Annotated in this window: 59 protein-coding genes (2 of these 59 cut by a window edge); 33 read left to right on the top strand and 26 right to left on the bottom strand. The window is 62.5% G+C overall.

Going from position 1 to position 55,583, the window contains the following annotated elements; all coding sequences use genetic code 11:
• Positions 1-406, bottom strand: partial view of a hypothetical protein gene (locus IVB18_RS26825; protein ID WP_247983429.1) — the 5' portion only. The gene continues 293 nt to the left of window position 1, outside the view; only the first 406 of its 699 coding nucleotides appear in the window; its start codon is at positions 404-406; its stop codon lies off the left edge, out of view.
• A 179-nt stretch (positions 407-585) separates the two neighbouring features.
• On the opposite strand from IVB18_RS26825, the gene IVB18_RS26820 reads away from it, so the two are divergent.
• Positions 586-1,554 carry a DUF2971 domain-containing protein gene (locus IVB18_RS26820; protein WP_247983428.1) on the top strand — a complete coding sequence of 323 codons (969 nt, stop codon included), beginning with the start codon at positions 586-588 and terminating at the stop codon, positions 1,552-1,554.
• Positions 1,555-1,621: 67 nt separating this feature from the next.
• Here the strand turns inward: IVB18_RS26820 and IVB18_RS26815 are convergent, their stop codons facing one another.
• The 5 genes from IVB18_RS26815 to IVB18_RS26795 form a co-directional block, all read right to left on the bottom strand.
• A complete protein-coding gene (locus IVB18_RS26815) occupies positions 1,622-2,761 on the bottom strand; it encodes a YaaC family protein (protein ID WP_247983427.1) in 1,140 nt (379 codons plus the stop codon).
• Positions 2,762-3,421 (bottom strand): SOS response-associated peptidase, encoded by a 660-nt coding sequence (locus IVB18_RS26810; protein WP_247983426.1) that lies wholly within the window; start codon positions 3,419-3,421, stop codon positions 2,762-2,764.
• Positions 3,422-3,427: 6 nt separating this feature from the next.
• Complete coding sequence (locus IVB18_RS26805; protein WP_247983425.1) at positions 3,428-4,300, bottom strand: GIY-YIG nuclease family protein; 873 nt, start codon at positions 4,298-4,300, stop codon at positions 3,428-3,430.
• 126 nt (positions 4,301-4,426) lie between these two features.
• Positions 4,427-5,386 (bottom strand): hypothetical protein, encoded by a 960-nt coding sequence (locus tag IVB18_RS26800; protein WP_247983424.1) that lies wholly within the window; start codon positions 5,384-5,386, stop codon positions 4,427-4,429.
• Positions 5,387-5,549: 163 nt separating this feature from the next.
• A complete protein-coding gene (locus tag IVB18_RS26795) occupies positions 5,550-6,953 on the bottom strand; it encodes a site-specific integrase (protein WP_247983423.1) in 1,404 nt (467 codons plus the stop codon).
• Between the two features lie 687 nt (positions 6,954-7,640).
• Between IVB18_RS26795 and IVB18_RS26790 the strand changes: the two genes are divergently transcribed.
• The gene (locus tag IVB18_RS26790) at positions 7,641-8,822 is read left to right on the top strand and encodes an IS110 family transposase (protein ID WP_247983422.1); all 1,182 of its coding nucleotides are present in this window, start codon (positions 7,641-7,643) and stop codon (positions 8,820-8,822) included.
• 590 nt (positions 8,823-9,412) lie between these two features.
• On the opposite strand, the gene IVB18_RS26785 is transcribed toward IVB18_RS26790, so the two are convergent.
• Positions 9,413-9,643 (bottom strand): hypothetical protein, encoded by a 231-nt coding sequence (locus IVB18_RS26785; RefSeq protein ID WP_247983421.1) that lies wholly within the window; start codon positions 9,641-9,643, stop codon positions 9,413-9,415.
• A 212-nt stretch (positions 9,644-9,855) separates the two neighbouring features.
• On the opposite strand from IVB18_RS26785, the gene IVB18_RS26780 reads away from it, so the two are divergent.
• The 3 genes from IVB18_RS26780 to IVB18_RS26770 all read left to right on the top strand — a co-directional run bounded on the left by IVB18_RS26780 (position 9,856) and on the right by IVB18_RS26770 (position 13,021).
• A complete protein-coding gene (locus tag IVB18_RS26780) occupies positions 9,856-10,101 on the top strand; it encodes a hypothetical protein (protein WP_247983420.1) in 246 nt (81 codons plus the stop codon).
• A gap of 384 nt (positions 10,102-10,485) precedes the next feature.
• Positions 10,486-12,210 (top strand): dihydroxy-acid dehydratase, encoded by a 1,725-nt coding sequence (gene ilvD / locus IVB18_RS26775; protein ID WP_247983419.1) that lies wholly within the window; start codon positions 10,486-10,488, stop codon positions 12,208-12,210.
• Positions 12,197-13,021, top strand: coding sequence for a tetratricopeptide repeat protein (locus IVB18_RS26770; RefSeq protein WP_247983418.1), 825 nt, complete (start codon positions 12,197-12,199; stop codon positions 13,019-13,021). The genes ilvD and IVB18_RS26770 overlap by 14 nt, the downstream gene beginning before the upstream one ends.
• Positions 13,022-13,033: 12 nt before the next feature.
• On the opposite strand, the gene xth is transcribed toward IVB18_RS26770, so the two are convergent.
• Positions 13,034-13,831 carry an exodeoxyribonuclease III gene (xth, locus tag IVB18_RS26765; RefSeq protein ID WP_247983417.1) on the bottom strand — a complete coding sequence of 266 codons (798 nt, stop codon included), beginning with the start codon at positions 13,829-13,831 and terminating at the stop codon, positions 13,034-13,036.
• A gap of 132 nt (positions 13,832-13,963) precedes the next feature.
• Between xth and IVB18_RS26760 the strand changes: the two genes are divergently transcribed.
• A complete protein-coding gene (locus tag IVB18_RS26760) occupies positions 13,964-16,291 on the top strand; it encodes an ATP-binding protein (RefSeq protein ID WP_247983416.1) in 2,328 nt (775 codons plus the stop codon).
• 4 nt (positions 16,292-16,295) lie between these two features.
• On the opposite strand, the gene erpA is transcribed toward IVB18_RS26760, so the two are convergent.
• Entirely contained in the window at positions 16,296-16,625 is a 330-nt protein-coding gene (gene erpA, locus IVB18_RS26755) for an iron-sulfur cluster insertion protein ErpA (RefSeq protein WP_247983415.1), read from the bottom strand.
• A 123-nt stretch (positions 16,626-16,748) separates the two neighbouring features.
• Between erpA and IVB18_RS26750 the strand changes: the two genes are divergently transcribed.
• The 6 genes from IVB18_RS26750 (at position 16,749) to scpB (ending at position 24,139) form a co-directional block, all read left to right on the top strand.
• Positions 16,749-17,957 (top strand): deoxyguanosinetriphosphate triphosphohydrolase, encoded by a 1,209-nt coding sequence (locus IVB18_RS26750; protein ID WP_247983414.1) that lies wholly within the window; start codon positions 16,749-16,751, stop codon positions 17,955-17,957.
• Between the two features lie 9 nt (positions 17,958-17,966).
• The gene (gene argS / locus IVB18_RS26745) at positions 17,967-19,757 is read left to right on the top strand and encodes an arginine--tRNA ligase (RefSeq protein WP_247983413.1); all 1,791 of its coding nucleotides are present in this window, start codon (positions 17,967-17,969) and stop codon (positions 19,755-19,757) included.
• A gap of 140 nt (positions 19,758-19,897) precedes the next feature.
• Positions 19,898-21,466: an SPOR domain-containing protein gene (locus IVB18_RS26740; protein ID WP_247991738.1), complete on the top strand. Its 1,569-nt coding sequence runs from the start codon at positions 19,898-19,900 to the stop codon at positions 21,464-21,466.
• A gap of 46 nt (positions 21,467-21,512) precedes the next feature.
• Positions 21,513-22,541, top strand: coding sequence for a beta-N-acetylhexosaminidase (gene nagZ / locus IVB18_RS26735; protein WP_247983412.1), 1,029 nt, complete (start codon positions 21,513-21,515; stop codon positions 22,539-22,541).
• Complete coding sequence (locus tag IVB18_RS26730; RefSeq protein WP_247983411.1) at positions 22,538-23,377, top strand: ScpA family protein; 840 nt, start codon at positions 22,538-22,540, stop codon at positions 23,375-23,377. Before nagZ ends, IVB18_RS26730 begins: the two co-directional genes overlap by 4 nt.
• 21 nt (positions 23,378-23,398) lie before the next feature.
• The gene (gene scpB / locus IVB18_RS26725) at positions 23,399-24,139 is read left to right on the top strand and encodes an SMC-Scp complex subunit ScpB (protein WP_247983410.1); all 741 of its coding nucleotides are present in this window, start codon (positions 23,399-23,401) and stop codon (positions 24,137-24,139) included.
• A 130-nt stretch (positions 24,140-24,269) separates the two neighbouring features.
• Here the strand turns inward: scpB and IVB18_RS26720 are convergent, their stop codons facing one another.
• From IVB18_RS26720 to IVB18_RS26660, 14 genes are all read right to left on the bottom strand, one after another.
• Positions 24,270-24,458 carry a hypothetical protein gene (locus IVB18_RS26720; RefSeq protein ID WP_247983409.1) on the bottom strand — a complete coding sequence of 63 codons (189 nt, stop codon included), beginning with the start codon at positions 24,456-24,458 and terminating at the stop codon, positions 24,270-24,272.
• On the bottom strand, positions 24,458-24,724 hold the full coding sequence (locus IVB18_RS26715) for a pyocin activator PrtN family protein (RefSeq protein WP_247983408.1): 267 nt from the start codon (positions 24,722-24,724) through the stop codon (positions 24,458-24,460). The genes IVB18_RS26720 and IVB18_RS26715 overlap by 1 nt, the downstream gene beginning before the upstream one ends.
• Positions 24,721-24,933 (bottom strand): helix-turn-helix transcriptional regulator, encoded by a 213-nt coding sequence (locus IVB18_RS26710; protein ID WP_247983407.1) that lies wholly within the window; start codon positions 24,931-24,933, stop codon positions 24,721-24,723. The genes IVB18_RS26715 and IVB18_RS26710 overlap by 4 nt, the downstream gene beginning before the upstream one ends.
• Positions 24,930-25,313 carry a hypothetical protein gene (locus IVB18_RS26705; RefSeq protein WP_247983406.1) on the bottom strand — a complete coding sequence of 128 codons (384 nt, stop codon included), beginning with the start codon at positions 25,311-25,313 and terminating at the stop codon, positions 24,930-24,932. Before IVB18_RS26705 ends, IVB18_RS26710 begins: the two co-directional genes overlap by 4 nt.
• Positions 25,310-25,720, bottom strand: coding sequence for an ASCH domain-containing protein (locus IVB18_RS26700; RefSeq protein ID WP_247983405.1), 411 nt, complete (start codon positions 25,718-25,720; stop codon positions 25,310-25,312). The genes IVB18_RS26705 and IVB18_RS26700 overlap by 4 nt, the downstream gene beginning before the upstream one ends.
• Positions 25,717-26,073, bottom strand: a complete 357-nt coding sequence (locus IVB18_RS26695; protein ID WP_247983404.1) for a hypothetical protein — start codon at positions 26,071-26,073, stop codon at positions 25,717-25,719. Before IVB18_RS26695 ends, IVB18_RS26700 begins: the two co-directional genes overlap by 4 nt.
• Positions 26,073-27,194: a DNA polymerase III subunit beta gene (gene dnaN, locus IVB18_RS26690; RefSeq protein WP_247983403.1), complete on the bottom strand. Its 1,122-nt coding sequence runs from the start codon at positions 27,192-27,194 to the stop codon at positions 26,073-26,075. The genes IVB18_RS26695 and dnaN overlap by 1 nt, the downstream gene beginning before the upstream one ends.
• Positions 27,191-27,598 carry a hypothetical protein gene (locus tag IVB18_RS26685; RefSeq protein WP_247983402.1) on the bottom strand — a complete coding sequence of 136 codons (408 nt, stop codon included), beginning with the start codon at positions 27,596-27,598 and terminating at the stop codon, positions 27,191-27,193. The genes dnaN and IVB18_RS26685 overlap by 4 nt, the downstream gene beginning before the upstream one ends.
• Positions 27,599-27,684: 86 nt before the next feature.
• Positions 27,685-27,891: a hypothetical protein gene (locus IVB18_RS26680; RefSeq protein ID WP_247983401.1), complete on the bottom strand. Its 207-nt coding sequence runs from the start codon at positions 27,889-27,891 to the stop codon at positions 27,685-27,687.
• Between the two features lie 194 nt (positions 27,892-28,085).
• On the bottom strand, positions 28,086-28,541 hold the full coding sequence (locus IVB18_RS26675; RefSeq protein ID WP_247983400.1) for a hypothetical protein: 456 nt from the start codon (positions 28,539-28,541) through the stop codon (positions 28,086-28,088).
• Positions 28,538-28,789 (bottom strand): hypothetical protein, encoded by a 252-nt coding sequence (locus tag IVB18_RS26670; protein WP_247983399.1) that lies wholly within the window; start codon positions 28,787-28,789, stop codon positions 28,538-28,540. The genes IVB18_RS26675 and IVB18_RS26670 overlap by 4 nt, the downstream gene beginning before the upstream one ends.
• A gap of 88 nt (positions 28,790-28,877) precedes the next feature.
• Entirely contained in the window at positions 28,878-29,204 is a 327-nt protein-coding gene (locus IVB18_RS26665; protein WP_247983398.1) for a hypothetical protein, read from the bottom strand.
• Positions 29,201-29,329 carry a hypothetical protein gene (locus IVB18_RS51690; RefSeq protein WP_256476355.1) on the bottom strand — a complete coding sequence of 43 codons (129 nt, stop codon included), beginning with the start codon at positions 29,327-29,329 and terminating at the stop codon, positions 29,201-29,203. The genes IVB18_RS26665 and IVB18_RS51690 overlap by 4 nt, the downstream gene beginning before the upstream one ends.
• Before the next feature lie 10 nt (positions 29,330-29,339).
• On the bottom strand, positions 29,340-29,867 hold the full coding sequence (locus IVB18_RS26660; RefSeq protein ID WP_247983397.1) for a hypothetical protein: 528 nt from the start codon (positions 29,865-29,867) through the stop codon (positions 29,340-29,342).
• Between the two features lie 459 nt (positions 29,868-30,326).
• Between IVB18_RS26660 and IVB18_RS26655 the strand changes: the two genes are divergently transcribed.
• The 13 genes from IVB18_RS26655 (at position 30,327) to IVB18_RS26595 (ending at position 40,126) form a co-directional block, all read left to right on the top strand.
• Positions 30,327-30,875: a terminase small subunit gene (locus IVB18_RS26655; protein ID WP_346732556.1), complete on the top strand. Its 549-nt coding sequence runs from the start codon at positions 30,327-30,329 to the stop codon at positions 30,873-30,875.
• Between the two features lie 69 nt (positions 30,876-30,944).
• Positions 30,945-31,448: an XF1762 family protein gene (locus IVB18_RS26650; RefSeq protein ID WP_247983396.1), complete on the top strand. Its 504-nt coding sequence runs from the start codon at positions 30,945-30,947 to the stop codon at positions 31,446-31,448.
• Entirely contained in the window at positions 31,445-32,929 is a 1,485-nt protein-coding gene (locus IVB18_RS26645; RefSeq protein ID WP_247983395.1) for a terminase, read from the top strand. The genes IVB18_RS26650 and IVB18_RS26645 overlap by 4 nt, the downstream gene beginning before the upstream one ends.
• Before the next feature lie 73 nt (positions 32,930-33,002).
• A complete protein-coding gene (locus tag IVB18_RS26640; protein ID WP_247983394.1) occupies positions 33,003-33,209 on the top strand; it encodes a hypothetical protein in 207 nt (68 codons plus the stop codon).
• A gap of 3 nt (positions 33,210-33,212) precedes the next feature.
• Entirely contained in the window at positions 33,213-34,913 is a 1,701-nt protein-coding gene (locus IVB18_RS26635) for a portal protein (protein ID WP_247983393.1), read from the top strand.
• On the top strand, positions 34,913-35,239 hold the full coding sequence (locus IVB18_RS26630; protein ID WP_247983392.1) for a hypothetical protein: 327 nt from the start codon (positions 34,913-34,915) through the stop codon (positions 35,237-35,239). Before IVB18_RS26635 ends, IVB18_RS26630 begins: the two co-directional genes overlap by 1 nt.
• Positions 35,236-35,580, top strand: a complete 345-nt coding sequence (locus IVB18_RS26625) for a hypothetical protein (protein ID WP_247983391.1) — start codon at positions 35,236-35,238, stop codon at positions 35,578-35,580. Before IVB18_RS26630 ends, IVB18_RS26625 begins: the two co-directional genes overlap by 4 nt.
• The gene (locus IVB18_RS26620) at positions 35,567-36,400 is read left to right on the top strand and encodes a hypothetical protein (RefSeq protein ID WP_247983390.1); all 834 of its coding nucleotides are present in this window, start codon (positions 35,567-35,569) and stop codon (positions 36,398-36,400) included. The genes IVB18_RS26625 and IVB18_RS26620 overlap by 14 nt, the downstream gene beginning before the upstream one ends.
• 6 nt (positions 36,401-36,406) lie before the next feature.
• The gene (locus tag IVB18_RS26615; RefSeq protein WP_247983389.1) at positions 36,407-37,444 is read left to right on the top strand and encodes a major capsid protein; all 1,038 of its coding nucleotides are present in this window, start codon (positions 36,407-36,409) and stop codon (positions 37,442-37,444) included.
• Between the two features lie 71 nt (positions 37,445-37,515).
• On the top strand, positions 37,516-37,932 hold the full coding sequence (locus IVB18_RS26610) for a Bbp16 family capsid cement protein (protein WP_247983388.1): 417 nt from the start codon (positions 37,516-37,518) through the stop codon (positions 37,930-37,932).
• Between the two features lie 44 nt (positions 37,933-37,976).
• Positions 37,977-38,408, top strand: a complete 432-nt coding sequence (locus tag IVB18_RS26605) for a hypothetical protein (protein WP_247983387.1) — start codon at positions 37,977-37,979, stop codon at positions 38,406-38,408.
• Positions 38,409-38,456: 48 nt separating this feature from the next.
• Positions 38,457-38,864, top strand: a complete 408-nt coding sequence (locus IVB18_RS26600) for a hypothetical protein (RefSeq protein ID WP_247983386.1) — start codon at positions 38,457-38,459, stop codon at positions 38,862-38,864.
• Between the two features lie 5 nt (positions 38,865-38,869).
• Entirely contained in the window at positions 38,870-40,126 is a 1,257-nt protein-coding gene (locus IVB18_RS26595; protein ID WP_247983385.1) for an SGNH/GDSL hydrolase family protein, read from the top strand.
• 202 nt (positions 40,127-40,328) lie between these two features.
• Here IVB18_RS26595 and IVB18_RS26590 read toward each other — a convergent pair whose 3' ends face one another.
• Positions 40,329-41,075 (bottom strand): hypothetical protein, encoded by a 747-nt coding sequence (locus IVB18_RS26590; protein ID WP_247983384.1) that lies wholly within the window; start codon positions 41,073-41,075, stop codon positions 40,329-40,331.
• Positions 41,076-41,234: 159 nt separating this feature from the next.
• Here IVB18_RS26590 and IVB18_RS26585 point away from each other — a divergent pair, with 159 nt between their 5' ends.
• From IVB18_RS26585 to IVB18_RS26565, 5 genes are read left to right on the top strand one after another with little or no spacing between them, the layout of a single operon-like run.
• Positions 41,235-41,534, top strand: a complete 300-nt coding sequence (locus IVB18_RS26585; RefSeq protein WP_247983383.1) for a hypothetical protein — start codon at positions 41,235-41,237, stop codon at positions 41,532-41,534.
• 3 nt (positions 41,535-41,537) lie between these two features.
• On the top strand, positions 41,538-42,182 hold the full coding sequence (locus tag IVB18_RS26580; protein WP_247983382.1) for a hypothetical protein: 645 nt from the start codon (positions 41,538-41,540) through the stop codon (positions 42,180-42,182).
• A complete protein-coding gene (locus IVB18_RS26575) occupies positions 42,182-44,266 on the top strand; it encodes a hypothetical protein (RefSeq protein ID WP_247983381.1) in 2,085 nt (694 codons plus the stop codon). Before IVB18_RS26580 ends, IVB18_RS26575 begins: the two co-directional genes overlap by 1 nt.
• Positions 44,256-44,864: a hypothetical protein gene (locus IVB18_RS26570; protein ID WP_247983380.1), complete on the top strand. Its 609-nt coding sequence runs from the start codon at positions 44,256-44,258 to the stop codon at positions 44,862-44,864. The genes IVB18_RS26575 and IVB18_RS26570 overlap by 11 nt, the downstream gene beginning before the upstream one ends.
• Positions 44,833-45,279, top strand: coding sequence for a hypothetical protein (locus tag IVB18_RS26565; protein ID WP_247983379.1), 447 nt, complete (start codon positions 44,833-44,835; stop codon positions 45,277-45,279). The genes IVB18_RS26570 and IVB18_RS26565 overlap by 32 nt, the downstream gene beginning before the upstream one ends.
• Here the strand turns inward: IVB18_RS26565 and IVB18_RS26560 are convergent.
• On the bottom strand, positions 45,276-45,914 hold the full coding sequence (locus tag IVB18_RS26560) for a hypothetical protein (RefSeq protein ID WP_247983378.1): 639 nt from the start codon (positions 45,912-45,914) through the stop codon (positions 45,276-45,278). The two genes, IVB18_RS26565 and IVB18_RS26560, sit on opposite strands and share 4 nt — an antisense overlap.
• Before the next feature lie 18 nt (positions 45,915-45,932).
• On the opposite strand from IVB18_RS26560, the gene IVB18_RS26555 reads away from it, so the two are divergent.
• Positions 45,933-47,843: a hypothetical protein gene (locus IVB18_RS26555; protein ID WP_247983377.1), complete on the top strand. Its 1,911-nt coding sequence runs from the start codon at positions 45,933-45,935 to the stop codon at positions 47,841-47,843.
• Here IVB18_RS26555 and IVB18_RS26550 read toward each other — a convergent pair.
• Positions 47,833-47,976 (bottom strand): hypothetical protein, encoded by a 144-nt coding sequence (locus tag IVB18_RS26550; RefSeq protein ID WP_247983376.1) that lies wholly within the window; start codon positions 47,974-47,976, stop codon positions 47,833-47,835. The genes IVB18_RS26555 and IVB18_RS26550 overlap by 11 nt on opposite strands.
• A gap of 14 nt (positions 47,977-47,990) precedes the next feature.
• On the opposite strand from IVB18_RS26550, the gene IVB18_RS26545 reads away from it, so the two are divergent.
• Positions 47,991-54,674, top strand: coding sequence for a hypothetical protein (locus tag IVB18_RS26545; protein WP_247983375.1), 6,684 nt, complete (start codon positions 47,991-47,993; stop codon positions 54,672-54,674).
• A gap of 46 nt (positions 54,675-54,720) precedes the next feature.
• Positions 54,721-55,583: the 5' portion of a hypothetical protein gene (locus IVB18_RS26540; RefSeq protein ID WP_247983374.1), read on the top strand. Its footprint extends 532 nt past the window's final position; only the first 863 of its 1,395 coding nucleotides appear in the window; its start codon is at positions 54,721-54,723; the stop codon falls past the right edge of the window.

Genomic DNA, 55,583 nt, shown 5'->3' with positions numbered 1-55,583 from the left:
ACACCGCGTGCATCGGCGTGATCCCGTCTAGCATTTGGATGAACAACATCCGGACAGTCTCATCAACGTGCCCGATAGCCGAATTGATGATCGCGTTTTGCAGCAGCTTCTTCTTCTCTGCGGACGCCGTTGTCGTTGCCAAACGCACAGCTTGAATGAACGTAGCCTGAAATTGCTCGTTGTCTCGCAGGTTCTCGGGACGAAGTCGTTCGCTGGATGCCTCCAGTGCAATCAATCGCTCCAATGTCGCCTTCATGAAGTCATCTCGCCGTTCCTGCGCTGGATCACCTATTACGAAGGCCAGGAATTCATTCAGTGGGCCGCCGACCACCGGCAGGGTGCCGACGGCCGCCTTGAGACCGCGATTGAGGAAATCCTCCGGTCGGTTGCCGAAAACGTCGCTCATGCCGATCCTCGTTTACGACAGCAGAGGTCACTCTGCATCGCGCAACTGTCATTGCTCGCCACGGTTTCTGTCCATCTCTACTGTGCATAAACCTACCACAAGTTGCCACAAGGGTGACAGCCCCGCGCGCCGCGCGTAACATCAACAGGAGCGATCTCGATGATCGGTGTGGGGGAGCAATGGACGACGATGCGATAGTCCGGATTTTTCAGCCGCTGTGGGCTGATCTTCGGCCAGAGGACACGTTCGTGGCCAAAAAACCACTGCTGGCGCATTACACGACTGTCCAGACTTTGGAAAAGATACTCGCCAACAATGAGATTTGGCTGTCGAACCCGTTGTTTATGAACGACATCGAAGAAGTCCGCTTTGGCGTGATCCAAGGCAACGAAATGGTTCTCGCCAGGCAGGAACTGGTCGATGCGTGCAAGACCCCCGAGCGCGCCCAGCAATTTAAGAACGCGTATGCCCACTTCTTCAACCAATTTGCCAACGAGCACATCTTCGATACCTACGTTTTCTGCCTTTCCGATCACCGGAGAGATGATGACGATGGGCGGTTGTCCATGTGGCGAGGCTACGGTGCAAACGGCAACGGAGTGGCAATCGTTTTCGATACGGCTCAGCTAACGTCGCTTGGAAGTTCGCCACTGATCATCGCTAAGGTTTCATACGAAACGAATGATGCCCGGCTGGGATGGCTCCAAAACACCATGGCATCGTTTGAGGCCTTGCTTGCAAGCGCGAACATCCCGGATGAAAAGCTTTATTTGGCCGCTCACGCGCTATTTGAACGGATTAAAATATTCGCCCTCTTCTCCAAACACAGGGGATTTGTTGAGGAGCAAGAATGGCGGGTCGTTTACTTGCCAGATCGCGACAAGGAGCAAAAGCTCCATTCAATGTTTCATTACTGGATTGGTCCTCGCGGCGTTGAACCAAAATTGAGGTTCAAGGTCCAACCCATCCCGGGGTTCACGGCTGACGACTTATCGCTGGACAAGATCACTGATAGGATCATTCTTGGACCGAGCATCTCGTCACCGCTGGCCCGTGCGTCGATGGACAGGATGCTAAATATCCTCAATCAACCCGAGCTGAAGTCGAAGCTGCGCATATCGACAATTCCATTTCGCGCAATTGGCTAGATCGCCGCACTTTGCTTAATGCAGCGCAAGACGTAGTTAGCGACGCACCCAGCTCGACCGGGGTCCTCTACGCATAGAGGTCCCGAGAATTTGCCCAATCAATAGATTTTTCGGCTAGCTTCGGAAAGTCGCTGAGCACCTTGCCTGAAAATGCCTCAATGAGTGAAAGTGCGCGGTCATCTGCAGTTCGTCGCTCTAACGTCGAATGCGAAAGCGAGTGCTGCCAAACGTGTGGTCGGTACCGCACCAAAGAACTTAAAAGGAATGCTCCGCAAAACTGTAGTGCAAACTCCGACAATTGAACCCCGTTTAGGGGCTTGATCGCCGTTGGATGATCATTGGTGATGCCCCCGGCCAAAGGAGGCAATATCGACGAAAAAGGGATGCGCGCCCGGCTTCGATCTCGCGCAACGAAACCATTTTCGTTTCTAACGAGGAACTGATCGGAAAATTCACCTTCGACGGGCTTATCAATGTTGTAGAAAAGCAGGACGGTGTTGTTCCACGCGTGACCAGCTTCGCAAAGGCACCACTGTCGAAGAAACGGAAATTTTTCACGCCATTTTTCTACGATCGAGCGCAGGTCATCCCTGTCGGCTATCAGATGAGGATCGTCGATCCGCAACTCAACTTCATCATCCCGATGATAGAAGCTAACCGACAGGCAGGCAGCATCTTCGCGGAACGTTCTTTGATAGAGCCTTTGCAGGCTCGGAATTCTAGCTAGAATTTCCTTCAAGGAACAGTTCGTGCCGCTCAGTGCAGCGGCGGGATCGAATGGCTTTGGCTCCGAACGGGGCATGGAATTCTGAAAATAATTCAGCCGTCCCAAAGATGCCACAACGTCGTTGAACTGAGCAAACAGCCCCTTTCGGTGGAACTGCAGCGTTAGGTCCTCTATGTTGGCAGCCTGTTGCGATACATCCGACACGCCATGAGATTGTGCGATGGTTGAAATTGATTGGACGTTGCGCGCGATAATGATCGCTTTGGCAAATCCAACGACGCCGTAATAGATCTGCAATGGCTGCACTTGGAGTGGAGCAGAAGCGGCTATCTCAAAAAACAGTCTGCCTTGTTGCAAACAAGCAGCGATATCGTGGGCTATTTCCGTCGATGGGGTTCTTCCCGTCGAGTGCTTGATTATTGCTTTGAGATTTGTTGTGCTTTCGAGAAATCTAATCTTGTTCCAATCTTGGGCTTGCATTTAGGTTGCCTTATCTTCCTTATCCGACCCTCGCGCAACGATCTGGAGCGCATCGTTGGGCAGCGGTCGCTGCAAAGCTTTAGCCTCATCCCAGGAAGCCCGCATCCAAACATCGCGCTCCTCGTCGGTGGTCAAGATCACCGGCATTGCCTTAGGGTGGATGGGCGCGACGACCCCGTTGGGAGCAGTTGTCAGAAATCCATAGATGAGATGCGGCCCCGGTACCGGCTTCGACTTGGTGCCTCGATCCCCCTTGAACTCGGTCCAAATGCCCGCGAAGGCGAACAGCGGTCGGTCCTCATTGATCGCGAACCATACGACGTCTTTCTTCTTGGTCTCGGGGTTCGGCTCGGGCGCATACTCAGCAAAGCTGTTCGCCGGGACCAAGCAGCGGTTCTCCGGCTTGAGCCAGCCGCGCCAATGGGGCGATGACGTGTTGCGGATATTGGTGACCGGCGGTCCCCCCGTGCGCGGTGGTGGGGGCATGCCCCACCGCATCAAGACCATCTCGCGCCCTGCGTCGTTGTTGCGGATCACCGGAGCCGGATAGTCCGGAAACACGCCGGGCATCGGGGCGAGATTGCCGACGTAGCGATTGACCACGCGAAACAGAGCGCGGATCGCCTCTTGGTTCGTGGTCACACTGTAGAGATTGCACATGCCGGTCTAGTTATCATTGAGGCCATAGGGCTGGCGAGTGTGCAGGCGCTCCTTCCAATTACTTTCGAGCCATTGAACTTCTTCGGGGGGCATAGTGGGAGAAACCAGTTCGAGGATGGTGAAACGAAAAGTTGTTGGGTCACGCTGCCGCAGCAATCTGTTCCCGCCGTGCCCCGATGCCCCGTAGTGTCGCCACCTACCCAAAAGATTTTCCGACCCATAAGCGGAGCCGATGTAGCCCTTCGCATCCGAGCTATCGAAAATGTAGTAGATGCCCCGCCACTCGGCGAGCTTCGCCTGCCAACGCTTTGGCAAAATACTGAGTTGGCCCCAAGTAAGGTCTAGCTCGTTCCATTTCTGCATCGCTGTATCAAGCGCGCTGTCTTCGAGAACAGCGTGAATGGACATCCTATTGCGGTGGGCGCGCCGCCACCAAGATCGCTCAGGCGGCGGCCAATCCACTACTAATTTGCCCCTCCATTCGGAATAGAAGTCCAACGGTTTCAGGTCGAACCACAGGCAACTGGATCGACGGCCCGTCACGAACGCGCGCATTCCTAGCTTCTTCAATTCGGTATTGGCCGGGATACGCCAAAATTTGGGCTGCGTAAGAGGTCTTGATTTCCCGATAGCATATGCGCCGATGAACAATGCTCTGCCGGAGCCGTGTCGGATGAAGGAGGCCACATGGCTCGCGGACAGCAAAACCTTCTCGACTTTCTCACTGTGCGCTTGTTGGTAGGCGTTGAATAGATCAGGCCGGTCAGCTGCTAACAGCGGAAGGATTTTATTGAGTTCTGGCTCCGTGGGACGGTGCCGAAACACGATAACGCCACGCGGATCGATACCTTTGCCCATCAAAAGCTCGTTCAATTCCATGTGCCCGATCCGTGTCAGTCCGGTGCGAGTGCAGCTTCTGGCAATACGATAAAAGACGCACGACGCGATGTCGCGCCTGCACGAGTGAAGATGGCGCGGCCTCCATTTCGGCGACGAAATGGGCGGCTAGAAGCGTCCAGTGCGAGAAATAATATCATCCAGCAAAGCAAAAAGTGGAGCAGGCCATATGACACCCTGTTTAGCCGCTTCGCTTGCTCGATCCCGAACATATTGGGCGCTAATTGGTCCGTCGGATCTTTGTTCATTGTAGAGTGTCGACATTGCCGCAAGCAATTTCCGTACACGCCGCCGCGCCATGGCTTGGGCGTACCACCAGAATGGCAGCGCGAATGTGCTCATTGAAGCAAACGCCAAGAACAAGAACCCGCATACCCCCATGATCCATTCTGCGGCATTCACTCCGATCCATCCGCTGGAACTTGCCCAGAGTGCAAGCCCAGCAATTCCGCCGAAGAAGACGCTGTTGATGAATTGACCCTTCAAATATCGGAGCAACGGATGGCGTTGTTTCAATGGAGATCTCGCCGGAAATAGTCCGAACGTCTCTTCGTTGAGCATCTCATCGCCAAAGGCGTAAAGCTCCATTGCAATCAGAGCGCGGACGAGAAAACGTTCTAAAGCCTGACACCGATATGGGAGTGCCAAGTAGTTACCGACTACGCCTTCAAGCTGTGAGCGATCGATATAAGGGACCTGCTTTGCTCTTATTTTGTCCAGCGGATTTGCATTGCTGTCCCAGAAATTTGGCGACGGGCTGTCCGAGCCATAGCGGACGAAAGCAAACCGCAACGATCTGACGATCTCTAAAGCAGCATTCAAAACACTCTCTTCAAAATCACGCGGATCAGCCTTGTTCGGCAGTGCGTAATCTGACGCGGCTTTAGCCATCCTCTTCAGGAGAAAGCCATAAAGACCCGGTTTCTCCGCGCAATCGTCACCGAATTGTGCGCTCAGCTCGTAGTTTACGGCCTCGCCGCAAATGTTCTCGAAATGCCATCTTCGAGTTGCGTCGTCCAATATGCCGCCGAGCGCATCGGCGCTTTTCCTGTAATCACCTGCTTCCATCGAAATACGAGCCCCCCAGCGGGCACTCTACTTACAATTGGCCACCGCTACAACCAAGCCGTGCGCCGCTGCGCCGCTCTCGCAGGCCCCTATGTTCGAAGCCTCGGCCAGCTTCGCGCTGACCGGGCTACTCATATCGTGCAAATTGCGCGATCTGGGTTGATCAGGCCGCGACTAGCCGCAGCTTCGGGTCTACGGGCTTCACAGGAAGCTCCCCGATGATCCGCCGCAGTTCCGCTGCGATGCCGTCGAGCACGGCGCGCTTCTCCTTCATCCTTTTGCTGTGATTGTAGACCTTGCCGGTGACGGTCGGCACGATCTGCTCGGCTTTCTTGCTGGCGGCATGGTCGAGACACTTCGCGATCCACGCGTCGTCAAAGCCGAGATCACCCGCCAAGGTAGCCGCCGTCCGGCGCAGGTCGTGCGGCGTGAAAGGCCGCAGGCCGAGTAGCTGGCAGATGCCGGGGATGGTCACCTTGCCCTTGCGCTTGATGCCGCGCAGCGCGTCGGCCATCGCCTTGCGGTACATCGGCTTGTTGTCGAGCAGGCTGGCGAATACGAAATCCTTGTTGTTGCCCTTCAAGGCGTCCCTGATGATCTCCACCGCGAGGCTCGACAGCGGCTGTTGGATCATTCGCCGCTTCTTGACCCGCTTCAATGGCACGTCGAGGCGCGGCTGCTCGCCGTCGAGGTCGATCAGTTCGTTGCGGTGCGCGCCGAGCAGTTCGGCCGAGCGCAGCATGGTGACCAACTCGAACTTGAGCGCGAGCCGGGTCCTCCGGTCCCATGACGCCAGCAGTTCGTCATCAGCGAGGCCGTGCCAGAAAATCCTGATCTCGTCCTCGGTCAGGACGCGGGTGCGCGGATGCTCCGGGTCGAGCGGCTCCAGATCACTGCAAGGGTTGGCGGTGATGTACTCGCGCCGCAACGCCCACCGGAACATGCCCGACGCCGCCTTGCGCATGTGACGTGCATTGCTGACCGACGGCTTGCCGCCGTGCCGACCCGCTACGATGTCGTCCGACAACGCCTGTATGTCGCCTCGGGTGACGTCGACCGCGATCTTCCTGCCCAGCTTCGGGCCGATGAAGCGGCGCAGATGGCTCGCGGTGTTCTCCCAGCTTTCCAGCCGGGGCCGCATCTCGCCGTCCGCCTTGCGAACCGGCGTCTGCATCCACTCGATCCGCTCCTCGATGATCTCGTCAACGGTTTTGCCTCGCCGGGCCTTGAGCGTCTTCTGCTGTCGCAGGCTCTCGGCGATGTTCTCGCCGTTGCCGATCCGCATTCTCAGGGCATAGACCTCGGTGCGGGCATGCTCGACCGTGAAGGTTTCGCGATTGTAGATGCCGAGCCATTTGGACCGTTGCTTACCGGTGGCAGGGTCGGTGAACTTGAAATTGAAGGTGGCGACGCCTGTCGGGATGATGCTGACATACAGGCCGGGACATTTGCGGTCGTAGATTTTGACCCGCTCGGCGACCCGCTTCTCGCAGAGGCGGTCGGTCAGGTTGACGCTGCCCTGGCGGGCGCGCTTGCCAGCGGGGGTGGCGATAATGGTAGTGTCCATGTGGTTTCGGCTCCTCAAGGCTTGGGACCAAAGGGCTCGGCTTTGGGGCTTTCAGTTTGTCGTGCGGACGCTGAAAGACTTAGGGCCGGGCCCTAGATTTGACGAAACCCGCCGAAGCGCCCCGCAACAGGCTAGACGAAAAGTGCTTGTTTCAAAGGGTTTTTGTAGTCTTAGCGGGTCTCACCGAATGCCAAAATATAGACGTGTGGTCCTGGCCGTCGTTGCTACGGTCAAGCTCTTGCGGAGGCAGAAAGCGGGCTCAACCGGGCAAGCATCTGCAGTCAATTCGCGAGGGTGAGGGAGGCCAGAAGGAACTCGGCTCCCGGGAGAGCACGGCATAAGCCGTCAACCCACTGCGCAGGGAAGGCCGAGTGTTTAGGCTGCACCTGTATGCCGCTGTGCAGTCTTTTTGCGCTACCATGCGCGCAGCGGACCGTGGGTGCCAGGCCGGCACCCGGCCTTCCCTGCGCCTTCTTTCTCAGGAGAGTGCGAAGGAGAGAGCATAACTCGGGCGAAATGCGCCGCGAGAATGTGAAGGCGTGTCTGCGAGTTGAAATGTGCATTGGAGAATCGCGATGCCGACCTTGCTCCGTCATTGCGAGCGCAGCGAAGATTCCATGGGGAGTGGATAGCGACCAGGTCTGAGGCCAGACTGAGGTTGCTGACCCCCTCAACCTGGAGACGACGATGTTGCTCGATCATCCTTCCGACGGACCGACCGCTATCCGCACGCAGTTTGGCGCAATTTTTGTGTCTTTGGAACTGAGCCGTTCGACGTGGGTGATTACGTCACTTTCGCCTGGTACGGGCGAGAAGATGTCCAGGCACAGCGTCACGGCCGGCGATACGGCTGAGCTGATGAAGCTGTTTGCGGAACTCAGGCGCAAGGCGGAGGCCAGGACCCGCGAGAGCTATCCGATCATCACGATCCAGGAAGCTGGGCTGGACGGGTTCTGGCTGCACCGTGTTCTGCAACAGAACGGCATTGAGAGCCACGTGGTCGATCCCGCCTCGATTGCGACGTCGCGACGGCGGCGGCGGGCCAAGACTGACAGGCTCGATGGCGAGGCGCTGTTGCGGGCGCTTCTGGCCTACAAGCGCGGCGAGCCGCGGGTCTGTGCGATGGTGGTTGCGCCCTCGCCTGAAGAGGAGGACCGGCGCAGGCTGTGTCGCGAACGAGCGACGCTGATCGCCGAGCGCATCACGCATGTGAACCGGATCAAGGGTCTTCTGTTCGCGCAGGGGATATCCGACTACGTGCCGCTGCGGCGCAATCGGCGGGCGCGGCTTGAGGCCTTGCGCACGGGCGACGGGCGGGAGCTGCCTTCGCATTTGAAGGCGCAGATCGGCCGCGAGCTCGATCGGGTCGAACTGCTTCTGGAACAGATCAAGGCGGTCGAGGCCGCGCGAGATGCTCTGCTGGCCGCAGCCCGGAAGCCTGCAGACAAGAACGCTGCAGACAAGGTCGCGCCGGATCCGGTGGCGATGCTGCTGGCCTTGAAAGGGCTCGGCGCCAACTTTGCGGCCGTGCTCTGGTCGGAGGCGTTCTACCGGCAGTTCTCCAACCGCCGCCAGGTCGCCGCCTATGCGGGGCTTGCGGCGACGCCGTGGCAAAGCGGAGGCATCCGGCACGAGCAGGGCGTGTCGAAGGCCGGCAATCCCAGGCTGCGGACCACAATGATCCAGCTCGCCTGGCTGTGGATACGTCACCAGCCGCAGTCGGCCCTGACGCGCTGGTTCAAGGAGCGAAGCCCGCAAGGCCGCAAGCGCGCGATCGTGGCGCTGGCGCGCAAGCTTCTCGTGACCTTGTGGAAGTATGTCACCGCGGGCGAGACCATCGAGGGGGCCGTGATGAAGCCCGCCGCCTGATCCGGACCGCACCAAGCGGCGTGCTTCGCCGCCCGCGCGCAACGAAAGAACCATAACCCATCTGCCGAGGCCCGATCAGTCTCGGAAGATCCGGGTGGACGAACCGATGGATTGCATGGCTTCAAACGCCGCAACGAAGAATGGCCTCGTCCTCTCGAGCCTGCCCGCCGCAAGCGGAATCGTGGTGCAGTCGCCTTGTGCGACGACCGAATGTGAGTTTGATCTGGCAAGCAACCCAGATCGTCGAACCGGCTCGACCCTTGGATCGCAAATGCGAGGATGGCAGATGCCCTGACAGAACCGCCAACGCGAGGAGCTCCTATCGGCCCAACGCACCAAGCATGATGGCGTGCTCGCTCAACTCAAGGCCAAGCCGCTTCGCGGCGGCCCTAACAGGCCGGCCTTGACTTGATCTGCGCGCGCCATCCTGCAGAACCCGCGGTCGGGACGAAGAGGTGGCTGCAGTCGAACAAAAAGGTGACTGCTCATCCTTGACATACACATTCCCCATGTGAGCAATCCAGAGTCTTTCCGCGGAGGGATTCTGGATTGCTTCGCTGCGCTAGGAAGAAACTGCTGGAGAACTGGCGTCAGGCGGCCTCTGGCGTTGGCTGGAGTTGGACGGAGAAGCCGAGCTTTTTGAGGCCGGCGACCAGTCGGTTCGCTTTGACCTCGTTGGGCCGGCGATCGAAGTGGGCGGCGCCGAGGTCACGATGCTCGGTGCCGTCCTTGAGGATGTGGTAGATGGCGGTGAGGAGCGAGGCGGCGACGGCGCAGATGGCTTTTTGTGGCCCGCGTCTGGCCTGGCGGCCCAGGCGCATTGAACGAGCATCGTCTTGAGCCACGGTGCTCCCTTGCGCAGGCGCGAGGACTTGCGCTTGCCGGCGCTTTCGTTCTGCCCAGAGCACAGGCCGGTCCAGGCAACGAGATGGCCAGCGGTCTCGAACCGGCTCATGTCGGCGCCGATCTCGGACAAAATTGCCGGCGCCGCAACCGCACTGACCCCGGGGACCGTGCTCAGAAGTCCAATCAAGTGGCGAAAGGGGGTCTTGCTGCCGTCTATCTCCGCTTCCATGCAGCTGATCCGCTGAGCGATTTCGACATCAAGCTTGCGAATCGTCTCATCCAGACCATCGCGTTGCCGCAGATGAAGCGCGAGCAGAAAGCGGTGGTGATCCGTCAGGCGCCCGTGCAGGGCATCGTAAAGCTCCTTCGGCGACGCCTTGATCTGCTTGCCGGCAAGCTCGGCGAGCTTGTTCGGCTAGGAATGACGATGTGAGCGCAGATGCGTGCCATGACGGAAGGCGAGAGTGGCGACTCACCCAACTGCGCCCGTGATCGAGCCGAACGCGGGCGCGCGAGGCCGAGCCACAAAATCTGAAGTTTTGGATTGGTCTCCGCTGTGAGGGTATCGCGGTAGGCTCACCCGTGTCTTGCGAGGCACGATTGTGCTGTCCATGCAACAGTCGGCGCGGATTTAACCCTCGTCGCAGGCCGTTCGCGTCGGCGCCGCTTTTTAGCCACACCCGAACATGAATAAAATCACTCTAATGTTTTAGGGGCACCGGCGGCCGACGAAGGCGACGAGAAATCCCAAGGTCGATTCAAATCTTGGGTCTGATTTTTCGGGTCTGAAAGGGTTGGCCGGGGAAACTGGTTTGCGATGGACGCGAAGAGCAACATCAAGCAGAGGCTGCCGAGCCGTCACGTGACGGAAGGCCCCGCGCGCGCACCCCATCGCTCCTACCTCTACGCCATGGGTCTGACCACCGCGCAGATCCACCAGCCCTTCGTCGGCGTCGCCTCTTGCTGGAATGAGGCCGCGCCCTGCAACATCGCCCTGATGCGCCAGGCGCAGGCGGTGAAGAAGGGCGTCGCGTCGGCCGGCGGCACCCCGCGTGAATTCTGCACCATCACCGTCACCGACGGCATCGCCATGGGCCATGACGGCATGCGCTCCTCGCTGCCGTCACGCGAATGCATCGCCGACTCTGTCGAGCTGACGATCCGCGGCCACGCCTACGATGCGTTGGTGGGTCTTGCCGGCTGCGACAAGTCGCTGCCGGGTATGATGATGGCGATGGTCCGCCTCAACGTGCCCTCGATCTTCATCTATGGCGGATCGATCCTGCCCGGCAATTTCCGCGGCCAGCAGGTCACGGTTCAGGATATGTTCGAGGCCGTCGGCAAGCACTCGGTCGGCGCCATGTCGGACGAGGATCTCGACGAGATCGAGCGCGTGGCATGCCCCTCGGCCGGCGCCTGCGGCGCTCAGTTCACCGCCAACACTATGGCGACGGTCTCCGAGGCGATCGGGCTAGCGCTGCCGTACTCTGCTGGCGCGCCTGCACCTTACGAGATCCGCGACGCCTTCTGCATGACCGCGGGCGAGAAAGTAATGGACCTGATCGCGTCCAACATCCGGCCGCGCGACATCGTCACCCTCAAGGCATTGGAGAACGCGGCCGCCGTTGTTGCGGCCTCCGGTGGCTCGACCAATGCTGCGCTGCACCTGCCGGCGATCGCGCATGAGGCCGGCATCAAGTTCGACCTGTTTGACGTTGCCGAAATCTTCAAAAAGACACCATATGTCGCTGATTTGAAGCCCGGTGGTCGTTATGTCGCCAAAGACATGTTTGAGGTTGGCGGCATTCCGCTTCTGATGAAGACGCTGCTCGACAATGGCTTCCTCCACGGTGATTGCCTCACTGTCACGGGCCGCACGATCGCCGAAAACCTCAAGAGCGTGAAATGGAATCCGCACCAGGATGTGGTGCACCCGGCAGACAAGCCGATCACCGTCACCGGTGGTGTGGTCGGTCTGAAGGGCAATTTGGCGCCAGAAGGTGCGATCGTGAAAGTCGCGGGAATGTCCAACCTGAGGTTCACCGGTCCAGCTCGCTGCTTCGACCGGGAAGAGGACGCCTTTGAGGCCGTCCAGAACCGCACCTACCGCGAGGGCGAAGTCATCGTGATCCGCTACGAGGGGCCGAAGGGCGGTCCCGGCATGCGGGAAATGCTCCAGACCACCGCGGCGCTGACCGGCCAGGGCATGGGCGGCAAGATCGCGCTCATCACCGACGGCCGGTTCTCCGGTGCAACCCGCGGCTTCTGCATCGGCCATGTCGGGCCCGAGGCCGCCATTGGGGGCCCGATCGGGCTGTTGCAGGATGGCGACATCATCGAGATCGACGCGGTCGCCGGCAGCCTTAACGTAAAATTGAGCGACGATGAGCTGGCTCAGCGCAAGACCAAATGGCGCGCTCGCGCGACTAACCATACGTCAGGTGCGCTTTGGAAATATGCCCAGCAGGTTGGACCAGCGGTCGGTGGGGCAGTAACCCATCCGGGCGGCGCGCACGAGAAACAGTGCTATGCGGACATCTAGGCGTGCAATAGTTGCGTTTGTGTTGGGGGCTGCTGCGCTGGCCACGCCGGCGCTCGCCTTCGACGGCGCGCCCGTCAATCAGAAGGATGCGACCATCCCGGTGGTTACCACCCTGCCGGGCGCAGCGGGCAAGGTGCGCAATGTGCCGCCGGCGGTGGCGAGCCAGGAAACCTCGCTCAGCGCCCTGCAATATGCCGCCGAGGGTGGCCACCCGATCGCGCAGTGGAAGCTCGGCCGCATGTACGCCAATGGCGACGGCGTCGCCCAGGACGATGTGCGCGCCTTCGAATATTTCAGCCGGATCGCCAACGCGCATGCCGAGGACAGCCCGTCGGCGCCGCAGGCGCAGATCGTGGCCAACGCCTTCGTCGCGCTCGGGCGCTACTATCTCAGCGGCATCCCGAACTCGAAGATCAAGCCGGATACGGACCGGGCACGTGAGATGTTCTCCTACGCGGCGTCCTATTTCGGCAATGCGGATGCACAGTACGATCTCGCTCGGCTCTACCTGAAGACGCCGGACGCCTCGCGCGAGGATTTCCGCTACGGCGCGCGCTGGCTCGGCCTTGCCGCGCAGAAGGGCCAGCATCAGGCTCAGGCGCTGCTCGGCCAGATGCTGTTCAACGGCGACCGCCTGCCGCGGCAGGCCGCGCGCGGCCTGATGTGGCTGACCTTGGCGCGTGACAGCGCCGGAGCCGAGGAGACCTGGATCAAGGAAAGCTACAACCGCGCTTTCGCCAAGAGCTCCGACGACGACCGCGCCATGTGCCTGCAGATGCTGGAACAGTGGGTGCAGGGCCGCCGCGACTGATCTCGGCGGGCCTTACGCCGCCTCCAAATCCAGATCCGCCCACACCGGCACGTGGTCCGACGGCCTCTCCCAGCCGCGCACATAGCTGTCGATGCCGACATTGGCGAGCCGGTCGCAGGCCTGCGGCGACATCAGCAGATGGTCGATCCGCAGGCCCTGGTTCTTCTGCCAGGCGCCGGCCTGGTAGTCCCAGAAGGTGTAGAGCCCGGGCTCGTCGGTGACCGCCCGCAGCGCGTCGGTCAGGCCGAGGCCGAGCAGGGACTGAAAGCTCTCACGCGTTTCGGGCTTGAACAGGGCGTCCCCGGTCCAGGCGGCGGGATTGTGCACGTCGCGGGCAGCGGGGATGACGTTGAAGTCGCCTGCGAGGATCAGCGGCTCCTCGGTCTTAAGTCGCTGCTTCGAATACTCAAGAAGCCGCGACATCCATTTGAGCTTATAGGGATATTTCTCGGTCCCGACGGGGTTGCCGTTGGGCAAATAGAGGCAGGCGACGCGCAGGACGCCGCGCTTGAGCGTCACGACGCCCTCGAGGAAGCGGGCATGCGCGTCCTCGTCGTCGCCGGCCAGCCCCGACTTGGTCTCGTCGAACGGCAATTTCGACAGCAGGGCGACGCCGTTGAAGGTCTTCTGCCCATGCGTGATCACGTTATAGCCCAGCGCCTCGATCTCCAGCCGCGGGAAGGCCTCATCGACGCATTTGATCTCCTGGAGGCAGACGATGTCCGGCTGGCACTCCCTGAGCCAGGTCAGGAGATGCTCGATCCGCTGCCGGACCGAGTTCACGTTCCACGTCGCTACTCTGATCGGCATTGCGGGAAGCTCCAAACGGGGCTCCGTTAGAACAAACTGCAAACGCGCCCGTCAAGGACGCCGCAGAATCTCCCACAAAATTAACCCGGCTTAAGCAGGCAGCAGGCCATTGATGCCGAAAAGGTTCCACGGATGGGATGGCCGGACAAATCCTCACAACGCACTGAGCCGCATGACGGCCTGATCGGCGCGTTCCTGTATTGGCTCGGAGGCTTCGAGATCGAGGACGGCCTGACCGCCGATCTCAGCGAGCGCGAGATGGGCCGCATCCGCGCCAAGCAGATCGACGCCGTGACGCGGCTGATCCCGGTGACGATGGCTGTCACCATGCTCAACGTCGCCATCGTGCTGATCCTGTTCTGGGGCAGGGGCTGGAACGGCTTCCTCGCGATCTGGGGTCTGACCCTTGCCGCCTCCGCCTCGCTCGCCGTTCGCGCGTGGCAGCGTTCCCACAAGAACCCGCCGCAGGAGATGTCGGCCCGCGCCGCGCGGCAGATGATGCGGCAGGCATTTTTCCTCGCCGCGATCTGGGGCACACTGCCGCTCGCGCTGTTCAGCCGCATCGAGCCGACCAGCCAGCTCATCCTGGCCTGCCTGATGGTCGGCATGATGTCCGGCGGCGCCTTCACGCTCTCGACCTTCCCGCGCGCCGGCCTCGTCTATCTCGCCACCATGACCATTGCCTGCGCCGGTGCGCTATTGCTGTGCGGCGCCGGGCCGTATCTCTTGACCTCGGTGTTCCTGATGCTGTTCGCGTTCTTCATGGCGCGCAACATCGTCTCCCAGGGCAATCTGTTCCTCGGCAATCTCAAGGCGCAGCTCGAGCTCGAACGGCAGACCGAGATCATCTCGCTGCTCCTGAAGGATTTTCAGGAGAACGCCAGCGACTGGCTGTGGCAGACCGACGCCGAGGGTCATCTGGTCGACGTGCCCGAGCGCTTTGCCGACGTCGCGCAGCTTCCGCTTCCGCTCCTGAAGGGATCGCACTTCGCCGACGTGCTCGACATGCTCTGCCCCGAGGACAAGACGGCAGCCTACAACATCGTCGGCCTGATGGAACACGCCGAACCGCTGCACGAGATGAGCATCAAGGTCGTCGCTGGCGGCGAGGCGCGGCTGTGGTCGCTGACGGCGAAGCCGGCCTACGACCGCGACGGCCAGTTCCTCGGCTACCGCGGCTTCGGGCGCGACGTGACCGAGCGCTGGCGCGCGGAGAAGGCCGAGGCCGAGAGCCGCGCCAAGTCCGACTTCCTGGCGGTGATGAGCCATGAGATCCGCACGCCGATGAACGGCGTGCTCGGGCTTGCCAGCATGCTGCTCGAAACCAAGCTTGACCCGGAGCAGCACGAGGCCGTCACCACGATCCGCGAATCCGGTGACAATCTCCAGCGCATCCTCAACGACATCCTCGATCTCTCCAAGCTCGAGGCCGGCCGCTTCGCATTCGAGGCGATCGACTTCGCTCCGCAGGCACTCGTCGAGGCGGTTGCGACCGTCGTGCGTGCAGGCGCCAAGAGCAAGGGGCTGGCGGTCAGGGTCGAGCTCGATCCGAACCTTCCGCCCACGCTGCGCGGCGATGTCGCGCGCATCCGGCAGGTGCTGCTCAACCTCGCATCGAACGCGGTGAAGTTCACCGATGCCGGCGAGGTCACGATATCGGCCACCTGCCAGGCGCGCCGCGACCTGCTCGCCACCGTCGAATGGACCGTGACCGACAGCGGCATCGGCATTGCGCCCGAGAAGGTCGGGCAGCTCTTCAGCGACTTCGCCCAGGCCGACGCCTCGATCAGCCGCCGTTTCGGCGGCACCGGGCTTGGGCTTGCGATCTCCCGGCGCATCATCGAGCAGATGGGCGGCACCATTGGCGTCACGTCGACGCCGGGCGAGGGCTCGTCCTTCCGCTTCACGCTGGTGCTGCCCTGGAGCCAGGCGCAGGCGTCCGACCAGAATGCAGACCGCGACGAAGCCGATGATCTCAAGGCGCGCATCGCGGGCCTCGACCGGCCGCTGAAGGTGCTGGTCGCGGAGGACGATGCCGTCAACCGCATGGTCGTGAGCAAGATGCTCGGCGCCTTCGAGGTCGAGCTGCGCGTTGTCACCGACGGCGTCGAGGCCGTCGCGGCGGCCTCCGAAGGCGACTACGACGTCGTGCTGATGGACGTGCGCATGCCCGACATGGACGGCCTTGCCGCGACCCGGGCGATCCGTGCGCAGGGCGGGCGCTTCGAAGTCCTGCCGATCATCGCGCTGACCGCCAACGCCTTCCCCGAGGACGTCAGGATCTGCCGCGAAGCGGGCATGTCGGACTTCTTGGCAAAACCGTTGCGCAAGCCAGCATTGGTGGCAGCATTGCTGCGCGCGCTGAACCATGAGGTGTGGGACGACGCGCCCCTTCAGCCGGAGCTGATGCCGGTCGAGGCGGACTGGACGGATGAGGAAAGGCAGATGACCGGCGCGTAGCCGGTCAGATCGAGAAGCTGGTCCCGCAGCCGCAGGACGCCGTCGCGTTGGGATTGTTGACGCGGAACGAGGCGCCGATCAGATCGTCGACGAAATCTACCTGCGATCCCGCCAGGAACGGCTGCGAGGCGGAATCGACCAGCACCACCGCGTTGTTCTGCTCGATCACAAGATCGTCGTCGGTCCGCGCGCGGTCGATGTCGAACTTGTACTGAAAGCCGGAGCAGCCGCCGCCTTCAACGGAGATTCGAAGCATTGCGCCGGAACCTTCGCCCTTGAGGATCTCCCCAATCCGGCGTGCGGCCCGGTCGCTGATGGTCACGGGGGTCGTCATCGTTCGTCTCCGATCGTGGTGCGGTCACACCAAGGTCTTTTGCCCAATTCATTTGGTATCCCGCGCCCGACATAGTTAAGTGCAAGGGTCCGCAGAATCAAATGGATAGGGACTAAATTCGCCGTGTCCGTCGGAATGGCTGCCCCTCGTGCGCCCTATGCCTGCGATCCCGACCGCAGCCGCGGCCGGCTGGTCGCGGAGCCGCCGAGCCAGACCCGCAGCCCGTTCCGGCGGGATTGCGACCGGGTGATCCATTCCACCGCGTTCCGCCGCCTCAAGTACAAGACCCAGGTATTCGTGTTCCACGAGGGTGACCATTACCGCACCCGGCTGACCCATTCGCTGGAGGTGGCGCAGATCGCCCGCGCCCTGGCCCGGCAGCTCGGGCTTGACGAGGATCTCACGGAAACGTTGGCGCTCGCTCACGATCTCGGCCATCCGCCCTTTGGCCACGCCGGCGAGCGGGCGCTGGATGCCTGCCTGAAGGATTTTGGCGGGTTCGACCACAATGCCCAGGCCCTTCGCGTCGTCGCTGCGCTGGAACACCGCTACCCTGAATTCGATGGGCTCAATCTGACCTGGGAAGCGCTGGAGGGCATCGTCAAGCACAACGGTCCGCTGACCGATCGCAGCGGCGCGCCGATCGGACGCTATCGCGAGCACGGCATTCCCGTGGGCATCGCCGACTATATCAAGTCCTACGACCTCGAGCTCTGGAGCTTCGCCTCGCTGGAGGCGCAGGTCGCCGCGATCGCCGACGACATCGCCTATGACGCCCATGACATCGACGATGGCCTGCGCGCCGGCCTGTTCGATCTCGATGATCTCAAGGTGATGCCGCTCACGGCGGAGATCATCGCCGGGATTGCCGCCCAGTATCCCGATCTCGACGACGTCAGGCGCGGCGCCGAGCTGGTGCGCGAGCTGATCTCGCACCTGATCGGCGCGGTGTTTGCGGAGGCGCAGAAGAACCTCGCCGCCGCCAAACCGCAATCGGCCCGGGACGTGCGCCAGCAGAGCCGGGCGCTGGTCTCGTTCCCCGCTGAAGTCGCTGAGGAGGAGGCCGCCATCAAGCGCTTCCTCTACCAGCACATGTACCGCCACAAGCGGGTGATGCGGGTGATGGACGAGGCGGAACAGATCCTGTTCGACCTGTTCGCCAAATACCTGACATCACCGGGCGAGTTGCCGCCGGAATGGCTGGTGGGGGCGGAGAGTGATAACGAGGGGGACCGGGCCCGCCGGATCGGCAATTTCATTGCCGGAATGACCGACCGTTTCGCCCTGACCGAGCACCAGCGGCTCTTTGACTCGACCCCGGATTTGCGTTAGGCGGCGGCCATGCCCGACACATCCTCATCGCTGCATCTGTTCGCCGACGTGCTCGCGCGCGTGCACGCTGCCTGCCGCGCGCTCGCGGCAGAAGCCCGCTGGCCCGAGGGCATCGATTTCTCGCGCGTGGTGGTCGAGCCGCCGCGCGATCCCTCCCATGGCGACATGGCGACCAACGCCGCCATGGTACTTGCGAAAGAGGCAAAGGCGAAGCCGCGCGACCTCGCCGAGCGGATCGCCGAGCGGCTCCGCGCCGACGCGCTGATCGCCAAGGTCGATGTTGCCGGTCCCGGCTTCATTAATCTAACGCTGCAGTCCGCCGCCTGGGCGGAGGCGCTGCGGACGGTACTGCGCGAGGGTGCCGATTATGGCCGCCTCCGCGGCGGCTCGAAGGTCAATGTCGAATACGTCTCGGCCAATCCGACCGGGCCGATGCATGTCGGCCATTGCCGCGGCGCCGTGTTCGGCGACGCGCTGGCCAGCCTGCTTCACTTCGCCGGCCATGACGTTGCGCGCGAGTACTACATCAACGACGCCGGTGCCCAGGTCGACGTGCTCGCGCGCTCCGCCTTCCTGAGGTATCGCGAGGCGCTCGGCGAGGACATCGGCGCGATCCCGGACGGACTTTATCCGGGCGACTATCTCAAGCCTGTCGGCGTGGCGCTGGCGAAGGAACACGGCGACAAGCTCCTCGCGAAGAGCGAGGCCGAGTGGCTGCCGACGGTTCGCACCAGGGCGATTGCAATGATGATGGACGAGATCAAGGACGATCTCGCCGCCCTCAATATCCGCCACGACGTGTTCTTCTCCGAGCGCTCGCTGATCGAGAGCGGCAACAACAAGGTTGCCGAGACCATCGACTTCCTGCGCGCCAAGGGCGACATCTACGAAGGCCGGCTGCCGCCGCCGAAGGGCGCGCCGGTCGAGGACTGGGAAGACCGCGAGCAGCTGCTGTTCAAGGCGACCGCCTACGGCGACGACGTCGATCGTCCGCTGATCAAGTCGGACAATTCCTACACCTACTTCGCCTCCGACATCGCCTACCACAAGAACAAGTTCGATCGCGGCTTCGCCGAGATGATCGATGTCTGGGGCGCCGACCATGGCGGCTACATCAAGCGCATGCAGGCGGCGGTGAAGGCGACGACCTCCGGCAAGGGCGCACTCGACGTCAAGATCGTCCAGCTCGTCAAGCTCCTGCGCAATGGCGAGCCGGTCAAAATGTCCAAGCGGAGCGGGGATTTCGTCACCTTGCGCGAGGTGGTAGATGAAGTCGGCCAGGACGCCGTCCGCTTCATGATGCTCTACCGCAAGAACGATGCGGTGCTGGATTTCGACCTCGCCAAGGTCATGGAACAGTCGCGTGACAATCCCGTATTCTACGTGCAGTACGGCCACGCCCGCGGTCACTCAATCTTCCGCAACACGCGCGCTGAAGTGTTTCCGGAACTCCCCGAGGATACGAGCAAGCGCGTCGCATGGCTCAGTGAGTCTGCGGTTGAGCGGCTATCGGACCCGGCGGAACTCGATCTTCTGAAGCGGCTCGCAATTTTTCCGCGGATGCTGGAAGCCGCCGCAGTGGCCCACGAACCGCACCGAATTGCCTTTTATCTCTATGATTTAGCCAGCGAATTTCACGCGCTTTGGACGAAGGGGCGCGATTTGCCCTATTTACGCTTCATTATCAATAATGATGCAGAGCTTACAAAGGCGCGACTGGCCATGGTCCAGGGCGTCGTCTCCGTCCTGGCATCGGGCCTCGCCATCCTCGGCGTCCATGCCCCGGACGAGATGCGGTAGTTTGGGGCGAGCTACCTAAGGGGATTTTGGGGGTAACCGGCAGAAGCCGGACCGCTTGGACTTGGTTGAAAGCCTTGTGGGTCGAAGGCCGCGCCTTGGTCGAGGGGCGCGCGGCTTTCCCGAAGGGACGCATCATCACGATGGCCGAACGATATCAGGACAGACCGTTTCCTTCCGACGACTACGGTCGCGGCGGCGATCAGCATGGGAAGGTGGAGAGCGATCCCTTGGCCGAACTCGCCCGCCTGATCGGGCAGACCGATCCGTTCGCGGCACAGGGGCGTCCGAGCGCAAAGCCGCCGGCAGCGCCTGCGCCGGCCCAGAGCTATCAGGAAGACGACTATCCGCAGGACGATTATCAGCAGGACTATGCCGAGCCGGCGGCGCCGCCTCCGGCCGGTCCGCCCTCATGGATGCGGCGCGCCAACGTGCAACCGGCGCCACCCGAACCTGACTATCCCGTCTCCGTGAATCCGGTTCATCCGTTGCATCGCTATTCAGCCCAGCCAGCCGCGCCCGAGCCTGATTTTCATCAGCCGCAGGCCTATCAGGATCACGCTTATCAAGGTCAGGCCTATCAAGATCAAGCTCATCAGGATCAAGCCTACCAGGACCCGGCCTATCAGGAGCCGCACCAGCAGCCCGATCCGGCGCGCTACGATGATGCGCTCTACGGGCGGCTCGAGGCAGGCGAGCAGGATTATCGGCGCGATCCGGCCTATCCGGACGATCCCTACGCCTTCCAGAGCGATTATCCCGAGGCGGATCTCGACGAGCCCAGGAAATCGCGCGGCGGCATGATGACGGTCGCGGCGATCCTGGCGCTCGCCGTTGTCGGCACCGGAGCCGCTTTCGCCTACAAGACCTATATGGGCTCACCGCGCAGCGGCGAACCGCCGATCATCAAGGCCGACAACACCCCGACCAAGGTGGTGCCGGCGCCGACGGACTCCTCGGCCAAGGTGCCGGACCGCATGGTCAGCGGCGATGGCTCCGAGAAGATCGTGCCGCGCGAGGAGGCGCCTGTCGACGTCAACGCCAAGGCGGGCGGTCCGCGCGTGGTGTTTCCGCCGCTGAACCAGAACGCGAACCCGCCGCCGGTGGCGAGTGTTTCGCCGTCCACGATCCTGCCGAGTGCTGGTCCGATCCCGAGCAACGGTACGCTACCGAACAACGCGCCGCGTCCGATCAGGACTGTCGCCGTGAAGGGCGATCAGACCGACAGCACCGCGCCGCAATCTGCCGCGGCTGCGGCCGGCGCCAAGTCGGCAGCTCCACCGAAGCCCATTGCGGCACCCGCTGCACCGACCGCGCCTCGCAGTCCGCCGACATCGGCCAATGCCAGTGCCAATCAGCCGCTCTCGCTCGCGCCGCAGCCGGCGGCATCAGAGCCGCCGCAGCGGATGGCTGCGACCAGTCCGACCCAGATCGCACCGGCCAGCAGTGGCGGTGGTGGCTATGTTGTGCAGGTCTCATCACAGCAGAGCGAGGAAAGCGCCGCCGCGTCCTATCGCGTGCTTCAGAGCAAGTATGGCAGCGTGCTTGGGTCGCGTTCACCGGTGGTCAAGCGGGTTGATCTCACCGACAAGGGCAAGGGAATCGTCTATCGCGCCTTCGCAGGACCCTACAGTTCAGCCGACGAGGCGATGCAGGCTTGCAACAATTTGAAGTCCGCCGGCCTGCCGTCCTGCTTCGTCCAGAGGAATTAACGGCGGTTTCCTTGACCCCCTCACGGGGCAGGGTTAATCGGCCTTTATGAGCACGCGGGCCTTCATTACCGGCGTATCCGGAACGGAACTGACCGCCGCCGAGCGGGAGTTTATCCGTACCGAGCGCCCATGGGGCTTCATTCTCTTCAAGCGCAATATCGAGACTCCGGCTCAAGTCACAGCGCTGGTTGCGGAATTGCGAAACATTGCGGGTGCCTCCGACGCACCGGTCCTGATCGACCAGGAGGGCGGACGGGTGCAGCGGCTGGGGCCGCCGCACTGGCCGGCCTATCCGCCGGGGGCCGTTTTCTCGACCTTGTACGACATTGATTCGGCTCTCGGGCTGACGGCGGCGCGCCTCAGCGCCCGGCTGATCGCGGCCGATCTCGCCGATCTCGGCATCACCGTGGACTGCCTGCCGCTGGCGGATGTGCCGGTCGCGGGCGCCGACGCCGTGATCGGCAATCGTGCCTATGGCACCGAGCCGGGCAAGGTTGCGGCAATCGCCCGCGCGGTTACTGACGGCCTGGAGCAGGGCGGCGTGCTGCCGGTTTTGAAGCACATTCCCGGCCACGGACGGGCGACCGCCGATACCCATTTCAAGCTGCCGACGGTCAATACGCTAGGGGACGAGCTGGAACGGACCGACTTTGCCGCGTTCAAGCCATTGGCGGACCTGCCCATGGCCATGACTGCACATGTTGTGTTTAGCGCCGTCGACCCCGTCCATCCGGCGACGACTTCTGCGACAATGATTGCTCAGGTGATTCGCGGCGTGATCGGGTTCCAAGGTTTGTTAATGAGTGATGACGTGTCGATGAACGCGCTGGCAGGTAGCCTTGCCGAGCGGACCCAGGCGATCTTCGCTGCCGGCTGCGACATGGCTCTGCATTGCAACGGTAACATCGAGGAAATGCGTGACGTCGCCGCCCAGACGCCTGAATTGTCGGGCAGGGCGCTGGAGCGGGCGAAGGCCGCTCTCGCAGCGCGCAAGGCACCACAACCGTTCGACCGCGCGGCCGCACGCGCCGAACTGGACACATTGATCGCACGGGCAAACACGGCATCCGCATGAGCGCAGAAATTCTATCGTTCGAAACCGGGCGGCCCGCAGAGCTCGCCGAGGGTGAGCCGGCGTTGGTTGTCGACGTCGAGGGCTATGAAGGTCCGCTCGATCTGCTGCTCGCGCTGGCGCGGCAGCAGAAGGTCGACCTTTCCAAGATCTCGATCCTGGCGCTGGCCGACCAGTACCTCCACTTCATCGAAGCCGCGCGAAAAATCCGTCTGGAGCTTGCCGCCGACTATCTGGTGATGGCGGCCTGGCTCGCCTTCCTGAAGTCCCGCCTGCTTCTGCCTGAACCGCCGACAGCGGAGGGCCCGAGCGCCGAGGAAATGGCGACGGCGCTCGCCAACCGTCTGCGCCGGCTGGAGGCCATTCGCGAAGCCGCCAACCGGCTGATGAACAGGCAGCAATTGCTGCGCGACATCTTTCCGCGCGGCGAGCCGGAGCAGATCGCGGAGATCAAGCATCCGAAATACACAGCGACGCTGTACGACCTGCTCACCGCCTATGCCACGCAGCGCCAGTCGCGCGTGCTGGCGAGCGTGCATCTTGCCAGGCGCACGGTGTGGTCGCTCGCTGAGGCGCGCGCCACGCTGGAGCGGTTGGTCGGCAGCATCACCGAACAGGATGACTGGGGTGTTCTCGACGACTACCTGATCCGGCACGTCGCCGATCCGACGCAGCGCGCGACGGTGTTCGCCTCGAGCTTTGCCGCGGCGCTCGAACTGGTGCGGGAAGGCCAGCTGGAGCTGAACCAGAAAGAGGCGTTTGCGCCCATCTATTTCCGAAAAGGGCGTCATCAACCGGTGCCAGACGCAACTCCTGCGCCTGATGCGCCGGTCGGTTAAGTGCAAGAAGGAGAATCTGCCATGGCAAGCCTGGCTGAAGTGCGGGTAGACGAGGCCGAGCCGATGGAGAATGAATCCCAGGCGCGTCCCGAGGAGTTGCGTCTCCTCGAAGCTCTCCTGTTCGCCTCGAACGAGCCGCTGGATACCGCGACGCTGGCCAAGCGCATGCCGGAAGGCGTCGACGTCAAGGCTGCGCTCGCGCAGTTGCAGGCCGAATATGCCACGCGCGGGGTGAACCTCGTGCGTATCGCCAACAAATGGACGTTCCGCACCGCCGGCGATCTCGCCTGGCTGATGACGCGGGAGAGCACCGAGACCCGCCGCCTGTCGCGCGCGGCGATCGAGGTGCTGGCGATCATCGCCTATCACCAGCCGGTGACGCGGGCCGAGATCGAGGAGATCCGCGGCGTCATCACCTCCAAGGGCACGCTCGACGTGCTGCTGGAAACCGGCTGGATCAAGCCGCGCGGCCGTCGCAAGACTCCCGGCCGTCCCTTGACCTTCGGAACCACCGAGGACTTCCTGTCGCAGTTCACCCTGGAACAGCTCGGCGATCTGCCGGGTCTCGAGGAGCTGAAGGGCACGGGCCTGCTGGATTCGCGTCTGCCGACCGGATTCAGCGTTCCAAACCCGTCCGATGACCCGACGCTGCGCGAGGACGAGGATCCGCTGGAACCGGGTGAGGACCTCGATCTCGCGCTGGCTCCGGCAGTCGAGCCGGAGACGCCGGAAGGCGGCAATGAGGGTGGTGACGAGGGCTGACGTGCCGTCGTTTTGCGGGCCCCCTGCGACCAGTTAACACTAGCAAGATTACCTAGCGCCCGAAAAACATAAGCCCGGCTAGACGGTTGGCCGGGCTTCGCTTTGCGGTGTGATCCTTTTGTGATCTTGGCTATTCGACGACGTTCCAAACGAACGGTTCCTCGGTCCCGTCAAGGTTGATTATCTTGGGCGCTCGCTCGGGGTGCGCAACGATGGCCCGGCCGTCGTTCATTAGGCCAATAACCTCGCCCGGCTGGCCCGCATAGATCAGCTTTGTACCGGCGCGTAGGGCCGGCACCTGTTGAAGTTTCTCGCTCATCACCGTCGCCCCTGTAGCTGGTCGCATTCCTTCCGGGCCGCCTCGCGCCGGGCGTCGATCCAGTTGGCGAGGTCGGCGATGTGGATGCCCTTCGCCGCCTTCGCGCTCGTCTCGATCCGGACAACCGGGAGGTCGATGCTGCCGTTCGTAGCTTTCCGCGCGAACTCCACGGGCGTCAAGTGGCTGAAATAGTCGCGGCAAACCGCCTCCAGGGGGACGATTGCCGCGCCGTTGTATTGGGCCATGAGCAGGAAAGCGGTGTTCATTCGATCCATCCCTTGCGCAAGGCGATTGCGGCGAGGTGCGGGGTGTTCCTGGCTCCCGCGACGCGGCGCGCGATCTTGATCTGCATCGCAACGGAAAACTCGGTCGCGCCGATCTTGCCGGCGATCGACGCGGCGGTTTCGCCGTTCGAGAGGTGGCGCGCGATCTCAAGTTCCCGTGCGGTCAGCGGGCATGTCTGTGTGTCGGTCATATCTCTCGCCTGTAGATCACGCCGTTGATTTCGAGGACGTCGGGCATCGGCGGCGGGACGGATGCCGGGTCAATGCCAAGCTCGGAGAGGCAGGCCGCAACGTGGGCAGTCTTGAGCGCCGCGTCAGCGTCCAGGCGGTATTCCACCCACGGCCGATCCTGGCCGGCCACCGTCGCGCGCTCGGCGATGTAGACCGTGCGCCCGTCGTGCTGAACCAGGATGATCTTGGTGAGAACGTCCGGCTCGGTGATGTTGCCGCGCCAGAACCGCGACGCGGATTTCCGCGCCTGGGTCTTGTCCGCGCTCGGTTCCTTGCGCGGGGCTTTGAATACGATCCCGCCGTCTCGGCGGAACAGCGCGACCGATGCGAACAGGGTCATAGCCGGCGATCCTGCCATTTGAAGAAGCCAAGCGCGCCCTTGACGGGGATGAACGGGACCGGCCTCGCGTTGCGGATCACGAAACCGTAGCGGCCGACAAACCACGGGCTACCGCTGCTATCGACGCAATCGACGATCTCGGCGACGCCGACGATGCCGCCGCAGTCCGCGCCGGGTGGGCGCGCGCCGCTGATGTCGATAGACCATCCAAGCCGTTCGCCCGTGACGGGATGAATGCCGTTCACAAGGTCATGCCACGGGCCTTTGTCGCCCTTCTTGCCTGCGTGGATCGCCACGGGGCCGCGATACCGCGTCGTCCAGTCACGGTTCTCGATGTCCTTGCGACCGTTGACGATCAGCCATGCCCACGGCTGCATGATGCTGAGTGCTTTTTCTGGCAGGTTCATTCGCATAGCTCCGCTAAAAAATCTCCGATGGCGTATTTGCCCCGCCATGTGTCGGCTTGGTTCCTGCGGCGGTGCGCGGCGTCCCATCTGTTGTGACAGCGCTGGCAGAGCGCGCGGCATCGCTCGGGATCGGCGTGGCTCTCGTCGTGGTCCATGTGGGCAACCGTCAGAACTACCCTGCTGCCGGTCTCGGGGTGGGGCTTGCCGTTCCTGGCGCGGCAATGCGGTCGGTCCGGCGTCCCCTCGCAGCGGTTAGCCGCGCGGAAAAGCAGGAAGGCGCGGAACGCCTTCCAGACTTTCGAATAGATCGAGCCGCCTGGGTAGCGGCTCATTTTCTCGGCGCTGATCGGCATCAGGCCCGCATCGGCATCAGAACGCGAGTCATGGTGGCGTCCTCGTCGTGGATCGAGAACGGCGACGACTGATCGACCATGCGCAGGGTGATCGCGCCCTGGCATGCGTTCGCAACCTCGCGCAGATAGCGGCTGTTGAAGGCGAACGGTGCAGGAACGGTATCGTCCTGGCCTTTGTAGGGCCATGCCGTCGAGGTCTTGACCTTGGCGCTGCCAAAGTCCGCGCTCCGGCGCTCGATCACGGCGCGGCCGTTGCCGTTGCTGAACTTGATCGCCGTCGTCCGGTCGCCGCCGATCGCCGTGGCCTGATCGATGGCTGCAACGATCTCGTCGCGCTTCAAGTTGAACGTGAATTCATGCCGTCCTGGCAGGACGCGGGCATAGTCGGGATAGGTGCCATCGATCAGCTTGGAGCGGATCGAGAGGCCGGGCGCAACGATGTCGATCCTGTTCGCGCCGGCGTCGAACAACTTCACGTCCTTGCCGGCAAGGTGGTCGGTGACGATCCGCACCGTCTTGCGCGGGATGATCCGCGTGCTGGCCTCGCCGCCTTCGTTCGCATACTGGCATATCGCCATGCGGTGGCCGTCCGTCGCAACGAACCGGCGATCCTTCGCAGTGACGTGCCAGCAAACGCCGTTGAGGTAGTATCGCGTTTCCTCGGTCGAGACGCACCATCGCACCTTGTCCAGCGTCGCCGCGAACATGCCGTTCGTGAACGCCTCGATCATGCTGCCGCGCTCGCCGCCGATCTCGGGATAGTCGGTCTCGGGCAGGGTCTCGATCTCGTAGAAGGCCGCCCCGTCTCCAAGGGTGATCGTGGCGTTGAGGTCGTTGTCGGCGCGCTCGATCCGGACGTTCATGGTTCCGGCGACGCGGGCGATGCCGGCGAGAACCGACGCGCTGATGCAGGCGGACCATTCGCCGCCCGCGCCGTCGATCACGTCCAGGTCAACATGCGCCTCAAGGTCCAGGTCGGTCCCGGTGATCCGCAGGCCGGCGTCGCTGTGCGTGATCTTGGCATGCCCCAGGATCGGGATGGTGTTGCGCCGCTCGATGATGGCGGCGACGATCTTCATGGCCTGCTTGAGGGCGCGGCCTTCGACGACAACGAATTTCATAGTGATACCTGGGGTTGGTGGTGGACGGTCGGGGTGAAGGGTGCGGGCTGCTGCTCGGCGATCTCGGCGAGCACGTCCCACGCAAGCGACGTCGCCTCGGAAACCTCGCCGTCGCGCATGATCTCGTCGGCGGTGATCTCGAACAGGGTGCGCGCGCCGGCCGTGGTCTGCTCCCAAGCGGCTTTCGCGGCGGCGCGGCGGCGATCCCACATGGGGCCGCTGAACGCGCGCAGAAACTCCATGGTGTCGGTAAAGGTCTGGCGCTGCTGCGCCGTGGCGCTGGCGAAGTAGCGCCCGGCCGTCTGCTCGGCGGCCTCGACGCGCTCGGCGTGCTCCTGGGCACTCTCGAATTTGCGCCAGTGGTTGCGGGCATAGTCGGCGGGATCGGCCGGCGTTGCGCTCATCGTTGCGTCCTGTTGTGACGTTGTGAATATCACAACACTATGGACGGGTTTAAAGCTCTGTCAAGTCGAGAGCTACAATTTTGTTGTTAAGCTTCGTCGCGCAACTGATGGAACATTTCCTTGATGTCCATCAGCCGCAGTTTCCCAGTGTAGTGCTGGCGCAAAATGTGGAGTTGCCGCGCCGCGATCTCATCGCGCTTCAATTCCGTGTCCGCAGCAAAATAGGCGGCCATGTCCCGCAGGAACGCGCGGCCTGTTCCGGGTGGCAGTTCCAGCGGCGCGCGCTTGATCATTTGCCTCTTACCCTGGCGCTCTCGGCTCGGGCGATCTGCTTCGCGCGTTCTTCGGCGTTCTCGCGGGATGGCCGGCCATTGATGGATCGCCGGCCGGGCTCGTCGTCGAAATAGACGAAAGTCGAAACCCGGACCTCAAAGCTTTCTTCGTGCCTGATCAGGCGGACTATGGTTTGCATCCGCCGATCATGCCGCTACGGGGAGGGCGGGGCAACCCTTCGCCTCTGCCGGGTGGTCGGCCGTTGTGACAAGCCGGCAGCCTCGATCTCGGCGATCGTGATCGGCTCGTCGTTCAAATAGTATTCGCTCGCCCATGCGATCCGGCCGTTGCTCCAGCGCCGACGCCACGTCACCGTTCGGAAGCGGCCTATTGGGGTGTCGATACCGGCAATGACGTCGTGTTCCGGTCCGGTCGCCTCGGCCTCATAGTGGCCGTTCCACATGGTTTGCGCCTCGCGCTGTAGCTGGGCGAGGTAGTTCACTCTCGATAGCGCCGCGATCTTGATCGGGTCGGCAACGCGCAAGCGTTTAATCGCCGCGACGATCGCAAGCGCCTGGGGGCTGGCCGCGTCGTCGCCAATGACTGCCGTGGCAACGCGCAAGGCGTCTGCAATCGCTTCGTCGCGGGCAAGGCGGGCGGTGACGCTCAAAGGCCCAACTCCGGGTTCTCGTTGGCAAGCCATAGCGGGCGGCGATCCGCGCGCGCGGTGACACCATTGGCTAGGAAGGCGTGAAACCCCTCGCTAAAATAGCCGGCCTCGCGCGCCAGCTTGAACGCGCGATATTTCGCGCCGGCCGGCGTTGCGGCGCTGACGGCGCAATCGGTGAACCCGCTGCACCGAACGATGTAGCGGCGGACGTCAAGCGTGGCCTGGGCGGGCTTGCGGGCGGCTTTCATCGTTCCGCCTCGCTGTCAGCCTGTTCCCAGCGCCACGCAAGGGCGAGGGCGAGAACGCCGCAACCCAAGGCGATGAAGGTTTGCGCGATCATGGGCGGCGTCCGATGCAAAGCGGTTCACAGATGACGTCGCTATCGTCGGCGTGCTTGGGGCGCTTGCTAACGATCGTCCATGAACTTTCGCCCAGGAAGCGCCAGCGCCAAGCGACGGGCTCGGCTTTAAGCAACGCGTCGCGCTCCTGGATCACCTCGGCAAGCCGCTTCTCGCGGGCTGCGGCGATGCCGTCACGGGTAGCAAGATAGGTCCGGATGCCGGCGCGCAAGCTTTCGATCTCCTCGGCTGCGGCCTTCATTAGATAGCCGAACGGTGATCCCTTGCTGACGACGTCGCGGAGCTGGGGGACGATATCAGTCACAGCGATCCTCCGATGACGCCGGACCATACGGCGAGGGCGGCGATGAACGAGACCAGGGCGGCGAGCGCGCCGATTTCCTCGAGCGCGGCGAGCGCGGCGGCGGCGATGGGGTGGGGGCGGTTCATTGGCCGGCCCTCACTCGTCGATGTTCGCGAGCGCGTCGGCAACATCGCGGTCGATGTCGGCGAGCAAAATCTTAACCTCCGGGCTGTCGCGATAGGTCGCGAGCGCGTTGTAAAGCTCGATCCCGTGGCTCTTGACGATGTGGGCGCGGGTGCGGTCCAGACGTTCGCGGCGTTCCGCTCGGGCGGCTTCCTGCTCTTGCTTGCGCTGCTCGGCCATGGCCGCGATCGTCGGGATGCGGCCGTTCGCAAGGTATTCGGCTGCGACGCGCTCAAAGTCGGCCTTCTTCTCGACCGTCTCGCCAAGGTGCGTTGACCACGTCCGGTTGGGCGCGCAGATAGCGCGGCCGTCAGCGTCATGGAGGCGATAGCCGCGACCGAAGGAACCTTCGCTCATCATGGTCGCGCGGTGCTCGCCGTCGACTAGGACATTGTAGTCGATGATCAGGCGGGTGGTTGTTCCATTGGCGTCGGCGTCGCGGCGGCGGTTCTTGTTTCCGGGGCAATCGCGCTCGACGCGGACGAATTTCACGGCTGACATTGCTGCGTTCCTTTGTTGCGATAATCACAACAGAACACAACACAAGGTCAGTGTCAACGAGGTTTATAACGAACAAATATGGTTGCTGATTATCCGAAGATTAGGACCGATGCGGTACAATCTTGTAAATTGAGGTAACGAACATTCCTGGCGCCGAAAATGTTCGCTATCAACCTCGCCGCGCTAAATATCCAGATCAATCAATAATATACCTGTGACGAGGACTTTTATAACAGGGTAGTAAACTTTTTAATTAGGAGAGGTATAGCCCGGTTTAAACTTATAGCCGGGTATACAACCCGCTATCCCCACCATTTCAAAAAAGTTTGGTCGCTCTTAGAAACCTCCTTGCCACTCGGAACCGGGGCAGGGGCAGGCATCGCAAATTAGCGTTGTGATCTGAGCAACAACCATCCGGGCTTATACACGCATGCCTAATCAAACCTCTATGTGGCAGTCGTGGCGAAGGCACCGAAACAGGCGATCGAGATGACGGCGAAGCAAGCCGCGTTCGTCCGCGAATATCTCATTGACCTGAACGCGACCCAGGCGGCGATCCGTGCCGGGTACAGCGTCAAGACGGCGGGCGTGATCGCGGTCGAGTTGATGACCAAGCCGCACGTCAAGGCGGCGATCGACGCGGCCATGGCTGCGCGCTCTGAGGAAACCAAGATCGATGCAGCCTGGGTGCTCAAGCGTCTCGCGGCTGAGGCTGAGGCCGACGTCGCCGATATCTATGAGCCGGACGGCGCGCTCAAGCCGCTCAAAGACTGGCCGAAAATTTGGAGGCAGGGCCTCGTTGCCGGGATGGACGTCGAGGAAATCGAGATCGAGGGCGTAAAGATGGGCCTGATCCGCAAGGTGAAGATCAGCGACCGCGTGCGCCGGCTGGAGCTGATCGGCAAGCATGTGAACGTCCAGGCGTTCCAGGAGAACGTTGCGGTCAGCGGCGTCGAGGCGCTGGCCGATCGCATTGCGCGGGCGAAGGCGAAGGCGGGCGGCAAATGACCATCCTGTTCGGCGTCATGCTCGGCCTTGGCGCATTCGCCTTGGCGCTTTTCATCGTGATCCTGACCGATGGCTAGCGCGGCGACTAAACGGCTTGTGATTGCGCCGACGACGATCGCCAAGGCGAACGCGTTCGTCACTGCGTATCATCGCCACAACAAGCGGGTGCAAGGCGCGCGCTTCGCGATCAGTGCGCTCCTAGACGGCGAGATTGTCGGCGTCGCTATCGTGGGCCGGCCGGTGGCCTGGAAGCTCGACGACGGGTTGACGGCGGAAGTAACGCGCTGCTGCACCGATGGCATCAAGCGAACGCTCGACAACGGCCACACCGTCCCGGTCTGCTCCAAGCTCTATGCGGCGTGCTGGCGCGCGTGGCAGGCGATGGGCGGCCGCAAGCTGATTACCTACACGCTGCAATCTGAGCCGGGTTCGAGCCTGAGCGCGGTGGGTTTCCAGATAGCTGCCGAGGTCAAGACGTTCCCGGCCGGCAAGGGTTGGACGTCGCGCGAGGGCCGGGAATATCAGGACGTGAACGGGCAAGCGAAATTCCGGTGGGAAGCTGTGCAGCCATGAAGGCCAGCGCGTCTAAACGCGATCCGAACGACGCGATCATTGAGCTTGCGGCGGCGTGCCAGTTCGATCCCGACATGTGGTCGCAAACGGCCTGGGATTGGGGCCACGGGCAGCTTGCCGAGTACGATGGGCCGCGCTCCTGGCAGACAGATATCAACCGCGTGATCCGCGATCACCTCGCCGATCCGGCAACGCGCTATGAGCCGTTGCAGATATCGGTCGCGTCCGGCCACGGCATCGGCAAGTCGGCCGAGATGGGCATGCTCTCGAATTGGGCCATGTCCTGTTGGGATGACGCGAAAGTCCTGATGACGGCGAACACCGAACCGCAGTTGCGCACCAAGACCGCGCCCGAAGTCGGGAAGTGGTTCAAGATGTCGCTGACCGGCTCGTGGTTCGACGTCCAGGCGATGAGCATCAAGTCACGCGACCCGCAGCACGGCGATAGCTGGCGCATGGATTTCCTGACCTGGAGCGAGCACAACACGGAAGCGTTCGCCGGCCTGCACAACAAGGGCAAGATCATCCTGCTCCTGTTCGATGAGGCGTCGAAAATTCACGATAAGGTTTGGGAAGTCGCCGAGGGCGCGATGACCGACGAGAACACCGTGATCATTTGGGTGGTGTTCGGCAACCCGACGCGCAATAGCGGCCGTTTCCGCGAGTGCTTCCGCCGCTTCCGGCATCGCTGGATCAATCGCCAGATCGATAGCCGCACGGTCGAGGGCACGAACAAAAAGTATCTGCAGAAGCTCGTCGATGACCACGGCGAGGACAGCGATGTCGTCAAATACAGAGTGAGGGGGCAATTCCCAGCCCAAAGCGCCATGCAATACATCTCTGCTGATGACGTTGACAAAGCCCGCGCGGTGCATCTCCGCAAGGGTAGCTATGCCTTCGCGCCCGTGATCCTGGGCGTCGATCCGGCTTGGACGGGTGACGACAAGTTCGAGATCATGTTGCGGCAAGGGCTCTACTCCAAGAGCCTCGCGAGCATCGCGCGCAATGACAACGATATCGAGATGGCGAACCTGATCGCGCGCCTGGAGGATGAGCATCAGGCCGATGCGGTGTTCGTTGATGCGGGCTATGGCACGGGCATCGTGTCGGCCGGTCAGGTGATGGGCCGGACGTGGCGGCTTATCTGGTTCTCGGGCAAGCCGATCGATCCCGGCTATCTGAACAAGCGCGCCGAGATTTGGGGCACGGGCAAAAAGTGGATCAAGGCGGGCGGTGCGATCGATCCGAAGGATGAGGACTTGTATCAAGACCTGATCGGGCCGGAGACCGTGCCGCGTTTAGACGGCAAGGTCCAGCTTGAGAGCAAAGAGGACATGAAGGATCGCGGCCTGCCAAGCCCCAACAAAGGCGACGCGCTCATGCTGACGTTCGCGGAGCCCGTTGCGAAGAAGGTCCGCCATGTGGGCGGGCAGGCGATCAGCCAGCATCAAGCCGCCGTCGATTACGATCCGCTGTCCTAGCTGTTCGTGGCGGCAACCATTCGCGGGATATGCGTCGGGCAACCGAAACGCTCCCGCGAACTGGTGATCTTCCATGTGCCTCGTCCCCAGCATCCCCGACCCCAAGCTGCCGCCCGAGACGCAGGCGATGCAAGAGCCGGACGGCGCAGCCGTTCGCTCCTCCGTCAGCCGCCGCCTGGGCGACAAGGCACGGTCGAGCAGCGCGAACACGATCCTCACGTCCGGTTCGGGTGTCGCCGCAGCCGCGCCGACGCAGGCCAAGACGCTGCTCGGGCAGTGATCCATGACCGTCAACGCGCCGCGCTTCGAAAGTCAAATCCAGTACCATCGCCGCCGCGCTGAGGAACTGAAAACAGTTCGCCAGCCGTGGGAAAGCGAATGGTCGGGGATCGCGGATCACATCGATCCGACGCGGCTGCGATTGACCAACCGCAACGAACGGTCGGTGAGCCGCGCCAAGATCATCGATAGCAGCGCCACGTTCGCCTATCGCACGCTCAAGTCTGGCATGCATTCCGGCCTCACGTCGCCCGCGCGGCCGTGGTTTCGCCTGACGACGTTCGATCCCGATCTGAAAGACTTCGCCCCGGTCAAGGAATATCTCGCGGCCGTCGAGACGCGGATGCGCGAGGTGTTCTCGGGCTCCAACATCTACAACGCGTTTCATACCGGCTATGGCGATCTCGCGCTGTTCGGCCAGCCGTGCGGCATCCTGGTCGATGACGATCAGAGCTTCGTTCGCATGCAACAACTGCTCAACGGGCGGTTCTGGATCGCCCGTGACGAGAAGGGCCGCGCGACCACGATGTATCGGCAATTCCGCTGGTCGGTGCAGCGGATCGTTGGCCGGTTCGGATATGCGGCCGTCGCGCGCGTCAGCAACTCCATCAAGACGGCTTATGACAACGGCAAGTATGATCAGATTTACGACGTCTGGCATGCCGTCGAGCCGCGCATGACGCGCGAGCCGGGCCTGATCGACAAGGCCAACAAGCCGTTCCTGTCGAACTACTGGCTCGACGCGACGACGGACAACAACGGCCTGCTCGAGGAAAGCGGGTTCGATGACAACCCGATTGTCTGCCCGGCGTGGGAATTGGCCGGCGACGATCACTATTCCACGTCGCCCGGGCAAGACGCGCTCGGCGATACCAAGATGCTCCAGAAAGAGCAGGCGCGGAAGCTTGAAGGCATCGACAAGAAGGTACGGCCGCCGATGACGGGGCCGACCTCATTGCGCAACAATCCGGCGTCGCTCCTGCCTGGGTCCGTCACTTATGTCGATGATCCGACCGGCAAGGGCTATCGGCAGGCGATGGAAGTGAACCTGTCGCTATCCGAGTTGCGCGAGGATATCCGCGACGTGCAGGAGCGTTTGCGGCAGGTGTTCTATGCCGATCTGTTCCTGATGATCTCGAACATGGAAGGCATCCAGCCGCGCAACGCGGTCGAGATTGCGGAGCGCAAAGAGGAAAAGTTGCTCGCGCTCGGGCCGGTCCTGGAGAACATTTATAACGGCCAGCTTGAGCCGGTGATTGACCGGACGTTCAACATCCTCAACCGCCGCCGCGAGTTGCCGCCGCCGCCGCGCGAAATCGCCGAACAGGATTTGAAGGTCGAATATATCTCGATCCTCGCGCAGGCGCAGAAGGCCGTCGCCACGGGCGCGATCGAACGGTTCTCCGGGTTCGTCGGCCAGCTTTCGGCGGTGAAGCCGGAAGTGCTCGACAAGTTCGATGCCGACGAGGCGGCGGATCAGTACGCCGACGCGCTCGGCGTGCCGCCCTCGATCGTCGTGTCCGACGACAAGGTGAAAGCGGCCCGCGACGCGCGCGCCAAGGAACAGCAGCAAGCCAAGAACGCGGAAATGATGGCGACCGTTGCCCCGGCCATGAAGCAGGGCGCGGACGCTGCAAGCGTGCTCGCGAGCGCGGGCCAGAACCCCAGCGGCCAAGCCCTCTTGCAACAGATTGGGATTGGCTGATGACGCGCGCAATCCTCGTTGTGCTCGCTCTATTGGCGCTCCAGGGCGAGGCGTCCGCTCGGCCGCGCGCGTGGTGCGGCTGGTGGATGGGGCAGCAACTCGGGAAGCTCGATCCCTCGCTGTGGCTCGCCCGCAATTGGGCGCGCGTCGGATCGGCCGCCAACGGTCCAGGCGTCGGCGTTGTTGTGGTGTGGGCGCATCACGTCGGCATCATCACCGGCCGCGCCGCAAGTGGCGAATGGATCGTCAAGTCTGGCAACGACGGCCATCGCGTGCGCGAACGTCCGCGCTCGCTCGCCCGCGTGATCGCGTTGAGGGTGCCGTGACCGATTTGAGCGAACAACTCTCGCCAGAGCAAGAAATCACCCGCGCGGAAATAGCGAAGGCATTCCGCGACACGCTCGCAACGGTCGCGGGCAAGCGCGTCCTCTACTGGATTTTGGAGGAATGCGCGATCTACCGCGACGCCTATTGCGGCGAGAACAACGCGACGAACTACACGCTCGGGCAACAGGCTAGCGGGCGGAAGATCATCGCAAAGCTCGATGAAGTCGATCCGCGTCTGTACCCGTCGCTCCTGACGGACATGGCCGCGATCAGGGAAATGGACAGAGCGGCGTCGAAAGCGACTGCCGACAACATGGAGAACGACGATGCGGACGATTAAGCACCCCGGCTTGATGATGACTGCTAGCGAGCGCGTCATGGGCCGGTTCATGCGCGCGCCGGAGCATCCGCCCGCCGCGACGCCGCCCGCTGGCGAGGTGAAGCCGGCCGGCGACGTGAAGCCCGCGCCAGATCCCGCCGCGAGCGTGCTGTTTCCGAAGGAAGGCGAGCAGCCGAAACCTGAACCCGCTGCCGGTGATCCTCCGAAGGAAGGCGACAAGCCGAAGGCTGAGGATTGGAAAGAGTACGTCGCCGATCCCGCGAAGTCGGAAGCGGACAACGCCACGGCGAAGGCCGCGCACGACAAGACCAAGCCGGCCGCTGCCGATCCGGCCGATACCGTTCCGGCCGATGGCAAGTACACGCTCGCGATGCCCGAAGGCGTCCAGGTCGATCAAGCGACGCTCGATGCTCTCAGTCCAGAGTTCAAGGAAATGGGCCTGACGAACAAGCAGGCTCAGAAGCTCGCGGACAAGTTCATCGAAGCGCAGCAGAAGCAAGCGGCCGACAAGGGCAAGGCGTGGGGCGAGACCGTCACGGGCTGGGTCGATCAAGCCAAGGCGGACAAAGAGATCGGCGGCGACAAGTGGGACGGCACGGTCAAGACCGCCACGCGCGCCGTCAACACGCTCGGCACGCCTGCGCTCAAAGAATATTTGGAAGCGACTGGTGGCGGCAACCATCCGGAGCTTATCCGTTTCATGGCGAAGGTCGGGGCCATGATCAAAGAGGACAACCCGGCTGACGGCGGTGCGGGCGGGTCGGGCAAACCGGCAGAGGCCGCGCACGTTCTCTTTCCGCACGACGCACCGAAAGGCTGATGAACTATGGCGACTATCGGACAATCCTACCCCAACCTGATCGACGCCTACAAAGCGTCGGCCGAGGGCACCGTTATCGAAATCCTCAATCGGCAAAACCCGATCCTGGATGACGGGATCGCAACCCAGTGCAACATGGACGCCGTTCACCGGCACATGATCCGCACCGGTCTGCCGTCCGTCGCCTGGGGCCGCCTCTATCAGGGCGTGCCGCAGTCCAAGAGCACCATGCAGCAGGTTGACGACACGACCGGCTTTCTGGAAGCCGCGTCGCTCGTCGATAGCCGGTTGCTCGCGCTCGCTCCCGACCCGGCCAAGCAGCGCCTCGTCGATAGCTCGCCGTACCTGGAAGCCATGAACCAGGAAATGGCGACCGGCATTTTCTACCATGACACCGCGACCACGCCCGAGAAGTTCAAGGGCCTGTCCGCGCGCTTTTCTCTGTACAACACGAACCGGCCCGACCCGGCCAAGCCGAACATCGCGAACCATGTGATCCACGGCGGCGGCGCGGGCTCGGACAATACGTCGATCTGGTTCGTCACCTGGGGCGATCACGCGACCTCGTTGCTCTATCCCAAGGGCACCAAGGCCGGCGTCTCGATCGAGGACAAGGGCGAACAGCGCGTTCTCGATGCGAACGGCAACCCGTACTATGCCAAGGAAACCATGTTCCGCTGGCACATCGGCGCGTTCGTGAAGGATTTCCGCTACAACGCGCGGATCGCCAACATCGACGTGTCCGACATGATCGCCGGAACCGTCGATCTGTGGGCGCTGATGCGCAAGGCGTACTATCGCCTCCAGTCGCGCCGCCGCGACGCCGTGTCCAGCCGCATCGCGATCTACATGAACCGCGACGTGCTCGAAATCCTCGACGCGCAGTCGAGCGACCGTTCGCTGCTCGCGGCCAACCCGAACTACACCGGGCTGTCGCAGGCAGTGGTTGAGGGCAAGGAAGTCAAGACGTATCGGGGCATCCCGATCCGCGAGACTGACGCGATCCTGAACACCGAGGCGCTGGTCGGCTCCGTCGCCATCTAATTCGGCCCGGCCCGCTTCGGCGGGCCGTTCCTCCCGTAGCTGGCCGGAAGGCCGAACCCTGAGGCTCACCTATGATTTTCGATCTGCAAACGCTCCTGTCGAACGCACAGGCGATTGTCGCGTCCGCCGTGTCCACCAACGTCGTCGATCTCGGCCCGATCGCGAACGGTCTCGTCCGCGATATCGGCAAGGGCAGGAACACCCCGCTCCTGATCCAGGTCGTGGAGGACTTCAACAACCTGACTTCGCTTAAGGTTGATCTCCAGGTTGCGGATGACGCGGCGTTCGGCACGAACCTGACGACTGTGTGGTCCTCCACCGAAGTCCTCGCCAACCTCAAAGCCGGATACATCTTCGTGCCCGAGAACATCACGCGGCGCACGAACAGGCGTTTCATGCGCCTGAACTACACCGTGACCGGCACCGCGCCGACCACGGGCAAGATCACGGCCGGCGTCACCATGGGCAATCAGAGCGCGCCGGCTTAACCGGCGCGTTTCTCTGACGCTTCCACTGTAGAGGGACTGAAATCATGGTGAAGGTCATTGCGACCACCAAGGGCTACTTCGCCCATACCATTCGCGAGATGGGCGAGGCGTTCGCGATCCCGGATGAGATTTGGGAGGACGTGAAGCGCCGTCCGTCCTGGGTCGTCCTGGCCGGCGCTGCCGCTGCGGTCGAGGCCGTCGAGGTCAAACCGGCCGCCGAACTGATCGTGATCCCTGCCGATTGGGAGGACATGAGCGCGGCCGATCGTCGAGCGCTCGCGTCCAAGATCAGCGGCGCGGAAGTCAAGCGCGCGCCGGACGCGGACAAGATCATCGAGGCGTACGTTGAGGCGAACAAGCCTGCGCCGTTCGATGACGCTCCCGAGCCTCAGACTGTGGCTCAGGCTCAGAAGGCGGCCGGTGGCGTCGAGCCCGACTGGATCGCGCCGGGTGAGCCCAAGCCGGTCGCCGACTAAACGGATGGGGCGGTTCGCTGCCCCTTCCTTCTTTCTGCGGGGGTGGCTGTGGCCGATATCTTCAATGATCAGCGCGTTGTCGGCGTTCACTATGTCGCGGACGGCACGACGATGTACAACGGCCGGCCAGTCGTCGGCGTTGTTGCCGTCGCTGACGGCTTGTTCCTGGTTGACAATCAGCGTGTCGTCGGCGGCGTCGAGATTACTGACGGCAGCACGTTCTACAACGATCAGCCGGTTCTCGGCGCGGTGCTGATCTCGAACGGCCGCAAGCTCTACAACAACCAGTTAGTCACTCCCCTTGGGACAGTGGGGGCAGCATCGTTCGCTCCCTATCCGGCACCGACCGGATTTCACTGGGATTTTGTCACGAGCGCTGCCGATGGCGGCCAGCGCGTAACCAGCAGCAACGACAATAACCAGCCCGTTGTCGCGCTGGTTGCCAATGGGAGTTAGAACCGATGGTTGATATCTACCAGATCCCGCTTACCACGAAGCGGGGCCCTAGCCTTGCGTTCTACGGCGACAGCATCACCGCGAACGGCATCGGCGCATCCGGCAACCTCACCAACAACAACGCGCTTGGCTATTCGTTCTGGACAAACGCGATGACGGGCCAGCGCTTCTATTCGCCGCCCGCGCTTAATTTTGGTGTTAGCGGTGACAAGCTTTCGGACATGCTTGCGCGTCTCTCGACGGTCACGGCTGCGCGGCCGGACATTTGCGTGGTCCTCGGCGGCACAAATAGCCTTTCAGCAGACATCAGCTACGCCAACTGTATCTCTCAGCTTGGGCAGATATATGATGGCCTTCAGGCAGTCGGCTGCACAGTGATCGCGGTTCCGATCCTCGGTCGAAGCGACGCCGTCTTGACGGCACAACAGCGCATTCGTGGAATCGGCATCAACAACTGGATGAAAAATCAGGCGGCAACGCGCCGGAATTTCTTCGTCGCGGACTGCGGGCTCTCGTTCGATGACCCGACATCGGCGTCGTGGGGTGCACTGTCTGGCTATACCTACACCCCTGGTCTCCACCCCAGCCCCAACGGCGCATTTACCGGGATTGCGGCCAAGATCGTCAGCATCTTGAATATCATCGCGCCAGACTGGCGCATATTGCCGGCTAATCAGTCCGATACTTACGACGCGACTGACAACCCGAAAGGCAATATGCTCAACAACGGACCGTTTGTCGGCGGCGCGAGCACTGCAACCAGCACGAGCCTATCGACGACGGCCGCGCTTGGTGTGACTGCGGCGGCATCGAAGGGCACAAATACGGACAATCGAAACATCCAGACATTGACGCTTTCCGGGACCACGACAGGCGGTTCGAACGGGCAGATATTTCTTAGTCAGGGTTTATCGGCGGGGGCGCTTGCTGGCCTTCAGGCCGGAGACGAAATCGAGGCGTTTGTCGAGGTCCGCTGGTCAGGCGGTTTCACGAATATCGCGTATCCCTATTTTGAGATGCGCACCACGGAAAGTGCGACCGTCTACCAGAGACAAACTGGCGTCGGTCAATTGGCAAACCCTTACGGCATTAGCAGCACAAACGGCTTTCTCAGGTGGAGAACACCAAGCCGGGTGCTGACTGCAACACCAAGCGCCGGGTCTATTCAGCTTGGGATATATCTGATCAGCCCGATCACCAACGGCCAGAGCGTTGCGGGTGTGATCGACTTCATGTCGGCTGAAGTCAGGAAGATCAATTAGTAAGGGGGCGTTTTTCTAGGGGCTGAGAGGCTCTGCCATTCCATGCGTCAGCGACTGTATCATCCGCCAGCGTTCGCAAGGTTGGTCCGTTTGCCCCGCAACTGAAGCAATGTATCCAGCCATTTCGGCTGTCATCCCGGACTAGGTCGAGTTGATCCTGAATTCCGCAGAATGGGCACGCATCAAGTCGCTTCATTTTTTTTCAGACTGCATTCGTGGTTGAGAGGGGGTTCCGCTCACCCAGAACTTCAGCAAGCCGGGATTTGTATATAGGCGATTTGGTGCGCATCTTGCGGCGATCTCGGCACCATCTGCTGTTGTCAAACGCACCAAAAATCAGGTCCTTCACCAGATCGCCAAGCAGCCCAGCCTCACGGAGAAAGTGACCTACAGGATGAGAGGCAAAAGGCACAGCAACAATAGTGCATCGTGGGAACGTGGCCCGAAATAGCCGCCCATGCCTAGCGTCGGCGTGGGTTGGATCAGTGAGAACGAACGCATCGGTATCCGCCGCGCCAATCATGGTATCGTCGATGAACTCAATCTGATCTGCGTCGGTTTTCCAGCGCCCTTCGAAAGGCGGCTTTCGTGGATCGGGCGAGAATATGGGAGAGATCGCAACCGCCCGTTTCGCTCCAAGTGCGCTGGCAAACTTCATTGCCGCATAGGCGCCCATGCTCGAACCGTAGGTGACAATGTCCTTCCCGGAGGCGGCCCTTCGGATTGCGGAGAGCGCGTCTAGCATCTCGGGGTACTGATACCAGTGATTTCCGGCGCACTTCACGTAAAAGCCGTCAATGGCTTGCTTGCGCGCGAAGTCCTGGCCGAAGCCCTGATCGGAAAGATTGCGCGGGGCTATCGTCCGTTCTGTGAACGAGATCAGAACAATGTTAGAATTGAAAGTGTTAACGCGGTCTACTTGGACGTTTGGACTTAAGAAAAACGGCATTCTGGTACTCCCTGCAACCAGAATAGCACTGACTTAGCCACCGGCTCAATCCGTCCACTCTCGTCCACTCCCTCAGGGGCAGTGAAAGTGTGGCCTTGGTTTAGAGAAACAACCATCTAGCCCGATTGTGCCATCCGTGTCGATGATCACGGGTGGAAGATGGCAAAGCTCGCAAGCCTCAAGCAGAAATACAGCGACATGGCCCCTCGGCCGGCTGACGCTGACGGGGATGAATACTATCCCTGCCTCTACCTCGACGAAAAGCAAATGGAAGCGCTAGGCATCGACGCCGCGCCGCGCGTCGGCACGGAAATGTCGATGGTGGCGACCGTTCGCGTTTCGAGCGTCAGCGATAGCAAGGGCGGCGGCCGGTCGATCTCGTTCGAGATTGCCGAGGCTGCGCTTGAGCCGAAGAAGAAAGAGCCCGATGCCGCGTCCGTCCTGTTCCCGAACGGGTGACGAATGGCCTCGATTGTCTCGATCTGCAATCTTGCCCTGTCCAATCTCGGCAAAGACAACATCAACGCGCTGTCGGAGCCGACGCCTGAGGCGCGAGCGTGCAATCAATTCTATGAGCACACTCGCGATCTGCTGCTGCAAGGCTATCCCTGGCGCTTCGCGACCAGGACGATTGCGCTTGCCCTGGTGACCAACGACAAGGCAGGCAAGTGGGCCTATGCCTACAAGCGCCCGAATGACTGCCTCAAGGTGCTGTGGCTGCGGCCCTCGTACTCGGCAGACAATCCATGCCAGCAAACGGAGCAAGAGGAAATCGCCAACCCCTACGAGATCGAGGGCGAGGTGATCTATTGCAATCTCTCGACGGCATTCCTGCGCTACATCGTTCGGCTGGTTGATCCGACCAAATTCCCGCCGCTGTTCGTCGAGGCGCTGTCCTGGCACCTCTCTGTCAAGCTGTCGATGCCGTTGACGCGCGATCCCAAGGTTCGCGCCGATGCATTCCAGCTTGCCCAGCGGACGCAGGGCGCGGCTGAAATGGCAGACGCCAACGAGGTCCGCGAGACTTCCGATATTGATAGCGATTTCTTGAAGGGACGTAGCGAGGGATCGGCTCCGGGCAATCTGCCGCGCGGCTGGGTGCCCTGATGGCTGAGCTTCGCACCTATCAACCGTCCTTCACTGCCGGGGAGTTGTCGCCGGCCTTGAGCGCGCGAACCGATCTCGCGAAGTATGGGAGCGGGCTCAAGACGGCGATCAACCTGTTCATCCATCCGCACGGTGGCGCGTCGAACCGGGCTGGGACGCAATTCATCAACGAGGTCAAGGTGAGCGCGAACGATGCGCGAATGATCCCGTTCCAGTTCAATACTGAACAATCCTATGTGCTGGAGTTCGGCGACCTCTATTTTCGTGTCTACCGCGATGGCGGACTGGTTCTTTCGGCCGGTCTGCCTTACGAGGTGGTGACGCCGTACGCGCATGCCGATCTCGACGAACTCGTTGTGATCCAAGAGGCGGACGTGATGTATGTCTGCCATGTTGGCTATCCCTTGCAGAAGATCGCGAGGTTGGCGGACAACAATTGGACGATCACGCCCGTGTCGTTCACGCCAAAGATGGCCGCCCCGACAATCAGCAGCGTGACATACTCCGGGAGCACGACGCCAAACACGATCTATAAATACGTCGTCTCGGCGATATCTGCCGCAAACGGCGAGGAGAGCCTACCCTCGGCGTTCGGGCAAGTCCTCGGCGACTTGAACTATGCGAACTCAACGGTGAGCATCACATGGGGCGCGGTCGCTGGAGCGGATCGCTATATCGTCTACAAGGAAAGCGGCGGCACCTATGGCTATATCGGCGGCACCGATGGCACGTCATTCGTAGACAAGAATTTCACGGCGGACCAAAGCGACACGCCGCAGAAGGCGCGTAACCCGTTCAACGGCGTCGGCAACTATCCGCGCTGCGGCGCGTTCGTCGAGCAGCGGCTTGCGCTCGGCTCGACCAAGAATGATCCGCAGGCTATCTGGATGTCGCAATCCGGCGTCTATGAAAACTATGGCGTTTCTCAGCCCGCCAAGGCCAGCGACGCTGTCACCTTCCGGATCAAGGCCCGGCAGGTTAACGAGGTCCGCTCGCTCCTGACGCTCAAAGGCATGATGGTGCTAACGTCCGGCGCGGAATGGATCGTGTCGGGCGGATCGAACTCCGACGCGATCACGCCTTCCGCGATCAGGACCGACAATCAGGGGTATCGTGGGTGCGCCAAGGTGCAGCCGCTCGTCGTCGGAAACACGGTGCTGTTTGCGCAGCGCAGCGGCGGCGTCGTTCGTGACTTCTCGTTTGAGTTTGCACAGGACAGTTTCGTCGGCCGCGATTTGACGATCCTCGCGCGGCATCTTTTCGAGAACAAGAACATCAAGGCTTGGGGCTATGCGCAAGCTCCGTACTCGATCGCATGGGTGATCCTCGACGATGGATCGCTCGTCTCGCTTACCTACCTTCGGGAACATGAGGTATGGGCATGGACGCGTCACGAAAGCGGTCTCGACAATGACGCTGTTTTCGAGGACGTCGTTGTGATCGGCGAGGGCAATGAGGACGTCCCGTATTTCCTGGTCAAGCGCACGATCAATGGCGTGGCAAAGCGCTACATCGAGCGGCTGCATACGCGCGTGTTTGCGACGATCGCCGATGCGTTCTTTGTCGATTGCGGCCTGTCGTACAACGGCGGAGCGACCAAGACGTTCGGCGGTCTCGGTCATCTGGAGGGACAAGCCGTCGTCGCGCTCGCGGATGGCAACGTTATCCGCAACCTGACCGTAGTTGGCGGCGCGGTGACGCTCGCCAATGCGGCTTCAAAGGTTCATATCGGCCTGCCGATGGTTGCCTCGCTGCAAACGCTGAACCTCGATCTCGGTCAGGTCCAAGGTCTCGGCACGGTGCAGGGCCGCATGAAGTCGGTCAGTGAGGTGACGCTGCGCGTTGAGAACACGCGCGGGATTTTCATCGGGCCTTATGACGGCGATCGCGACAGCCCAAAACTCGTCGAGTATCGCCAGCGATCTACTGAGGCGTGGAACGAGGCTATCGCTATGTATACCGGCGATATCAGGATGACGCCGGCCTGGGACTGGAACACGGCGGGCAGCATGTGGGTGAAGCAATTCGATCCGCTGCCGATGACTATCCTCGCGATTATGCCGGACGTGACCGTTGGCCGCTAACATCGAGATTGTCCCGGCGCGGGCGAAGCATATCCGAACGATTGCGCGGCGGATGCGGCAGGCCGATCGCGATGAAATCGCGGCGGGCTCGGGCAAGTCGCCGGCCGAGGCGTTGGCGTTCTCGCTGCGCAAGTCGTCGATAGCCTGGGTGGCGGTGATCGACGGCCGGCCGGAAGTCATGTTCGGCGCGGCTGATCTCAATATCCTTGCCGGGGTCGGTGCGCCCTGGCTGCTCGGGACGGACGCGATCGAGCGGCACTATCTGGCGTTCCTGCGCGGCTCGGTCAGTTGGCGCGATCAACTGTTGCAGCGTTATCCGGTTCTCAGGAATTTCGTCGATGACCGGAACAAGGTCTCCAAGCGCTGGCTGGCGTGGCTTGGCTTCAAGTTTTCCGATCCGGTCATTTTCGGCGGCTACGCCTTCCGGGCGTTCGAATTGAGGTCTTGCGATGTGCGAAATAATGACGGCTCTGGCGATCGGCTCGACGGTGTTGGGCGCGGCCGGCGCGGTGCAGCAGGGGCAAGCGGCGGCGGCCTCAGGCCGGTACAACGCGCAAATCTCGGACATGAACGCGACGCTCGCGGATCGCCGGGCTAAGGACGCGCTCGATCGCGGCGCGATTGTCGAACAGCGCAAGCGCCAAGAGGTCGCGGGCGTGGTCGGCAAGCAGACTGCGGCGATGGCTGCGAATGGTGTTGATCTGACGTTCGGTTCGCCGCTGGATACGCTGGTCGATACCGCCACGATGGGCGAGCTTGACGCGCTGACGATCAGGACCAACGCCAACCGGGAGTCCTATGACTACCGCGTCCAGGGGGCTAACCAGCGCTCACAGGCGATCTTGCAGCGCTCGCAGGCGGACAGCGCCGAAATGGGCGGGTATCTGAAAGCCGGTGCAACGATCCTTGGCGGCGGCGGTCAGGCTTACGGAAAATACAAGGCGGGCGGCGGGAAGGGATTCGGCAGTCTTTTGATGGGCGGCGGATCGCCTAGCGGTTACGGGGCAGGCTAATGGTCAAGGTTCCTGAGTATCAGCAATCGGTGGATCTGCGCCCGGAGTTTCGGCAGGACGTTGACGTTCGCGCGACGCCGGAGAGCTTCGGCGCGGATATCGGCAAGGGCCTGGAAGCGCTCGGCAAGGGTGCTGACACGGCGAGCGATGCGCTGTTCAAGGTCCAGCAGATTGAGGACGTGACGCGCGCGAAGGACGCGGACAATCGCTATGCGGAGTGGGTGCGCAATCGCCAGTACGGCGAGGGCGGGTTTATGACGCTGGAGGGCAAGAACGCTGTTGACGGTCGGACGGATTTCGAGCGCGAGGCCGCAGAGAAGCGGAAGGAATACGGGCAGGGTCTCCCGCCTGGAGCGGCGCGGGCCTATGACACGGCCTCGACAGCGCGGCTGCAATCGACTTTGCAGCAGTCGGTTGTTCACTCGGCGCAGGCGCGCAAGCAATGGGTCGGCGACGCCTCGGCGGCGCGCGTCCAGTCGTTCGGTGATGATGCGCTGGTGAACTTCAACAACCCGAAAGCCGTGACCAAGAACCTCGCGGCGGGCATCCTGGAGCTTCGCCAGAACGGCGAGTTGCACGGCTGGGACGCGGACACGCAAAGCCAGAAGGAAAAGGAATTCGTCTCGGGCGTTCACAAGAACATCACGCTCCAGATGGCGCAGAGCGATCCGATCGCCGCCGAAAAGTACATGGCGGATAAGGCTGATTTCATCAGCGGCGCGGATCGGTACGCGCTGGAACACTCGCTCAAGGTGCCGTTGAAAGAGGCGCAGTCCTCGCGCGCGGCGGCTGACTTCATTGCCGGTCGGACCAGCGCCGCGCCGACCGATGCGTTCATGGCTGATCCGTCGCCGGCCGGGTTGACGGATCGCGGCAACATCGACTTGACCAAGCGCCCGCGCGTCCAGAACGGAAAGGATATCAGCACCGTCAGGTCGGCGTCGTTCGATTTTGGTGACGGCAAGGAAACCCTGATCCCGACCGTCAGCGATGACGGCAAGTTGCTGTCGAACGATGAGGCTGTTGCGCAGTTCAAGAAAACCGGCAAGCACCTTGGAAAGTTTGAAACCCCGGATCAGGCGAGCGCTTACGCCAAGACGCTCCACGAACAGCAAGAGCAGATGTACGCCGGCAAGGCCCCAGCGGCCTCCGCGGGCCGGCCCATCGCCTCGGCCTATGACATGATCTCCCGGTTCGAGGGCTTCAAGTCCGCGCCCTATTGGGACGTGAACCACCTCCGCGTAGGGTTCGGCTCGGACACGATCACGCGCGAGGATGGTACCGTTGCCGAGGTCAAGGCGGGCATGACCGTGACGCAGGCCGATGCCACGCGCGATCTGCAACGGCGCATCGTCGCGACGCAGGGCAAGATCGCCGGGACCGTTGGTCAAGACAAGTGGGACGGGCTTTCCGCGCCGGCCAAGGCGGCGGTGTCGTCGGTCGCCTACAATTACGGGACGCTGCCGCAGTCGGTTTCGGACGCGATCCGCACGGGCGGCCCGGCTGAGATTGCGACCGCGATCCGTGGGCTCCAGGACAACAATGATGGCGTGAACAAGAAGCGGCGCAACCAGGAGGCTGACGCGGTCCTTGGCATCAACATGACGGCGGCGGGGCGCGACACGCAATCGTTCTTCACCGATATGGAAAGCTACCTCTCGACGATCAAAGACCCGCAGGTTCAAGAGCTAACGCGTAAGCGGATCAACGCGATGCTCGAAACGCAGCACAAGGCGCAGGAGGCGAACGAGAGGCAGGCCAAGGCGGCGCTCTGGAACTATATCGACCAGGGCAAGACGCCGGATCAAATCCCGATGGAGGTTCGGCAGGCGGCGGGTATGGCTGCGGTGTCGTCGGCCTGGAGCTACATGGACACGGTCCAGAAGGGCCGCGAGATTAAGAGCGATGAGGAAATGCTGTATGGCATGCGCCGCGCTGCGGCCATGGACCCGGAATTTTTCTCTAAGGTCGATCTGAATGACTATCGCGACAAGCTGTCTCGCGCCGACATCAAGGAACTGTCGGGGCTGCAATCCAGCGCGCTCACCGACCAGCGCAAGGCGCGCGAGGACGGGCTGAACCTGACTGCGGCGTTTTCGCAGGCTGAGCAGCAGTTGGCGGCCGTTGGCATTTCCACGGCCGGCAAGAAGGGAAGCCAGCTAGACGAGGCCAATAAGCGGGTGGCAAGTTTCAACAATGCGCTGGCCTCGCAGATGGACGAGTTTAAACGCGCAAACTCGGATCGGAAGCCGACGCAGGCCGATATTCAGTCGATGATCAATCGGCTGCTTCTGCCCGTCGTGGTCAAGACGCCGGGCACGCTGTGGGGCACCAACACATGGGCACCGCCCGGTGTTGCCGGCACGTTCAGCAATGGCAAGACGTTCGCGTTCGACGCAGCGTCGAGGCCGGACAACGCGACGGTCGATGTGGCGGTGAAGTATGCGGACATTCCGATCGACCTTCGACGGGGCATCGCGGGCGATCTGGAGCGTGAGCTTGGCCGCAAGCCTAGCGAGGTCGAGGTGACCAAGCGGTATCAGGATTTCGTCCTCAACCGTTGACGTTGATGATCCCGACTACGCCAAGCAGCCAGATCACAGCGACGAATGCTGTGATGAGGATGGCGGGCGCGATGATCATGTTGACGATGAAGCGCCGGGCGATTTGCGCCCGGCCGATCGGATTAGAGTTCACAGAAAGCCCCCGGAATGGATACGATCGCGGACTATACGGCCTGGAAAGCGAAGCAGCAACAGAACGGGGTCGAGGCGGCAAATACCGTGCTGTCCAGCGTCGAGGGCTCGCCGGATGAGGTTGCCGGCGATCTGAACCTTGCAACCGAGTTCGGCAAGGTGACGGGAAACCCGGTTCCGCCTGCGCCGATGGTCTCCGAATATCGGCCTGTCTTTCAGCAGGCAATTGAGCGCGAGAAGAACCGCACGATCCTGTCGAGCGCGCCGCGCCTGACGGAATGGCTGCGCAACCCGGAGAACGCGGCCGTCGCGCGCGATGATCTGTCGGGGCTGTCCTGGTGGGAAACGGCGATCGGCGCGGGCCAGAACGCCTTTAGCCGTGGCGTCCAGCGCGTCCCGCAGTCCTATAACCAGTTCCTCGCGAACTCGGCTGCGGAGCGCGCGCAAGACCAGATGCGCGGATTTACCGACATTCTATCCGACCAGACGGCAATCCGTGGCGCGAACGGCGACGTGATCGCGAACAAGCCGATCGCCGGGCCTCAAGACCTGATGGCGGCCGGCTCGCGGTTCCTGACCTCGCGCCTTGCCGGTCTGATCGGAATCGATGACCAGCAGGCGGCGGCCTACTATCAGCAGCAAGTCGGGTTGATCAACAAGCGGATCGGGGAAATTCCGTTGTCGCCGGCTGGATCGGAAGGGCGGGACTATTGGAACGAGGCCGCTAAGACCAACGATTTCGGCACGTTCATGCGCGTCATTGCGCAGCATCCAGGCCCGTTCATGGCGTTCGTTGGCGAGACGGCGGCCGAAAGCCTGCCGTCAATGGCGGCGGCGATCGGCGTCGGCGTCGTGACGCGCAGCCCTGCGGCGGGCGCGACGTTCATGGGCGTCAACTCGGCGATCACGGAGAAGGGCAGCACGCCGGCCGATTTCTTCCGCGAGAAGGGAATTGATATCTCGACGCCGGAAGGTGCGGCAAAGGCTGTCGGCGATCCTGCGCTGATGCGCGAGGCGATCAAGCGCGGCGACGCGCGCGGGCTCGTGGTCGGCCTCATGGACGGCCTCTCGGGCGGCGTGGCGGGCAAGACGCTTGTGCAGTCGCACGTTGGCAACATGATCCTGCAATCGATCACGCAAGCGTTCATGGGCGCGGCCGGCGAGGCGGGCGGCCAGATCGCGGCCGGCCAGCCGATCAGCCTGGGCGATATCCTGATGGAAGGGTTCGCGGAGTTTGCCGGCGCACCGGTCGAGGTCGCGGGCATGGGCGGCGGGCGCTTGATGGAAAGCGCGCGCAAGGTGAAAGAGGCTGGCGAGCGGCGGGCGCTGTTCGAGGCGCTGTCCGGCCAAGCGCAGTCTTCGATCCTGCGCAACCGGATGCCTGACAAGTTCCGCCAGTTCGTCGAGGCGGCGACGGCGAACGGCCCGGTCGAAAACGTCTATGTCCCGGCCGATCAGTTCGTGCAGTATTTCCAGGGCATCGGCGTCGATCCGCATGCCCTGGTCGATGAGCTCGACGGCGTGTCGCGGGACGATCTCGACGCGGCGATTGCGGGCGGTGGCGATCTCCAGATCCCGACCGCGACCTATGCCGCGAAAATCGCGGGCTCGCAGCATGACGCGTTCCTGATGGACAACATGCGGTTCGACCCCGACCAGTTTACGGCGGTCGAGGCACAGCAATTCAACGAACGCGCGCAAGAGGCGATGCAAGAGGCCCATGACGTCGCGGAGCGTGTCCGCGTCGAGGGCGAGCAACTGCGTTCGTTCGAGCAGGAAATCTATGACACGATGGTTTCCCGCCTGCGCGCTGCCGGTCGATCGACCGACGTGGCGACGACGGAAGCGATGCTTTACCCGGCGTTCTATCGGGTGATGGCGGAACGCTCCGGCCTGACGACTGAGGAATTCATGCAGCGCTATCCGCTGCCTCAGGTGGCCGGCGATATCCCGGAAGGCATCCAGTACAAGACGGCCGACGATCTGAACCGGACGCTCGCGGAAGCCCGTTCGCGCAAGGCGGTGAAGGACACGCGGCAAACGCTCCTGGAGTTCATCGACCAGCACGGCGGCATCAATGACGTCGGCGGCGAGTTGAAGGCGCGCAACGCTGAGACAGTCTCGCGGGGCAAGGGCAAGAAGTCGCTCAAGCTGGCGCGCAAGGGCGTCCTGGCCGGCGCGCGCGATCTGCTCGGCGGCGTCGCGGGAAGCGGCAAGAAGCACGGCGCGGACGATGTTGCGCAAGCGGCGATCGAGGCCGGGTTCCTGGCGGATGATCCGGCCGTTGATGAATACAAGGCAGCGCTCGCGGAAGGGCGCGAGGTGCCCGATATCGTGCGGCCGTTCATGGCGGCGATCGACCGCGAGTTGCGCGGTGAGCCGCAGTATTCGGCGACCGAACAGGCCGATCCTGCGGTAGCGCGCGCGGGTGAACTCGATGATATCGAGGCGTATCTTTCCAGCCTCGGCGTCACGCTCCAGGACGATGACGCGACAATCCGGCAGGCGATCGACGGCGCGAAGCAGTATGCGCAGGCCGGGCCGCGCCGGCTGTTCCAGTCGGGCGGTCCCGGCCCGCGCGGCGCGATCCAGTTTCCCGCTGCCGGCGTCGGCAATGGCGATACCGTGATCCGGCTGTTCCAGACGGCGGACCTTTCGACCATGCTCCACGAAAGCGGCCATTACTTCCTGACGGTGATCCAGGACATGGCGGCGCGCGGCGAGGACGGCGCGACGGCGGACTATGCCACGGTCAAGGAATGGTGGGGCGCGAACGCGGCCGATGTGGCGGCCGACGCCAAGCGTGTGATGCCCGACGTGGCGGTGACGGCTGATGACGTCAAGGCGGCGCTCGCCAACGGCACCACGGGCGACGTCATGAAGGACGCCGCAATCGATGTCGGCATGCAAGAGCAGTGGGCGCGCGCGTTTGAGGGCTATCTGATGGACGGCAAAGCGCCGTCGGCTGATCTGCGCTCGGCGTTCGAGAAGTTCCGGGCGTGGCTGATCTCGGTCTATCGCCGGTTGACCAGCCTGAACGTCACGGTCTCGGATGACATTCGCGGCGTGTTCGATCGCATGATTGCGTCGGACGATGAGATTGCCAAGGCGACGGCGGAAACCGGCGACGCCGGCCCGGTGTTCGCCACGGCGGAAAGCATGGGTCTCACGGACGAGCAGTATGCGGGTTTCCTCAAGCTGCGGGATCAGGCGCAGGAGGACGCCAAGGCGCGGCTGCTGCGCGAGACAATGGCCCCGATTAAACGGCAACAGGAAAAATGGTTCAAAGAGGAACGCAAGGCGGCCCGTGCTGATGTCGAGCGCGAGGTGAACGCGTTCCCCATGTATCGCGCGCTGGAGTGGATGGGCAATCGCCGTTGGCTCGGGGAAGGCCAGCCGGAGGAAATGCCTGATATCCGTTTGTCCAAGGATGCCCTGGTCGAGCGTTATGGCGAGGGCGTCCTAAAGACGCTGCCGCGTGGCAAGCAAACCGTCTACACGGTCGAGGGCGGCCTAGACCCGGACGAGGCGGCCGGCTGGTTCGGCTTCCGCTCGGGCGATGAAATGGTTCGGTCGCTGGAGGCGGCGACGCCGCGCAAGCAGGCGATCGATGCCGAGACCGACCGCGTGATGCGGGATCGCCACGGCGACGCGCTCAACGACGGCGAGATTGAGGCCCACGCGCTCGACGCGATCCATGGTCCGGACAAGCGCGGCATGTGGATTGCCGCCGAATTGAAAGCCGTGGTCGATGTCGCCGGCACGGGCAAAGCCATGACCATGAAGGAAGCCCGCGCGACGGCTCGGCAGACGATCGGCCGGATGCGCGTGCGCGACGCCATGAACGCCAACCGGTTCCTCGCGGCCGAACGCAAGGCGGCCGATGAGGCGGCCCGGCTCGGCGCGACCCTGGCTCGAGAAAAAATCTGGCTCGACAATGCCCGGCGCAAGATCGGCACGGCGGCGCGCGCGGCGGTACGAGGCGAGGGCTCGGTTGATGCGGTCAACGCAGCGATCGACGCCAACAACGCCAAGTTCGAAACCTCGATCGCGTCCTACACGGTCCCGGATCGCGAGGTTGTCGGGAAGGACGGGCAGGCCAAGACGGTCAAGGGCGGCCAGCGGACGGCTACCAGCCACGGTTACAACGATCTGGTCGCCAAGCTGATCGACGCCAAGCGGCGGCAACTGCTCAACCATGCGTTCTATTCTGAGGCGCGCAAGGTCGGCGATGAGGTCGAGAAGGCGGAACGGTTCGTCGACAAACTCGGCAAGGCGTCGCATCGCGAACGGATCGCGGGTGCTGGCCGGCGCGACAACGCACAGGTCGATTACCTGTCGGCGATCGACGAGTTGCTTGAGCGGTACGATTTCCGCCAGATGAGCGGCGCGGCCGAACAGCGGCGCGGATCGCTCAATGCCTTCGTCGCGGCCATGACGGCGGCCGGGCGCGAGAACGAACTTGCCATTCCGGAGAACGTGCTCGCCGATGCAATCCGCAAGCCCTACAAGACCCTGCCGGTTGAGGAACTGCGCGGCGTGGTCGATAGCCTCAAGAACCTGGAGCATATTGCGCTACGCTGGGACAAGCTGATCGACGCGCAACGCGAGCGCGAGTTCTCGGCGACGGCCGAAGGCATCGCCAGCGCGATCGACAAGAACCTGCCGAAGCGTCCGCCCGGCGCGGTCAAGACCAAGGGCGAACAGGCGCGCAACACGGCGCGGGCCTATCTCGATAGCGTCCTGAACGCGACCACGCTCTTGCGCGCGATCGACGGGTTCGCCGACCAGGGCGCGGCCTATCAGGGGATCAAGGCTCCGCTCGATGAAGCGCAGAACCGATTGATCGTTCGCAAGCAGGATGCGGCGAAGGCGCTGGAAGGGCTTTATGCGGTCTACACCAAAGAGGAACGGCGGGCGATGTCCGTCCGGACGGTCATGCCCGAACTCGGGATTTCCATCTCGAAATGGGAAAAGATCGCGCTCGCGCTGAACACCGGCAATGAAGGCAACCTGTCGCGCCTGACCGATCCGCGCGCGCGGCGGCCGTTCACGATGGATCAGGTGAGCGCTGTTCTCGCCTCCCTCGACGCGCGGGATGCCGATTTCGTGCAATCGGTGTGGGACTACATCGGCACGTTCAAGGGCGATATCGCCGCCCGTGAGCGGCGCGCGACGGGCGTAGAGCCGGCCTGGGTCGATGCGTCGCCGGTCACGATCGGCGGCAAGCAGTTGGGCGGCGGCTACTACCCCATCAAGTATGACACCCGCCTGAGCTCTACGGCGGCGGATCGAGAGACGGTCGATATCGCGCAGTCGCTCGCGGCCGGCCGGTTCGGCAAGGCTCAGACGCGCAACGGCCATTTGAAAGAGCGCGCGGCCGGTGGCGACGGGTCGATTGATCTCGACATTGGCGTGATGCACAAGCACGTCAATCAGGTGATCTATGACCTGGAGATGAGCGAGCCGGTCGCCAACGCGTGGCGGCTGATCCAGGACGGCCGGGTTCGTTCGGCCCTCGACGACGCCGGCCGCTCGGCGGACTTCGATGCGCTGCAAGCGTGGTTGAAGGACGCGGCTGAGGGCGAGCTTGGCGCAACGAGCCCGGTGGGCGCGGTGCTGCGCGGGCTCAAGTCCAACTTCACGGCGGCAAAGCTGGCGTTCAACATCTCGAACGCGCTGCTCCAGGTGACGGGTGTGGCGCAATCGTTCGTCGTCGTCGGCAAGAAGGACATGGCGATCGGCATCATGAAGGCCGCTCGCAATCCGGCTGCGGCCGCCAGCGCGGTCGCGGCGAAGTCGCCATTCATGGCGAGCCGCCAAACCACGTTCAACAAAGACGTTATGGATTTCCTTGAGGACAGCGCTGCGGGGGCAACCGCGTCCCGGATCAAGGAGTTCAAAAAAACGATCTGGGGTCCGGCGTCGTTCTGGCTGATGCAGAAAGTGCAGTGGCATTTCGCCGATGTGCCGACCTGGATCGCCGGCTACGAGCAGGGCTTGCGGAAGTTCGGCAACGATGAGGCTCAGGCGGTCGCGCACGCGGACGGCCTGGTGAAGCGCGCTCAGGCGTCCGGCCTGTTCATCGACCGGGCCGGCGTCGAGCGCGGATCGCTGTCGTCGCGCAATCGGCAGTACGATATCGTCAAGCTGTTCACGACGCTGGGCAGCTATATGTTCGCCAAGTTCAACGTCGCCTATGAGCGGACGGCCGTAGCCTCGCGCACCGTTCGCGACGAGGGCGTGTCTGTGAAGTCAGCGCAGGAGGTCGCAAGCTGGACGCTCGACATGACCTTGCTGTTCGTCCTGGAGGCGCTAGTTGGCGCGGCGATCAAGGGGCAGTTGCCGGGCCAAGGCGACGGTGGGGATGATGAAAGCTGGCTGGCTTGGCTGGCGAAGAATACCGCGTTCTCGGTGCTCGGGACGCTGCCGTTTATTCGCGACGGCGTGTCGGCGCTCCAGGGCCACGGCGGCGGCGGCGCGTATGGCTCGATCGTCGAGGAACTGTCAAAGCCTGCAAAGGAGGCGGCGCACGGCGAGGTCAATAAGGCCCTCGTCAAGTCGATCGTCAACGCTGCCGGCACGGTCACGGGCTTCCCATCTGTCGCCGCGAACCGTGTCGTCGATGCCGGGTGGCGTCAGTCGGAAGGCGAGGCCGTCTCGCCGCTGGAATTCGTGTTCGGCAAATTTAAGAAATAACCGTCCGTCGCCCATGGTCCCGCGATCATAAAGATGGCGGGACCAAATGACTGTTGCGAGCGAAACGAGCAAATCCGGGCCGTACACGGGGAACGGCGTCACAACCATTTTTGCCTATGGGTTTCGTATCCTCGACAAGGCGCACCTCAAGGTCACTCGCGATGAGAACAACGTTGAGACCGTTCTCGTTGTCGATACCGATTACATCGTGGCGGGTGTCGGCGATACAGGCGGGGGGCAAATCGCACTGGTCGCTGCTCCGACCGCGTCTCAGACGATCACGATCGTGCGCAACGTGCCGTTTACGCAGGAAATGGACCTGGAGAACCAGGGGCCCTATTTCGCGGACACTGTTGAAAGCGCGTTCGATCTCGCGGTCATGCGCGATCAGCAATTGATTGAACTCGTGGACGAGAACAGAGAAATCGTTGACGAGAGCGCGGCGAACATCGCCGACGTTTTGGCGAGCATTTCCGCGCTGACGAACTTCGCCGATATCTACCTCGGCCCCAAGGCCGTCGCGCCGACGCTGCGCAACAATGGCTCGCCGATCCAGTCTGGCGATATGTATTTCGACACTACCGTTCACCAACTGAAAGTGTGGTCGGGAACGGCATGGCTCGGCCCTGGCACCGGCGACATGCGCGGCTCGAACAATTTGTCCGACGTCGCCGATACCGCTCAGTCCTGGCGCAACCTCGGCGGCTTCGATCTGTCGGCCGTTGTGAACCTTACGGCGGCGTCCGCGCTGACTGCGAGCGCCTTCGGCAAGCTGCACTTCCTCACCGGGACGACGGTCAATTTCACGACGACGCTGCCGACGCCGGTCGGCAACGCCGGCAAAGTGATCGGGTTCATCGTCGGCAGTAACACCGAAGCGAGCAAGCTCTATACGCTTACGACGCCCGC

The organism is Bradyrhizobium sp. 186 (assembly GCF_023101685.1).
Classification (GTDB): Bacteria; Pseudomonadota; Alphaproteobacteria; order Rhizobiales; family Xanthobacteraceae; genus Bradyrhizobium.
This window is presented reverse-complemented; position numbering and strand designations above follow the sequence as displayed.

Excerpts from the sequence above, each read along its gene's own strand:
- IVB18_RS26715 (WP_247983408.1), bottom strand. The coding sequence starts at position 24,724 with ATGAACACCGCTTTCCTGCTCATGGCCCAATACAACGGCGCGGCAATC.
- scpB (WP_247983410.1), top strand. The coding sequence starts at position 23,399 with ATGGCAAGCCTGGCTGAAGTGCGGGTAGACGAGGCCGAGCCGATGGAG.
- IVB18_RS26660 (WP_247983397.1), bottom strand. The coding sequence starts at position 29,867 with ATGTCAGCCGTGAAATTCGTCCGCGTCGAGCGCGATTGCCCCGGAAAC.
- dnaN (WP_247983403.1), bottom strand. The coding sequence starts at position 27,194 with ATGAAATTCGTTGTCGTCGAAGGCCGCGCCCTCAAGCAGGCCATGAAG.
- IVB18_RS26605 (WP_247983387.1), top strand. The coding sequence starts at position 37,977 with ATGGTGAAGGTCATTGCGACCACCAAGGGCTACTTCGCCCATACCATT.
- IVB18_RS26760 (WP_247983416.1), top strand. The coding sequence starts at position 13,964 with ATGGGATGGCCGGACAAATCCTCACAACGCACTGAGCCGCATGACGGC.
- IVB18_RS26615 (WP_247983389.1), top strand. The coding sequence starts at position 36,407 with ATGGCGACTATCGGACAATCCTACCCCAACCTGATCGACGCCTACAAA.
- IVB18_RS51690 (WP_256476355.1), bottom strand. The coding sequence starts at position 29,329 with ATGAACCGCCCCCACCCCATCGCCGCCGCCGCGCTCGCCGCGCTCGAG.
- IVB18_RS26620 (WP_247983390.1), top strand. The coding sequence starts at position 35,567 with ATGCGGACGATTAAGCACCCCGGCTTGATGATGACTGCTAGCGAGCGC.
- IVB18_RS26645 (WP_247983395.1), top strand. The coding sequence starts at position 31,445 with ATGAAGGCCAGCGCGTCTAAACGCGATCCGAACGACGCGATCATTGAG.
- ilvD (WP_247983419.1), top strand. The coding sequence starts at position 10,486 with ATGGACGCGAAGAGCAACATCAAGCAGAGGCTGCCGAGCCGTCACGTG.
- IVB18_RS26740 (WP_247991738.1), top strand. The coding sequence starts at position 19,898 with ATGGCCGAACGATATCAGGACAGACCGTTTCCTTCCGACGACTACGGT.
- IVB18_RS26650 (WP_247983396.1), top strand. The coding sequence starts at position 30,945 with ATGGCTAGCGCGGCGACTAAACGGCTTGTGATTGCGCCGACGACGATC.
- IVB18_RS26640 (WP_247983394.1), top strand. The coding sequence starts at position 33,003 with ATGTGCCTCGTCCCCAGCATCCCCGACCCCAAGCTGCCGCCCGAGACG.
- IVB18_RS26770 (WP_247983418.1), top strand. The coding sequence starts at position 12,197 with ATGCGGACATCTAGGCGTGCAATAGTTGCGTTTGTGTTGGGGGCTGCT.
- IVB18_RS26565 (WP_247983379.1), top strand. The coding sequence starts at position 44,833 with ATGAACGCGACGCTCGCGGATCGCCGGGCTAAGGACGCGCTCGATCGC.
- erpA (WP_247983415.1), bottom strand. The coding sequence starts at position 16,625 with ATGACGACCCCCGTGACCATCAGCGACCGGGCCGCACGCCGGATTGGG.
- IVB18_RS26590 (WP_247983384.1), bottom strand. The coding sequence starts at position 41,075 with ATGCCGTTTTTCTTAAGTCCAAACGTCCAAGTAGACCGCGTTAACACT.
- IVB18_RS26595 (WP_247983385.1), top strand. The coding sequence starts at position 38,870 with ATGGTTGATATCTACCAGATCCCGCTTACCACGAAGCGGGGCCCTAGC.
- xth (WP_247983417.1), bottom strand. The coding sequence starts at position 13,831 with ATGCCGATCAGAGTAGCGACGTGGAACGTGAACTCGGTCCGGCAGCGG.
- IVB18_RS26585 (WP_247983383.1), top strand. The coding sequence starts at position 41,235 with ATGGCAAAGCTCGCAAGCCTCAAGCAGAAATACAGCGACATGGCCCCT.
- IVB18_RS26730 (WP_247983411.1), top strand. The coding sequence starts at position 22,538 with ATGAGCGCAGAAATTCTATCGTTCGAAACCGGGCGGCCCGCAGAGCTC.
- argS (WP_247983413.1), top strand. The coding sequence starts at position 17,967 with ATGCCCGACACATCCTCATCGCTGCATCTGTTCGCCGACGTGCTCGCG.
- IVB18_RS26580 (WP_247983382.1), top strand. The coding sequence starts at position 41,538 with ATGGCCTCGATTGTCTCGATCTGCAATCTTGCCCTGTCCAATCTCGGC.
- IVB18_RS26555 (WP_247983377.1), top strand. The coding sequence starts at position 45,933 with ATGGCGCAGAGCGATCCGATCGCCGCCGAAAAGTACATGGCGGATAAG.
- IVB18_RS26805 (WP_247983425.1), bottom strand. The coding sequence starts at position 4,300 with ATGGAATTGAACGAGCTTTTGATGGGCAAAGGTATCGATCCGCGTGGC.
- IVB18_RS26575 (WP_247983381.1), top strand. The coding sequence starts at position 42,182 with ATGGCTGAGCTTCGCACCTATCAACCGTCCTTCACTGCCGGGGAGTTG.
- IVB18_RS26635 (WP_247983393.1), top strand. The coding sequence starts at position 33,213 with ATGACCGTCAACGCGCCGCGCTTCGAAAGTCAAATCCAGTACCATCGC.
- IVB18_RS26695 (WP_247983404.1), bottom strand. The coding sequence starts at position 26,073 with ATGCCGATCAGCGCCGAGAAAATGAGCCGCTACCCAGGCGGCTCGATC.
- IVB18_RS26795 (WP_247983423.1), bottom strand. The coding sequence starts at position 6,953 with ATGGACACTACCATTATCGCCACCCCCGCTGGCAAGCGCGCCCGCCAG.
- IVB18_RS26680 (WP_247983401.1), bottom strand. The coding sequence starts at position 27,891 with ATGATCAAGCGCGCGCCGCTGGAACTGCCACCCGGAACAGGCCGCGCG.
- IVB18_RS26820 (WP_247983428.1), top strand. The coding sequence starts at position 586 with ATGGACGACGATGCGATAGTCCGGATTTTTCAGCCGCTGTGGGCTGAT.
- IVB18_RS26810 (WP_247983426.1), bottom strand. The coding sequence starts at position 3,421 with ATGTGCAATCTCTACAGTGTGACCACGAACCAAGAGGCGATCCGCGCT.
- IVB18_RS26545 (WP_247983375.1), top strand. The coding sequence starts at position 47,991 with ATGGATACGATCGCGGACTATACGGCCTGGAAAGCGAAGCAGCAACAG.
- IVB18_RS26705 (WP_247983406.1), bottom strand. The coding sequence starts at position 25,313 with ATGACCCTGTTCGCATCGGTCGCGCTGTTCCGCCGAGACGGCGGGATC.
- IVB18_RS26800 (WP_247983424.1), bottom strand. The coding sequence starts at position 5,386 with ATGGAAGCAGGTGATTACAGGAAAAGCGCCGATGCGCTCGGCGGCATA.
- IVB18_RS26710 (WP_247983407.1), bottom strand. The coding sequence starts at position 24,933 with ATGACCGACACACAGACATGCCCGCTGACCGCACGGGAACTTGAGATC.
- IVB18_RS26790 (WP_247983422.1), top strand. The coding sequence starts at position 7,641 with ATGTTGCTCGATCATCCTTCCGACGGACCGACCGCTATCCGCACGCAG.
- IVB18_RS26700 (WP_247983405.1), bottom strand. The coding sequence starts at position 25,720 with ATGAACCTGCCAGAAAAAGCACTCAGCATCATGCAGCCGTGGGCATGG.
- IVB18_RS26610 (WP_247983388.1), top strand. The coding sequence starts at position 37,516 with ATGATTTTCGATCTGCAAACGCTCCTGTCGAACGCACAGGCGATTGTC.
- IVB18_RS26815 (WP_247983427.1), bottom strand. The coding sequence starts at position 2,761 with ATGCAAGCCCAAGATTGGAACAAGATTAGATTTCTCGAAAGCACAACA.
- IVB18_RS26670 (WP_247983399.1), bottom strand. The coding sequence starts at position 28,789 with ATGAAAGCCGCCCGCAAGCCCGCCCAGGCCACGCTTGACGTCCGCCGC.
- nagZ (WP_247983412.1), top strand. The coding sequence starts at position 21,513 with ATGAGCACGCGGGCCTTCATTACCGGCGTATCCGGAACGGAACTGACC.
- IVB18_RS26785 (WP_247983421.1), bottom strand. The coding sequence starts at position 9,643 with ATGCGCCTGGGCCGCCAGGCCAGACGCGGGCCACAAAAAGCCATCTGC.
- IVB18_RS26630 (WP_247983392.1), top strand. The coding sequence starts at position 34,913 with ATGACGCGCGCAATCCTCGTTGTGCTCGCTCTATTGGCGCTCCAGGGC.
- IVB18_RS26720 (WP_247983409.1), bottom strand. The coding sequence starts at position 24,458 with ATGAGCGAGAAACTTCAACAGGTGCCGGCCCTACGCGCCGGTACAAAG.
- IVB18_RS26685 (WP_247983402.1), bottom strand. The coding sequence starts at position 27,598 with ATGAGCGCAACGCCGGCCGATCCCGCCGACTATGCCCGCAACCACTGG.